The sequence below is a fragment of the Sphingobium sp. SA916 genome (assembly GCF_002894065.1).
Classification (GTDB): domain Bacteria; phylum Pseudomonadota; class Alphaproteobacteria; order Sphingomonadales; family Sphingomonadaceae; genus Sphingobium; species Sphingobium fuliginis.
Genome location: NZ_LXYF01000042.1, coordinates 1 through 53,360, shown reverse-complemented (window position 1 = coordinate 53,360; position 53,360 = coordinate 1). Strand labels below are relative to the sequence as shown.

Here is a 53,360-nt window from a genome sequence, read left to right as displayed (position 1 = left end):
CCCGGCCTGATGGGCGCGGTCGACAAGGCCCGTCGACCCGTCGGGGGCAAGCACCATGGCGGTCGCAGGGCCGATGCCGTCCGCATAGTCAGCGATCTGTTGCAGCCCCTGGGTCGTCATCATGTCGGCATAGGTCGTGCCGGGTTCATCGGCCGGTCCGCCCTCGCCGTCCACCAGCTGGATCAGGCGCAGGCGGGTCGCCGCGCGCAGGGCCTTGAGGTTGCCGACCTCGAAGGACTGGATGAAGACCGGATCGGCCTCCGTCTGATAGCCATATCGGCTGAGCAGCGCGAGCAGGGGCTGCTGATGCGGCAGGCCGATGCCCGCGAAATAACCGGGATGCTTGGTTTCGGGATAGAGGCCGATGCGGCGGCCAAGCTCCGCCTCCTTGGCGCGGACCAGCTTCAATATCTCCTCGAAGGTCGGAATGAGGTACAGGTCGTTGAAGCGGCTGTTGGCGGGGCGAAGCTGCGGCAGCCGTTCGCGGGCGCGCAGCGTGCGCAGTTCCGCGAGCGTGAAATCCTCCGTGAACCAGCCGGAGACGGGCTGTCCGTCGATGGTCTTGCTGGTTCTGCGGGTAGCGAATTCGGGATGATCCGCGACATCGGTGGTGCCGCCAATCTCATTTTCATGCCGGGCGACGAGGACGCCGTCGCGGGTCAGCACCAGGTCCGGCTCGATATAGTCGGCGCCCTGGTCGATCGCGCGCTCATAGGCGGCGAGCGTATGTTCGGGCCGCTCGCCGCTGGCGCCGCGATGGGCGATGATGAAGGGTTCGGCCATCGCAGGCGCCGCCATCAACAGGGTGAGGAGGAGGAGGATGGCGGCCCGATACATGCCCGGCCGGAGCATCCTCCCCACGGTCATGCCTTCACGCCCTCCAGAGCGTCCTCATAGGTGGTCGCCTTGAAGCCGACGATGGTGCGGTCGCCCAGGTCCAGGATCGGGCGCTTGATCATCGAAGGGTTGCTCATCATCAGCAGAATCGCCTTTTCCGAGTCGATATGCGCCTTGTCGCCCGCGTCCAGCGCCTTGAAGGTGGTGCCGGAACGGTTGAGGATGGTTTCCCACCCATGTTCCATCACCCATTCCTCCAGCTTCGCCTTGTCGACGCCCGACACCTTATAGTCGTGGAAGCTGTAGGCCTTGCCGCTATTGTCGAGGAAATTGCGCGCCTTCTTGATCGTGTCGCAATTCTTGATTCCGAACATGGTCAGCATGGCTGTTATCCCTTGAACGCGGTGACTTCGATCTCGATCTTCATCTCCGGCTTGATGAGGCCGGTGACGATGCAGCTCGCGGCGGGGCGGATGTCGCCGAAGACCGGTGCGGTCGCCTCCCCCAGCACGTCCCAATAGGCCGGGTCCGTGATGTAATAGGTGACGCGCACCACGTCCGCGAAGGAGAAGCCCGCCTCCTCCAGCGCCCGGCCGATGACCTTCAGCGCGTTCCTGCCCTGATCGACGACGGATTCGGGCATGGCCCTGGTTTCGGGATCGGTGCCGGTGGTGCCGGCGACGAAGCACCAGTCGCCCTGGACGACGGCGCGCGAATAGCCGACCTGCGCCTCGAAGGGCGAGCCGGAGGAAATAAGCTGGCGGGGCATGGAAGTTCCTTGTGCAGAACGAAGCGAAAAGGATCGCGGGGCTCTTGCCCCGTTCGCGGGATGCTGTCCAGCGCCTTTTGCCCGGCGGGAACGGCGCGGGCCGCCGGCCGTTGGAGCGGGAAAGGAGACAGAGCATGAACCGACCCGACAACAGTCCCTTTCCCGACACGGGCGAGGAGAATGACGAACAGGCCGAAGCGGGTTCGCAGGCGCAGGACGTGGCCGACGAGGCGCGGGTGCGGTCGACGGACCTGGCCGAGGACAGCGAGCGCGGCGGGCGGCCCAACCCGGCGCAGATCCTGCCCGACGACACGCCCGATCTGGTGGAGAAAATGGAGGAGATGAACCGATCCGGCCGGATCGACAATGACGCCTTCGCCGGCGAACCGCAGATGGACGATGAGGAGGATATATTGGGGCCGACCGAGGACGAGGAATAAGGTCCGGCCCGCCGGCCTGCTATCCGGCTAAGCCGCGTTCTGGTCCAGCGACAGGTTGATCATCCCCCGCGCCATATGGCCGAGCGCGTCGGCCATGGCGGCGGCGAGTTGCGGGTCGATGCCCGGTTGCGCCTTTATGGCGCGGGTCATGGCGGCGGACCATCGATCCGCCAGCGCCGAGGTGATCGGGAAGGCGCGGTGCAGCGACATGATGCACTGGCCGCGTTCGAACCAGTCGCGCGGGCCGCCGGACCATCCCGCCAGAAAGCGGGTGAGACCATGGCGCACGGCGCTGAGGTCGGCCGCATGGATGGCGCGCAGATCGGCATAGGCGGGGTCCCGGTCGATCAGGTCGTAGAAACGGTTGGCGATGGCGGCGACGGTCGCTTCGCCGCCGATGCGGGCATAGGGGGTGGTCATGAAGCCTCCTGCGGATGGGCACAGCGTGGCGGCTTGCGGGCGGCGGTCATTGATCAGGGTCAAATCGGACGCTTTTGGCGCGAGACGGCAGGAGCGGCTTTCGTTATGGCCGCGTCATGAGCCGAGGGTCGAGGAAGAAGCGCAGCGAAACGGTCTGGTTGGCGGAGGCGCGTCGGGCTGGGCGCGGGCGCCTGCAACCCAGGAAGTCCGGTGGCCCCTCCATCGCCGTGCTGGTGATCGGCGGGGTGCTGATCGGCGCGGCGCTGGGCTGGTTCGGGCCGGATCTGGCGCAGCGTTTCCAGAGGAGTGGGCGGGAGGCCGCCTTTCCTGTCGCAGGGGACAGCCTGTCGGCGCAATTCGGCTTCTGCCATGTCGGCGGGGGCGTCAATTGCGTGGTCGACGGAGACACCTTCTGGTTCCATGGCGAGAAGGTGCGGGTGATGGACATCGACGCGCCGGAAACGCACGGGCCGCGCTGTGCCGAGGAAGCCGCTCTGGGAGCGCGGGCGACGCAGCGATTGCAGCAGTTGATGAATGCCGGCCCTTTCTCGCTGGAGAGCGGGGATCGGGAGACGGACCGCTATGGGCGGGCGTTGCGGGTGGTGACGCGCGGCGGGCAGTCGATCGGCGAGATGCTGGTGACCGAAGGGCTGGCGCGGGAATGGGACGGGGCGCGGCACCCATGGTGTTGATCGCCCGCTATTGATGGCCCGGTGTTAAGCGGGTCGGGAGGGGAAGGCCTTCGCCCTCCCCCCACGGCTTAGCGGCAGCTCAGATTGCCGCGGTCGATCTCCCGGCCCAGCAGCGCGCCCGCGCCTGCGCCGATGAGGATGCCCGCCGTGTTCGAATAGCCGCGGTCGAGCTGACCGCCGAGCAGGCCGCCCAGCGCCGCGCCGACGATGAGGCCGGTGGTGCCGTCCGAACGGCGGCAATAATATCGGTCGTCATAGCCGCGATAGATGCGGGTGGAGCGGGTGACGCGGATCGGCTCATAGCCGCCGCGATAATAGCGGTCGGGCCGATAGTAGCGGCCATAGCGCGGGTCCGGCCGGTTCCAGTCATAGCTGTAGATCACGCCGCCGGGACGGCGCCAGCCTTCGTGACGGCCATTGTCGTGGCGGCCGCCATGCTTCCAGTCGTCGCGGCCATGGCCCTTGCCATGTCCGGCCCAGGGCGGCGGATCGGCGGCTGCGGGGGCGGCGCTCAGCGTCACGGCGCCAAGCGACAGGGCGGCTAAAGCGGCTTTCAGGGTGGATTTCATCTCTGGCTCCCTTGGTCGACTTTTCGATGGGAGCACAACAAACCAAAGCAGATAAACGTTGCATGAACGGAACAAAACAGGGCGTTCATGCGGGGGTCAGCTTACCCGCCGGCGGGACTGCCGGGGAAGCATTGCCTTGGACCGAAAGGCGGCACCATGGGAGCGGTGCCGCCTTTTCGCCTGTCATGATTATTCCGCCGCGATCCCGGCGGCCTTGAACATATCCGGATCGCCCGCTTCATCCGCATTGGCGGCGGTGCCGCCCTTGAGCTTGGAGCGGCGGTCGAACGCATCCCACACGTCGTTCCACTGGCCGCGGGTCGCCGCCTTCGAATATTCCGTGGCGCGGGTTTCGAAGAAATTGGCGTGCTCCACGCCGTTCAGCAGCGGGGTCAGCCAGGGGAGCGGGTGCTCGTCGATCATGTAGATGGGCTTCAGGCCCAATTGCCCCAGGCGCCAGTCGGCGATGTAGCGGACATATTTCTTGATGTCCTTGGGCGTCATGCCGGGCACCGGGCCCATTTCGAAGACGAGGTCGACGAAGGCGTCCTCGATGCGGACGGTCTTCTGGCACATGTCCATGATGTCGTCCTTGACCGCCGGGGTCAGGCAGTCGCGTTCCTTCACGAAGGCGTGGAACAGGCGGACGATGCCCTCGCAGTGCAGCGTCTCATCCCGGACCGACCAGCTCACGATCTGGCCCATGCCCTTCATCTTGTTGAAGCGCGGGAAGTTCATCAGCATCGCGAAGCTGGCGAAAAGCTGCAACCCCTCGGTGAAGCCGCCGAACATGGCGAGCGTCTTGGCGATGTCCTCGTCCGTGTCGACGCCGAACTGCTGGAGATAGTCGTGTTTGTCCTTCATCTCCTTATACTGCATGAAGGCGCTATATTCGCTTTCCGGCATGCCGATCGTGTCGAGCAGGTGCGAATAGGCCGCGATGTGGACCGTTTCCATGTTGCTGAAGGCGGTCAGCATCATCTTGATTTCGGTCGGCTTGAACACGCGGCCGTATTTTTCGTGGTAGCAGTCCTGCACCTCCACGTCCGCCTGGGTGAAGAAGCGGAAGATCTGCGTCAGCAGGTTGCGTTCGTGGTCGCTGAGCTTCTGCGCCCAGTCGCGGCAATCCTCGCCCAGGGGCACTTCCTCCGGCAGCCAGTGGAGCTGCTGCTGGCGCTTCCAGAACTCATAGGCCCAGGGATATTCGAAGGGCTTGTAGACCTTGCTGGCTTGAAGAAGGGGCATGGGTTTTTACTCCGCGAAACTTATACCAGACCCTCTCCCCTTGTGGGAGAGGGAGGGGCCCATCGCGTCAGCGATGGGAGGGTGAGGGATGAAGGCGGCGATGGTTGCCAGCACGCCTTCCAGATTCTGCATCACGTCATGGTTCCAGAAGCGGATCACGCGATAGCCTTCCCGTTCGAGGAAGGCCGTGCGGGGCGCATCTGCCGCTTCTTCATGTTGGCCGCCATCCAGTTCGACGACCAGGCGGGCGGCATGAGAGGCGAAATCAGCAAAATAGGGGCCGATGGGAACCTGGCGGCGGAACTTGGCGCTCGACAACTTTTCGCGGAGGAGAGTCCAGAGGCGTTTCTCGGCGTCGGTTGCGTTGCGGCGGAGTTCTCTTGCGCGGGCGATCGTCGGGTTTGGGGTCTTACCCCTCACCTTCCCACGCGGCTTTGCCGCGCGGGCCCCTTCCTCTCCCACAAGGGGAGAGGAGATTCTTGGATCACTGGCAGGCGAGGCACTCGTCATAGTCGGTGGTCTCGCCGATTTCGAATTTGGGGGCGTCGATGGTGTTGTCCGCTTCCACCCCGCCCGCGAAGCCGGCGCGCTGGACCGATTTCGAGCGGAGATAATAGAGCGACTTGATGCCCAGTTCCCACGCCCGGTAGTGGAGCATCAGCAGGTCCCATTTCTCCACATCAGCCGGGATGAACAGGTTCAGCGACTGCGCCTGGTCGATATAGGGCGTGCGGTCTGCGGCCAGTTCGAGCAGCCAGCGCTGGTCGATCTCGAAGCTGGTCTTGAACACATCCTTTTCCTCCTGGGTCAGGAAGTCGAGATGCTGGACGCTGCCGCCCTTTTCCAGGATCGAATTCCAGACAGCCGTCGAGTCCTTCGCCTTTTCGACCAGCAGCTTTTCGAGATAGGGGTTCTTGACCGCGAAGCTGCCCGACAGCGTCTTGTGGGTGTAGATGTTCGCCGGGATCGGTTCGATGCAGGCCGACGCGCCGCCGCAGATGATGCTGATCGACGCGGTGGGCGCGATCGCCATCTTGCAGGAGAAGCGCTCCATCACGCCCATGTCGGCGGCGTCCGGGCACGGGCCCCGCTCAACCGCGAGCTGCATCGAGGCTTCGTTCACCTTCTCGTTGATGTGCTTGAAGATGCGCAGGTTCCAGCTTTTCGCCATCGCGCCTTCGAAGGGAAGTCCCCGGGCCTGGAGGAAGGAGTGGAACCCCATCACCCCCAGGCCCACCGACCGTTCACGGCTCGCACTATATTTCGCCCGCGCCATTTCCGGCGGCGCGCGGTCGATATAGTCCTGCAGCACATTGTCGAGGAAACGCATGACATCCTCGACAAACTGCCTGTCGTCCTTCCACTCATCCCAGGTTTCGAGATTGAGGGAGGAAAGACAGCAGACGGCCGTGCGGTCATTGCCGATATGGTCGCGACCCGTCGGCAAAGTGATTTCGGAGCAGAGGTTGGAGGTCGACACCTTGAGCCCCAGATCGCGGTGATGCTTGGGCATCGTGCGGTTCACGGTGTCGTTGAAGACGATATAGGGTTCGCCGGTGGCGAGGCGGACCTCCACCAGTTTCTGGAACAGGGCGCGGGCGTTGACGCTGCCGCGCACCGACTGGTCCTTGGGGCTGCGCAGGGCGAAGTCCTTGCCGTCGCGCACCGCCTCCATGAACTCGTCGGTCAGCAGGACGCCATGGTGCAGGTTCAGCGCCTTGCGGTTGAAGTCGCCCGACGTCTTGCGGATTTCCAGGAATTCCTCGATCTCCGGATGGGAGATGTCGAGATAGCAGGCGGCCGAGCCGCGGCGCAGGCTGCCCTGGCTGATCGCGAGGGTCAGCGAGTCCATCACGCGGACGAAGGGGATGATGCCGCTGGTCTTGCCGTTGAGGCCCACCGGCTCCCCGATGCCGCGCACATTGCCCCAATAGGTGCCGATGCCGCCGCCCCGGCTGGCGAGCCAGACATTTTCGTTCCAGGTGTTGACGATGCCTTCCAGGCTGTCGTCGACGCTGTTCAGATAGCAGCTGATGGGCAGGCCGCGTCCGGTGCCGCCGTTCGACAGCACAGGCGTCGCGGGCATGAACCAGAGGCGCGAGATATAGTCGTAAACGCGCTGGGCATGGTCGGCGTCGTCGGCATAGGCGGCGGCGACGCGGGCGAACAGGTCCTGATAGCTCTCGCCGGGCAGCAGATAGCGGTCCTGCAGCGTGTCCTTGCCGAAATCGGTCAGCAGCGCGTCGCGGCTGGCGTCGGTCACGACATGGAAACGGCGTTCCAGCACGGTTGACGAGCCCGGCGTGGGATCGGCCTTGGGGGCTGGCGCCTGGTCCGAAGGAGCGGGAGCCTTCTTCTTGTCCGCCACGGTTTCGACCACTTCGTCAATCACGGTTGCCACGTCGCTTGCACTCACCTGTTCGCTGTCTCGAAAATCCATGACCAGCTCCCCGAATGTTCCTGTTTCGTTCGATTCGGTCAAGCCGCTGCCGGCCGGGCCGAACGAATGTAGCATTATCGACCCGGTCAGGCACGGAGATGGGGCCAGCAGACGCGATCGCAAGGGCAAAAACAGCCTCCCTCCGGGAACCGGCCCGGTTGGTGCGATCACAATCTGTTGGGTAACCCCCGTTAACCCGATACAAGGGATAGTGCCACAGCTTCATTTCCTTTCAAGGGGGTAAATGACAGTTCGGGGACTCGGTTCATCGACGCGGAGACTCATTTCATCGACGGTCCGGCACGGCGCAGCGCAGCGACGCACGGACTTTCCTTGGCTTTGCAAAAGGCAAGAGGGACAATTTGGCGCGGAAAATAAATTTGGCTTGCCACGCAATTCTCCGGACCGGGCGATTCCGCCCTTGGCGCTTCGTGACGGATGGATGACAAGACAGGGGAACGGAATGGCACGAACCCATGGCCGACGAGAGGAGCCGACATGATTCTCTATTACCACCCCCTCTCCTCCTGCAGCTGGAAGGTGCTGATCGCCCTTTACGAGAACGGCACGGCTTTCGAGGCGCGCATGCTGGACGATCCGGCCGTGGCGGAGGCGTGGCTGGCGCTGTGGCCGCTGGGGAAGTTCCCCGTGCTGCGGGACGAGGCACGGGACAGGACGGTCGCGGAAACCAGCATCATCGTCGAATATCTGGGACGGCATCATCCCGGACCCTTCCGGCCGATTCCCGAGGATGCCGACGCGGCGCTGGAGGTGCGGCTGATGGACCGGCTGTTCGACCTCTATGTGATGACGCCGATGCAGGCGATCGTCGCGGACAAGATCCGGCCCGAGGGCGTGGCCCGCGATTCCCATGGCGTCGGGGAAGCGCGGCGAATGCTGGGCAAGGCCTATGCGTTGCTGGAGGCGCGGATGGCGGGGCGGCGCTGGGCGGCGGGCGACGATTTCACCTTGGCCGATTGCGCGGCGGCCCCGGCGCTGTTCTATGCCGACAAGATCGAGCCGATGCGCGGGGGCTTTCCGGGGCTGCGCGCCTATCTGGAACGGTTGGAGGCGCGGGAAAGCTTTGCCCGAGTGCTGCGGGAGAAGCAGCCCTGGTGGTCCATGTTTCCCTTTGCGGATTAGGCCTTAGGGATCGAGCAGCGCTTCCGAATCGCCTCAGGCCCGGCTCGGGGCCGTCTCGCGCGGCGCGGCACGGTCCCGGCGACGGCGCCACCAGCCCAATATCGCCTCGCCAGCGGGCCGTTCGACCAGCCGGTTGATCAGCGTGCCCAGCGCCAGCGCCACGGCGAACGCCGCCGCAAATCCCGCCCAGGGGCTATATCCCGCCTCCGCCATCTTGAGCATCACGACGAAACCGACATGCTGGTGGATGAGGTAGAAGGAATAGCTGATACCGCCCATCCAGACGAGCGGACGAAGGCTGAGGAAGTGCAGCCGCCCGGCGGTCAGCGCTGCGAAGGCGGCGAGCAGCAGGAGGCCGGCCAGCATGATGTCCGGGCTGTCGATCGTCGCGATCGACAGCAGCGCAAGCGCGGCATAGGGCGCCTGTTGCCGCCAGCTCCGCTGCCCTGCCCAGACGCGATAGGACAATATGCCGATGATGAAGAAGGGCACGTAGCGCAGCACCAGCAGCATCACGATCCGCTCCGGCATGCCCGGCCACAGCGCATAGAGCCAGCGCAGGGCCAGCCAGGCGAGCAGTACGGGTTCCAGCCGCCTGAGGCCCGTCCACTTCCAGATCGACAGCATGCAGACATAGAAGGCGATCTCTACCGTCAGCGTCCAATAGGCGCCGTCGACCTCCGGCAGGAAGGCGAAGCCCTGCAGCATGGTGACATTGGCCAGGATCGCCCCCGGCCCGATCAGCAGTTGCGAGACATGGGCCAGATATTCGACGCCCAGCGTCAGCAGCATGGCGACCAGATAGGCGGGATAGAGCCGGGCGAAGCGGTTGATCAGGAAATCGGCGGTGGTGCGGATGCGATCGAGCGTGAAGAAGATCGCGAAGCCGGAGATGGCGAAGAACAGCAGCACCCGGTAATTGCCGCCCAGAAAGCGGAAGGGCACATGGGCCGCCTGGGGGAACAGCTCATGGAAGCGCGTCGAATAGTGGAAGACGAGCACGCACAGCGCGCCCAGCCCCCGCAAGGCGTCCAATTCCGTCAGGCGGCGGGTGGAAGGGCGCGGCCCCGTCATGAGTCCGCCATAGCAACAGAACAGCAATCATACCGTTAATATCGTGGTTAACGCGCAGCCCGGCAGCATTTCCGGAAAAAAGCGGCGGTGGCGCGACGAGGCCCGTTGCGCGCCCGTCGGCCTATCGGCTGGCATGGCATTGCGCGTCAGCGGCGCAACCGGGGTGGAAAGCTATTGCCCGCCTGCTTCCGCGGCGCGTTTCAGCCCCTGCAACTGTTCGGCCAGCACCCTGTCGACGATCGGAGCGATGCCCGCCGCACCGGTGCGGAGATAGCCGCCGACGACATAGCTCATCCCGACGCGCGCGCCCTCGCCGTCGGGCGCAATGTCGAAGGTGAGCGTGCCGGTCACCGCCTCCGCCTGCAACGGGCCCAGCGCTCCGGACAGGCGCAACTGCCTGTCGGGCTGCGCCTGGATCACGCGGCCATGCTCGACGCTGCCTGGTCTGCCGTCCTTCCCCGGCACCTTCTCGCAAAAGCAGCCGCCGGCTACGGGATCAAGGCTGAGATTGGCGGCGTCGCCGCTATATGTATGCTGCCCGTTCCACCAGCGCCCCGGCTGCCCCAACAGCCGATAGACGGTGGCCGCGTCGGCGGAGATGTGGACGCTGTTCTCCACGGCGAAGCCATGATCGCTGCTGCCGGTGACGGCAGAATGGACCGGCGCAGCCATCGTCACGCCAGCCCATATCCATATCCGATGCTTTCCCATCGCGCCTTCCCTTCCCTGATCAGGAGGGTAGCCTAATGCCGATTGCCGCATTTGCCGAGCGGCCGAATGCGGCAAACTGGCGCGAACGGAGAGGTGTCAGGCGCCCTTGCCGTCCAATATGGCGGCAATCGCGACCGTCACATCGTCCATATCGGCCATGCCGTCGACCCGCGAGACGATGCCGCGCGCTTCGTAGATCGGCAGGATCGGCGCGGTCTTGGCGCGATATTCGGCCATGCGGGTGCGGACGGTTTCCTCATTGTCGTCGGGACGGCGCTTGAACTCGTGCCCATGGCACTTGTCGCACTCGCCCTCGACCTTGGGCTGCTTGAAGCTGTCGTGATAGCCCTCGCCGCAGGTCGCGCAGGTGAAGCGGCCGGTGATGCGCTCTACCAGGGCATCCTCGTTCACTTCCAGTTCGATCACATGGTCTAGGGTGCGGTTGCGGTCGGCCAATATGCCGTCCAGCGAATGGGCCTGCGCCTCGGTCCGCGGATAGCCGTCGAAGATCACGCCGGTTTCGGGCGCCAGGGCATCCAGCGCCTCCCCGATGATGCCGGAGACGATCTCGTCCGACACCAGTTCGCCGGCCTCCATCACCGCCTTGGCCTTGAGGCCGATGGGCGTCCCGGCCTTCACCGCCGCGCGCAGCATGTCGCCGGTCGAGAGTTGCACCATGGCCCGGCTGTCCACCAGGCGCGTCGCCTGCGTTCCCTTGCCGGCGCCCGGAGGGCCGAGCAGAATGATATTCATGTCGCGCATTCTCCCCTGTTCTTCGCGCTTTTTACCGTTCCGCGCCGCTTAGCGCAGACGCCCTTTCAGCTTCGCCTTCTTGATCAGATCCCCATATTGATGGGCGAGCAGGTGGCTCTGGATCTGCGTCACGGTGTCGACCGTAACATTGACGACGATCAACAGGCTAGTCCCACCAAGGTAGAAGGGAATGCCCGCCCGGGCGATCACGAATTCCGGCACCAGGCAGATGAAGGCCAGATAGGCCGCACCGATCACCGTGATCCGGGTGAGCACATAGTCGAGATAATTTTCGGTGTTCTTGCCCGGACGGATGCCGGGAATGAAGCCGCCATTGCGCTTCAGATTGTCGGCCGTCTCTTCCGGATTGAACACCACGGCGGTGTAGAAGAAGCAGAAGAAGACAATGCCGAGACCGTAGAGCGCCATATAGACCGGGCTGCCGTGCGACAGATACTGGTTCAGCGTCAGCACGAAATCGCCCAGCCTGCTCTCGCCCGCCACGGTCTGGCCGGCGAACTGAGAGACGGTGAGCGGCATCAGCAGCAGCGAGCTGGCGAAGATCGGCGGGATCACGCCCGCCGTGTTGACCTTCAGCGGCAGATGGCTGCGGTCGGCCTGCATCAGGCCCTGGCGCGTCTGGCGCTTGGGATATTGGATCAGCACCCGGCGCTGCGCCCGCTCCATGAAGCAGATGAAAGCGATGAGGCCGAAGCCCAGAACGATCACCAGGAAAATGACCAGGCCGGAAATCGCGCCCGTGCTGCTCGACTTGAACAGGTTGCTGAGCGTCACCGGCAATTGCGCGACGATGCCCGCCATGATGATGAGCGAGACGCCGTTGCCGATGCCGCGCGAGGTGATCTGCTCACCCAGCCACATCAGGAACATGGTGCCGCCGATCAGCGAGATCACCGCCGCGACGCGGAACAGATAGCCCGGATCGACCACCGCCTGCACGCCGGACTGGGCGCCGAAGCTTTCCAGCCCCACGGCGATGAAATAGCCCTGGACGGCGGTCAGGCCCACCGTGCCGTAGCGGGTATATTGGTTCAGCTTCTTGCGGCCGCTTTCGCCTTCCTTCTTGATCGCCGCGAGTTGCGGCGAGAGGGAGGCGGCGAGCTGTACCACGATCGAGGCGGTGATGTAGGGCATCACACCGAGCGCGATCAGGCTCATGCGCGACAGCGACCCGCCCGAGAAGGTGTTGAAGATGTCGAGGATGCCGCCATTGGTCTGCTTGTAAAGCTGCGACAGCGCGGTCGGATCGACGCCCGGCAGCGGCACGAAGCTCAGGAAGCGGAAAACGATCAGCGCGCCCAAGGTGAACCACAGGCGCTTCTTGAGGTCGGTCGCCTGGCTGAACTTCGCCAGGCTGAGATTGGATGCGAGCTGGTCGGCTCTCGATGCCATCTTGGCTGCCCTTCAAAACATCTTGCCGGGATTTGGAAAGCCCGGAGCGGAATCGCTAACCCCTTAGCGGGGCGATGGGGCGCTGTCGAACCGGGAATTGCACCCCGTCCATTCCGAATGGCCTTGCGCCTGTCGACAGGCTCAGCCTCCACTCGATACGGACGGCGAGGGTTCCGGAGTCCCCAAAACACGTGGCCCCGCTCACCCATATCGGGCAGCGGGGCCATGCTTGCAAGCCTTACGGCTTAATTCACGCCTTCTTCGCGGCCTTGGCGCTGCCCTTCTTGGCGGCGGCCTTTTCAGCGGCGGGAACGACGGCGATCACTTCGACCTTGCCGCCAGCCTTTTCGACGGCTTCGACAGCGCCCTTCGACGCGCCGGCGACGAGCAGGTTGACCTTGGCCGTCAGCTCGCCCTTGCCGAGCAGACGCACGCCATCCTTGCCGCCACGGGCCAGGGCGGCCGCCTTCAGCGCCGCGTGGTCGATGGTCGCATTGGCATCCAGCTTGCCGGCGTCGATCGCCTTCTGCACCGCGCCCAGGTTCACGATCGCGTAATCCTTGGCGAAGATGTTGTTGAAGCCGCGCTTCGGCAGACGCATGTGGAGCGGCATCTGGCCGCCTTCGAAGCCGTTGATGCTGACGCCCGAACGCGCCTTCGCACCCTTCTGACCGCGACCGGCGGTCTTGCCCTTGCCCGAGCCGATACCACGGCCGACGCGCATCCGGCCCTTGCGGGCGCCGGCATTGTCATTGAGTTCGTTAAGCTTGGTCATAATCTGCACTCGCTTTCGCTATGTTCGCGCGAAGGCCCGATCCACCAGGACCGGGCCGGAGCCCCGGCGAATGCCGGGGCCTCGTGAGGCTGGGCACATCCCGTTGGAAGAAGCGCCCAGCGGTTTGCGATCCCGGCTTGCGCCGGGATGACGGTTTAGTCGACCACCGCCACCATATGGGGCAGCTTCGCGATGGCGCCGCGGACTTCCGCAGTGTCTTCCAGCTCCACCACGCGGTGCATCTTGCCAAGGCCGAGGCCGATCAGAATCTTCTTCTGGGCTTCGGGACGGCGGATCGGTGAGCCGATCTGCTTGATCTTGATCTTCGCCATGATGTCTTACTCCGCAATCGCTTCGGCGTCCGCCTGGGCGACTTCGGCCGAGGCGCCGCCGCGACGGAGCAGGTCGGCAACCTTCTTGCCGCGACGCTGCGCCACCGCCTTGGGGCTGACCTGTTCACCCAGCGCCTCGAAGGTCGCCCGGATCATGTTGTAGGGGTTCGACGTGCCGTTCGACTTGGTCACGACGTCAGCGACGCCGAGGCTTTCGAACACGGCGCGCATCGGACCGCCCGCGATGATGCCCGTACCGGCAGGCGCCGAACGCACGGTCACCTTGCCGGCGCCGAAATGGCCCTTGCCGTCATGGTGCAGGGTGCGGCCTTCCTTCAGCGGAACGCGGACCATCGCCTTCTTCGCCGAAGCGGTCGCCTTGCTGATGGCTTCGGGCACTTCGCGCGCCTTGCCATGGCCGAAGCCCGCACGGCCCTTGCCGTCACCAACGACGACCAGAGCGGCGAAACCGAAGCGCTTGCCGCCCTTCACCGTCTTCGAGACGCGGTTGATGTGAACCAGCTTCTCGATCAGCTCCTCACCCTGTTCCTCGTCACGATTGCCGCGACGGTCGTCGCGACGGCCACGGCCGCCACGCTCGCCACGGTTGCGGTCGCCGCCACGGCCACGGCCCCGACCGGGACCCCGGCCTTCGGTCTGCTCGCCGCCTTCAACGGCCGCGGGTGCGCCCGGCTGGGCCTGGATATCGTTTTCGTCAGCCATGATCAGAACTCCAGCCCGGCTTCACGGGCCGCATCGGCCAGCGCTTTGACGCGGCCATGGAACAGGAAGCCACCACGGTCGAAGACGACCCGGGTGACGCCGGCGGCGGTCGCCGCAGCGGCAACGCGCTTGCCGACATCCGCAGCGGCATCGGCGGTGGCGCCGGTATTGCCGCGGACATCCTTGTCCAGGGTCGACGCGGCGGCCAGGGTCTTGCCCTGCGCATCGTCGATGATCTGGGCATAGATGTGACGGCCCGAACGGTGGACGCTGAGGCGCGGACGGGTGCCCGAAACAGCCTTGAGCGCGGTGCGGACGCGGCGGCGACGCCGCGCGAAGAGGGAAAGCTTTGCCATCTTACTTCTTCTTCCCTTCCTTGCGGAAGATGAACTCGCCGGCGTACTTGATGCCCTTGCCCTTATAGGGTTCGGGCTTGCGCCAGCGGCGGATCTCGGCGGCAACCTGACCCACCTGCTGCTTGTCGATGCCGCTGATCTCGACCGTGGTGTTGTCCGGGGTCTTGATCTCGATGCCTTCGGGCACCGCGAAGTCGACGTCATGCGAATAGCCGAGCTGCAGCTTCAGGGTCTTGCCCTGGGCATTGGCGCGGTAGCCGACACCGGTGATCAGCAGCTTCTTCGAGAAGCCCTCCGTCACGCCGGTGATCAGGTTCTGGATCAGCGTGCGCTGCATGCCCCAGAAAGCGCGGGCGCGCTTGCTGTCATTGGCAGGCTTCACCGCGATCGAGCCTTCCTCGATGCTGTAGGTGACTTCGTCGGCCAGCGGCAGCGACAGGGTGCCCTTGGGGCCCTTCACCGAAAGCTGGCCGTCGGCGATAGCGGCGGTGACGCCCGCGGGGACGGCAACCGGCTTCTTACCAGTACGGCTCATCAGAACACCTCCGCCAGCACTTCGCCGCCGACATTCTGCTCGCGCGCTTCGGCGTCGGACAGAACGCCCTTGGGCGTCGAGACAATGGTGATGCCAAGGCCGTTGCGCACGACGGGAAGTTCCTTGGAACCCGAATAGACGCGGCGGCCGGGCTTGGACACGCGGGCGACATGCTTGATCGCCGGCTGGCCCTCGAAATATTTCAGCTCGATGCGCAGGCCGGCATGCTTGCCGAGCAGTTCCTCGGAATAGCCGCGGATATAGCCTTCGCGCTGCAGCACGTCGAGCACGCGGGCGCGGAGCTTCGAAGCGGGGGACACAACGCTGTCCTTCTTCGCCTGCTGCCCGTTGCGGATGCGGGTGAGCATATCACCCAGGGGATCGGTCAATGCCATCTCAAATGATCCTTACCAGCTCGACTTGGTGACGCCGGGGATCAGGCCCTTGTTGGCCAGATCACGCAACTGCACGCGGCAGAGACGGAATTTGCGGTAATAGGCCCGGGGACGGCCCGTCAGCTCGCAGCGATTGCGCACGCGGGTCGGGTTGCCGTTGCGGGGGATTTCCGCCATCTTCAGACGCGCGATCAGACGCTCCGTGTCGTCGAGCGCGGTATCGGCTGCGATCGCCTTGAGCTTCGCATAGCGGCCGGCATATTTCTTCACCAGCTTCTTGCGGCGCTCATTCTTGTTGATCGAACTCAGTTTCGCCATGACTTAAGTTCTCTTTCTTAGCCTAACGGTTGGAAAGAGAAGCGGGACCTTTTCAGGCCGCCTGCTTCTCTTCGAGCGGGAAGGGGAAGCCGAAGAGACGCAGCAGTTCGCGCGCTTCCTCGTCCGTCTTCGCCGTGGTGGTCACGATGATGTCCATGCCGCGCACCTTGTCGATGCGGTCATAGTTGATCTCGGGGAAGATGATCTGCTCTTTGATGCCGAAGGCATAGTTGCCGCGGCCGTCGAAGCTCTTCGGGTTGAGACCGCGGAAGTCGCGCACGCGGGGCAGAGCGATGTTGATCAGGCGATCAAGGAACTCATACATGCGCTCGCGGCGCAGCGTGACCTTGGCGCCGATCGGCATGCCTTCACGCAGCTTGAACTGCGCGATCGACTTGCGAGCCTTGGTGATGACCGGCTTCTGGCCGGCGATCAGTTCCATTTCCTCGGCGGCCGAAGTGACCTTCTTCTTGTCCTGCGTGGCTTCGCCAACGCCCATGTTGAGCGTGATCTTCTCGATCTTCGGCACTTCCATGACGTTCTTGTAACCGAACTTCTCGGTCATCGCCTTGGCGATTTCGGCGTCATAGAGCGCCTTCGAGCGCGGGATGTACTTGTCGCTCATTACAGCACCTCACCGGACTTGACGGCGACACGGACCTTCTTGCCGTCGCGATCCTCGAAGCGGACGCGGGTCGGCTTGCCATCCTTGTCGGCGACAGCGACGTTCGAAATGTGGAGCGGCGCGGGCTTGCGCTCGATGCCGCCCTGCGGGTTCGCCTGGTCGGGCTTGCGGTGACGCGCATGCACGTTGATGCCTTCGACGAGGACCTTGTCCTCCTTCGGCAGCACCTGCAGGACGGCGCCGGTGCGGCCCTTGTCCTTGCCGGCCAGGATGACGACCTTGTCGCCCTTCTTGATCTTGGCAGCGCTCATTACAGCACCTCGGGGGCGAGCGAGATGATCTTCATGTGCTTCTTGGCGCGCAGTTCGCGAACGACCGGGCCAAAGATACGGGTGCCGATCGGCTCCTCGTTCTTGTTGATCAGCACGGCGGCATTGCCGTCGAAGCGAATCACGCTGCCGTCAGCGCGGCGCACGTCCTTGGCGGTGCGCACGATGACGGCGCGGTGCACGTCACCCTTCTTCACCTTGCCACGAGGCGCAGCTTCCTTGATCGAGACGACGATGATGTCGCCCACGCTCGCGAAGCGACGCTTCGAGCCGCCCAGCACCTTGATGCACTGGACGCGCTTGGCGCCGCTGTTGTCAGCGACGTCAAGATTGGATTGCATCTGGATCATGGATCCGGTTCCTTCTTATTTGGCCTACCGGGACAATTCCCGGCGGTTCCGAATTTCACTGCACTAGAGCCCTTGGCGAACCATCTGACTCTCCTTTGAGGAGCCATCTGACTCTACGCGAAGCGCGGGCCTGTACCCTTTCCAGGCGGAAAAGGCCAGCCCCGCGCGACACTTTTCTTCAAAGGCTCAGCGAGCCTCCCTCAGGCCGCCGTTTCCGGCGACTTGTGGGTGTCCACGCGCTCGATGACCTTCCAGGTCTTGAGCTTGGAAATCGGAGCGGTCTCCTCTATGCGGACCGTTTCGCCTTCCTTGTAGACATTGCCCTCGTCATGGGCATGGTACTTCTTCGAACGGCGGATGATCTTGCCGTAGAGCGCATGCTTAACCTTGCGCTCCACGCGAACCACCACCGTCTTGTCGGTCTTGTCGGAAACCACCGTTCCCGTCAGCACGCGCTTGGGCATCGTGTGATTTCCTTCTTACTTCGCAGCCGAGCGCGAACGCTCGGACTGAAGGGTCTTGATCTGCGCGATCGACCGGCGGACTTCACGCACGCGGCTGGGCTTTTCCAGCTGGTTGGTGGCCGCCTGGAAGCGCAGGTTGAACTGCTCGCGCTTCAGGTTGTTGAGTTCGGTCGACAGTTCGTCGTCCGTCTTGGTCTTGAGGTCGGCAACGTTCGCCACGGCTTAGCCCTCCAGGTGCGAGGTGTCGCCGAGGCGGGCAACGACCTTGGTCTTGATGGGCAGCTTCATCGCGGCGCGCGAGAAGGCCTCTGCTGCGAGCGGGCCGGGAACGCCGTCCAGTTCGAACAGGATGCGGCCGGGCTTGACGCGGGCCGCCCAATATTCGACCGAACCCTTGCCCTTGCCCTGACGGACTTCGGCGGGCTTCTTCGACACCGGCACGTCGGGGAACACGCGGATCCACAGACGGCCCTGACGGCGAAGGTGACGCTGGATCGCGCGGCGGGCCGCCTCGATCTGGCGGGCGGTGACGCGCTCGGGTTCCAGAGCCTTCAGACCGTAAGCGCCGAAGTTCAGGGCCGAACCGCCCTTGGCGTCGCCCTTGATCCGGCCCTTGAAGGTCTTGCGGAACTTCATTTTCTTCGGTTGCAGCATGACGCTATACCTACCTTATCTTCAGCGCGCCGGGCGCACGCCGGAGGTCTGAGCCTCCAGCATCAGCCGGTCGGTAGCCATCGGATCGTGACCAAGGATTTCGCCCTTGAAGATCCAGACCTTGATGCCGCAAACGCCATAAGCGGTGTGCGCTTCGGCTTCGGCATAGTCGACGTTCGCGCGCAGCGTGTGCAGCGGAACGCGGCCTTCGCGATACCATTCCACGCGGGCGATCTCCGCGCCGCCCAGACGGCCGCCGCAGGTGATCTTGATGCCTTCGGCGCCCAGACGCAGGGCGCTCTGCACCGCGCGCTTCATGGCACGGCGGAACGCCACGCGGCGCTCCAGCTGGTCGGCAATGCCCTGCGCGACGAGCTTGGAGTCGATTTCCGGCTTGCGAATCTCGACGATGTTCAGGCTGACGTCCGAAGAGGTCAGGCTGCCCAGCTTCTTGCGCAGCTTCTCAATGTCCGCGCCCTTCTTGCCGATGATGACACCGGGGCGGGCAGCGTAGATCGACACGCGGCACAGCTTGGCGGGACGCTCTATCACGACCTTGGAGATCGCGGCCTGCGGCAGGTTCTTCATGATATACTGGCGGATCTTCAGATCCTCCAGCAGCAGGCGGCCATAGTCGGCGCCTTCCGCGAACCAGCGGCTGTCCCAGGTACGGTTGATCTGCAGACGCAGACCGATCGGATTGCTCTTGTGACCCATGTCTCTTACGCCTCCGCTTCTTCAGCTGCTTCGCGAACGACGATGCGCACGCGGCTGAAGGGCTTCAGGATCCGGGTCGACTTGCCGCGGCCGCGAGCGTGGAAGCGCTTCATGGTGAAGCTCTTGCCCACCGATGCTTCCGCGACGACCAGCGAGTCGACGTCCAGATTATGATTGTTTTCCGCATTGGCGATGGCCGAAGCCAGCACCTTGCGCACGTCGACCGCCATCGCCTTCTTCGAGAAGGCGAGGATGTTCAGCGCGTCCTCGACCTTGCGGCCGCGGATGAGCGTGGCGACCAGGTTCAGCTTCTGGGCCGAACCACGGATCTGCGTGCCGACGGCCAGCGCCTCATTGTCGGCGACGCGACGGGGAGCCTTTTCCTTGCTCATTAGCGCTTGCCCTTCTTGTCGGCGGCGTGGCCGGGGAAGTAGCGGGTCGGGGCGAATTCGCCCAGCTTGTGACCCACCATGTCCTCGTTCACCGAGACCGGCACATGCTTGCGGCCGTTATAGACGTTGAACGTCAGGCCGACGAACTGCGGCAGGATGGTGGAACGGCGCGACCAGGTCTTGATCGGACCCGAACGGCCACCGGCGTCCTGCGCCACTTCCGCCTTCTTCAGAAGGCTGAGGTCCACGAACGGACCTTTCCAGACGGAACGAGCCATCTCGCTTACCTCTTCTTCTTCGCGTGGCGGCTACGGATGATGAACTTGTCCGTCGCCTTGTTGTGGCGGGTGCGCGCACCCTTGGTCGGCTTGCCCCAGGGCGTGACCGGATGACGGCCGCCCGAGGTCCGGCCTTCACCACCGCCATGCGGGTGGTCGACCGGGTTCTTCGCCACACCGCGCGTCAGCGGACGCTTGCCGAGCCAGCGGTTGCGACCGGCCTTGGCGAGATTGGTGTTGGCGTTGTCCGGGTTCGACACGGCACCGACGGTGCCCATGCAGTCCGAACGGATGTAGCGCTGCTCGCCCGAGGACAGGCGGACCATCACCATGCCACGATCGCGGCCGACGAGCTGGGCGTAGGTGCCCGCCGAACGGCAGAGCTGACCGCCCTTGCCGGGCTTCATCTCGATATTGTGGATGATGGTGCCGACCGGCATCTGGCCGAGTTCCATCGCATTGCCCGGCTTCACGTCGGTCTTCTTGCCCGCGACGACCTTGTCGCCGGGAGCCAGACGCTGCGGCGCCAGGATATAGGCCTGGGTGCCGTCGGGATAGTTGACCAGCGCGATGAAGGCGGTGCGGTTGGGGTCATATTCCAGACGCTCGACCGTGCCCTCGACGTCCCACAGGCGACGCTTGAAGTCGATGATGCGGTAGCGCTGCTTGTGACCGCCGGCGATGCCGCGCGAGGTCACATGACCCTTGTTGTTGCGGCCGCCGGTCTTACGCTTGCCTTCGGTCAGCGCCTTGACGGGCTTGCCCTTGTGCAGCGCGCTGCGGTCGACGAGGATCAGGCCGCGCTGGGCGGGGCTGGTCGGGTTGTAGCTCTTAAGCGCCATGGTCAGCGCACTCCTTCGGTGATGTCGATCGACTGGCCATCGGCCAGGCGAACGATCGCCTTCTTGACGTCCGAGCGCGTATAGGGCTTGCCCTTCCACTTCTTGGTCTTGCCCTTGGCGACCAGCGTGTTCACGCTCTTGACCGTCACGCCCCAAATGGCTTCGACGGCGGCCTTGATCTCCGGCTTCGACGCATCGTTGGCGACCTTGAAGACCACGGCGTTGTTCTCGGAGAGAAGGGTCGACTTCTCGGTGATGACCGGCGCGACAACGACGTCATAATGACGGTTGTCGACGGTCGCGGCTTCTTTCTTAGCCATTGAAACGGGCCTCCAGCTTTTCGACCGCGGCGCGGGTCAGCACCAGCGAATCGGCCTTCAGGATGTCGTAGACGTTGGCGCCGACGGCGGGCAGCAGGTCCACGCCGATGATGTTCGCCGAAGCCTTCGCGAAGCTGACGTTCACCGCGTCGCCGTCGATGAACAGAGCCTTGTTGAGGTTCAGCTTGGCGAGGTGCGCGACCAGCGCCTTGGTCTTGCCTTCCGCCACGTCGAGATTGTCGAGAACGATCAGCGATCCGTCCTTGGCCTTCGACGACAGGGCCATTTTCAGGCCGAGCGCACGAACCTTCTTGTTGAGGTCGTGGCCGAAGGTGCGGGCGCGGGCGCCGTGCGCCTTACCACCGCCGATGAACACGGGCGCCTTGCGGTCGCCGTGACGGGCGGTGCCGCCGCCCTTCTGACGGCCGAACTTCTTGCCGGTGCGGGCAACGTCCGAACGCTCGCGGGTGGCGCGGGCCGGAGCGCGACGCTTTTCGAGCTGCCAGGTGACGACGCGGTGCAGAATGTCGGTGCGGGGTTCGACGCCGAACACGGCATCGTTCAGTTCCACTTCACCGGCGGCTGCGGCATCGAGGGTCTGTACCTTGACCTTCATGATTAGCCCTCCTGGCCTTCGGTCGCTTCGGGAGCGGCCGCTTCTTCAGCGGGCGTTTCGGCCGGAGCGTTGTTGCTGTTGGCAGCCTGCTTCAGGCTCGCCGGATAGGGCGCGTCGGCTGGACGCTTGACCTTGACGGCGTCGCAGACGGTCAGCCAGGTGCCCTTGGCGCCGGGGACGCTGCCCTTGACGAACAGCAGGCCGCGCTCGACGTCCGTGCGGACGATTTCGAGATTCTGCTGGGTGCGCTCGCGGTCACCCATGTGACCGGCCATCTTCTTGTTCTTGAAGACGCGGCCCGGGTCCTGACGGTTACCGGTCGAACCATGGGCACGGTGGCTGATCGAGACGCCGTGGGTGGCGCGCATACCGCCGAAGCCCCAGCGCTTCATGGCGCCGGCGAAACCCTTACCCTGGGTGTGGCCGGCAACGTCGACCAGCTGGCCGGCGATGAAGTGGTCGGCCGCGATCTCGGCGCCGACATCGAGGAGCGCATCCTCGGCAACGCGGAATTCGACCAGGCGCGCTTTCGGCTCCACTTCCGCCTTGGCGAAGTGGCCGCGCTGCGGCTTGGCGACATTCTTGACCTTCGCGACGCCCGCACCGAGCTGAACCGCGACATAGCCGTCGCGATCTGTTTCCTTGCGGGCCACGACCTGATTGCCTTCAAGGGCCAGAACCGTAACCGGAATATGACGTCCGTCCTCCTGGAACAGACGGGTCATCCCGACTTTCTTAGCGATCACGCCTGTGCGCATCACCGATTACTCCCATAGAGGCCCGCCTTAGCAGCGGGCGTATCCAACGAAAAAACCGCTCAGGATTTCTCCCTCGCGGCCCAACCCCAATATAGATCACCCCGTCCGGGTTGGATGCCGACCCCTATTCGGGACCAGCGACGGGGGACCAGGACCACGAGCCCTTTCCGGTTCACCGGAGAGGCCGTGCGGTATCCCTGTGTCTTTTGAGCTTCCGGCCAGCGGAATGCCCGATACCCTGCCCACCTTGCGGGTTGGCAGGGACTTGCCGGCTTCAGGCCAGCTTGATCTCGACGTTCACGCCGGCAGCCAAATCCAGCTTCATCAGCGCGTCGACCGTCTGCGGCGTCGGCTGCACAATGTCAAGCATGCGCTTGTAGGTGCGGACCTCGAACTGCTCGCGCGACTTCTTGTCGATGTGCGGGCCACGGTTGACCGTGAACTTTTCGATGCGCGTCGGAAGGGGAATCGGACCGCGGATAAGGGCGCCGGTGCGGCGGGCGGTGTCGGCGATGTCGCCGGTCGCCTGATCGAGCACGCGATGATCGAACGCCTTGAGGCGAATGCGGATGTTGCTGTCCATTGTTCCTGTACCGATGCGAAAGAGCCAAAACCCGGAGCATTTTCAGAAATCAGCCGGAGCAGCCGATGATTTATGAAAATGCGCCAACCAAAAAATATCCGCCCCGTTCCTTGCCCTTCTAGCTCGACTGGAGCCGGAGAAAGGCGATCCGGGGCGGTAAAAAACTCAGCGGCGCGAATCAGGCGATTCGCGCCGCTGCGGTCCTATATTACTTCGAGATCGTGCCGACAACCCCTGCGCCGACGGTGCGGCCGCCTTCGCGGATGGCGAAGCGGAGACCCGCGTCCATCGCGATCGGGGCGATCAGCTTCACGCCGAGCTTCACGTTATCGCCGGGCATGACCATCTCGGTACCCTCGGGCAGGATCACTTCGCCGGTCACGTCGGTGGTGCGGAAGTAGAACTGCGGACGATAGTTGGCGAAGAACGGAGTGTGACGACCGCCTTCTTCCTTCGACAGGACGTAGACTTCCGCGTCGAACTCGGTGTGCGGGGTGATGGTGCCGGGCTTGGCCAGAACCTGACCGCGCTCGACTTCTTCACGGCCCACGCCACGGATCAGCGCGCCGATGTTGTCGCCGGCCTCACCCTGATCGAGCAGCTTGCGGAACATTTCGACGCCGGTCACGGTGGTCTTGCGGGTATCCTTCAGACCGACGATCTCGACTTCCTCGCCAACCTTGACGATGCCGGTCTCGACGCGGCCGGTCACGACGGTGCCGCGACCCGAGATGGAGAACACGTCTTCGATCGGCATCAGGAACGGACGATCGACCGGACGCTCCGGCTGCGGGATGAACGAGTCGACAGCGGCCATCAGCTTCAGAACGGCGTTCTTGCCGATTTCGTCGTTCGAACCGTCCAGAGCCTTGACGGCCGAACCGGGGATGACGGGGATGTTGTCGCCGTCGAAGTCGTAGGACGACAGCAGTTCGCGGATTTCCAGCTCGACCAGTTCCAGGATTTCCGGATCGTCGACGAGGTCAACCTTGTTCATGAACACGACGAGCTGCGGCACGCCGACCTGGCGGGCGAGCAGGATGTGCTCGCGGGTCTGCGGCATCGGGCCGTCGGTGGCCGAAACGACGAGGATCGCGCCGTCCATCTGGGCCGCGCCGGTGATCATGTTCTTGACGTAGTCGGCGTGACCCGGGCAGTCGACGTGCGCGTAGTGACGGGCTTCGGTCTCATATTCGACGTGGGCGGTCGAGATGGTGATGCCGCGCTCGCGCTCTTCGGGCGCCTTGTCGATATTGGCATAGTCGACGAAGGTCGCGCCGCCGGTTTCAGCGAGCACCTTGGTGATCGCCGCGGTCAGCGAGGTCTTGCCATGGTCGACGTGACCGATGGTGCCGATGTTGCAGTGCGGCTTGTTCCGCTCAAACTTAGCCTTAGCCATTTTATCCTACCTTCTAATCAAATCAGCTTTGGTCTGACCGCTCGGCCGCGCCTCGCGAAGGCGCGTCCATAGCAGCAAATTTAGAGAATGCCAGCCCAAAACCGAGCCGCTTGCGCGGCCCGGCCCGGGAAATTCATCAGGCCATCTTCGCCTTGACCTCGTCCGCCACATTCTGCGGCACTTCGTCATAGTGCGAGAAGATCATCGAGTAGTTCGCGCGCCCCTGGGTGAACGAGCGAAGCTGGTTCACATAGCCGAACATGTTGGCCAGCGGGACCATCGCCTCGACCACCTGCGCGTTGCCGCGGCTGTCGGTGCCCTGGATCTGGCCGCGGCGGCTGTTCATGTCGCCGATGACGTCGCCCAGATATTCCTCCGGGGTCACGACCTCGACCTTCATGATCGGTTCAAGCAGCTTGATGCCCGACTTGGCGGCCGCCTCGCGCATGGCGCCGCGGGCGCAGATTTCGAAGGCCAGGGCCGACGAGTCGACGTCGTGATAGGCGCCGTCCGTCAGATGGACTTCGAAGTCGATGATCGGGAAGCCGATGAGATGACCGGTCTCGGCCGTCTCGCGGAAGCCCTTTTCCACCGACGGGATATATTCGCGCGGGATGTTGCCGCCCTTGATCTCGTCGAAGAACTGGTAGCCCGAACCGCGCTCGCCGGGGATGACGGTGACCTTGACGCGGCCGAACTGGCCCGAGCCGCCCGACTGCTTCTTGTGGGTGTAGTCGATGTCGACCTTCTTCGCGAGATATTCGCGATAGGCGACCTGCGGCGCGCCGACATTGGCCTCGACCTTGAACTCGCGCTTCATGCGGTCGACGAGGATTTCGAGGTGCAGTTCGCCCATGCCCTTGATGATGGTCTGGCCCGATTCGTGGTCGGTCGAGACGCGGAAGGACGGATCCTCGGCGGCCAGGCGGTTGAGCGCGATGCCCATCTTTTCCTGGTCGGCCTTGGTCTTGGGTTCGACCGACAGCTCGATCACCGGCTCGGGGAATTCCATCCGCTCCAGGATGATCGGCTGGCGCTCGGCGCACAGCGTATCGCCGGTGGTGGTTTCCTTGAGGCCCGCCAGGGCGACGATGTCGCCGGCATAGGCGGTGTCGATGTCCTCACGCGAGTTGGCGTGCATGAGGAGCATGCGGCCGATCTTTTCCTTCTTGTCCTTGACCGAGTTCAGATAGCTGCCCTTGGTCAGCGTGCCCGAATAGACGCGCAGGAAGGTGAGCGAACCCACGAACGGGTCGTTCATGATCTTGAACGCCAGACCCGAGAAGGGCGCGTCGTCGGCCGTCTTGCGGCTGTCGGGCTCGTCGGTGTCGGGGTTGATGCCCTGAACGTCGGGAATGTCGAGCGGCGAGGGCAGATAGTCGACCACCGCGTCGAGCAGCGGCTGGACGCCCTTGTTCTTGAACGCCGAACCGCACAGCACCGGCACGAAGGCATGGCCCAGCGTGCCCTTGCGGATCAGCTTCTTGAGCGTGGCGACGTCGGGCAGATTGCCTTCCAGATAGGCTTCCATCGCATCGTCGTCCTGTTCGACGGCGAGCTCGATCAGCTTCTCGCGATATTCGGCGGCCTTGTCGGCGAGGTCGGCCGGAATCTCCTCATAGGTGAACTCGGCGCCCAGATTCTCATCCTTCCAGATGATGGCGCGGTTCTCGACCAGGTCGACCAGGCCCTTGAAGTCCGATTCCGCACCGATGGGCAGATAGAGGACGGCCGGGGTGGCGCCCAGACGGTCGATGATCGTCTGCACGCAATAATAGAAGTTGGCGCCGGTGCGGTCGAGCTTGTTGATGAAGCACATCCGCGGAACCTTGTACTTGTCCGCCTGGCGCCACACGGTTTCCGACTGCGGCTCAACGCCTGCGACGCCGTCGAACGCGGCGACCGCGCCATCGAGCACGCGCAGCGAACGCTCGACTTCGATGGTGAAGTCGACGTGGCCGGGGGTGTCGATGATGTTCAGGCGATGATCGTTCCAGAAGCAGGTCGTCGCAGCCGACGTGATGGTGATCCCACGCTCCTGCTCCTGCTCCATCCAGTCCATGGTGGCGGCGCCGTCATGGACTTCGCCGATCTTGTAGGACTTGCCGGTATAGTAAAGGATACGCTCGGTCGTGGTGGTCTTGCCGGCGTCGATATGCGCCATGATACCGAAATTGCGATAGCGTTCGAGCGGATGGCTGCGGGCCATGATGCTTCTCCGTTGCCGGCGCGCCGGCGGTTGGGGATTCGTTAAATCTGCGCGTGGCCCCTAAACCAATCCGTCCGCCATGGGTAGCCACCCGTGGCGAACGGACCGATTTTTCGAAACCATGAGAGGAAGCGGACGATATGGGCGCCCGCTTCGCCTTTTTCCAGCGCCGAATTACCAGCGATAGTGCGAGAAGGCGCGGTTCGCTTCCGCCATGCGGTGCGTGTCTTCGCGCTTCTTGACGGCATTGCCGCGGTTGTTGGCGGCGTCCAGCAGTTCACCCGACAGGCGGGCGGCCATGGTGGTTTCGCTGCGGTTGCGCGACGCGGTGATCAGCCAGCGGATCGCCAGCGCCTGGGCGCGCTCCGGGCGCACTTCGACGGGGACCTGGTAGGTCGCACCACCGACGCGGCGGCTGCGGACCTCGATGCCGGGCTTCACATTGTTCAGCGCGTCATGGAACATGGCGATCGGGTCCTTCTTGGACTTCGCCTCGACAGTGTCGAGAGCGCCGTACACGATGGACTCGGCGACGGCCTTCTTGCCGTCCTGCATGATGCTGTTCATGAACTTCGACAGCACGACATCACCGAATTTGGGATCGGGCAGGATGACGCGCTTTTCGGGGCGACGACGACGTGACATATTACTGGTCTCCCCTTACTTCGGACGCTTGGCGCCGTACTTCGAACGGCTCTGCTTGCGGTCCTTGACGCCCTGGGTATCCAGAACGCCGCGCAGCACGTGATAGCGCACACCGGGAAGGTCGCGCACGCGGCCGCCGCGGATCAGCACGACGCTGTGCTCCTGAAGGTTGTGGCCTTCACCCGGAATGTAGGTGATGACTTCGCGCTGGTTGACCAGGCGCACCTTCGCCACCTTGCGGAGAGCCGAGTTCGGCTTCTTCGGGGTCGTCGTGTAAACACGGGTGCAAACGCCGCGCTTCTGCGGGTTCGCTTCCATTGCAGGGACCTTCGACTTGGTCTTCTGCAGTTCGCGGCCCTTGCGGACCAGCTGGTTGATCGTTGGCATGAAGCCCTTCACCTTTTTCAGTTACTTTACCGCATGCATTCCCGCGTTCCTTGCGGCCTGGAAAACGAATCGCCTCCAAACAGCAAAGGCTCCGGCGGAAACCCGCCCGGAGCCGCAAGAGCACCGGCAATGTTCAGCTCTGATGCCCTGAGGACCGGGGTTCGGCGCGAACGAATCCGTCCATTCCGGCCTTTGGGCAGGCGCGCCTATAGCCATGTGGCGGCCACCGGTCAAGAACAGGCCCGACGATCCGCTCCGTCCCGATCCGACGTGGCGGGACGGCAGGAGATGACGCCTTTCTATCCGGCGCAGCAGAGTCCGACGAGGCCGGTTTGCGAAGGGCGGAGAGCGCCGGCAAAAATTTCGCGGGGGACCGGAACCCTTTGCCCGGTTCCACGTTTCACCCCGTTCATCTTTCGACTCGTCACGACTCCGTTCCCCCGGATTCGCGCGACTCGATTCCTTTTGTTAGCGCCCCGTTCACTAAAAAAGCATGCGGGGTCGCAATTGTCGCAATGGAGCAAGATGGGGGCAGCCGCCCTCTGGGCCGGCATGACCGCCCGGTGTTCGAAGCTGTGTCCGGAACGGGAGATTTTCCTGCGCTCCGGCGGCCAGGTGAAGTTCATCCGGATTTCGCGCAGGGCGCAGCTCGCCACGGTCGGCCTGCTCTCTTCCGCCTTGATCGGTGGGCTTGGGCTATCCCTGTCCATGGCCGCCAACAACGCGGAGATCGAGCAGGAGCGCGCCGCCCTCGCCGCCCGTGACAAGGCCGTTGCTCACAGCGCCAGCCAGGTCGAGCGCTACCGCAAGTCGGTCGACCAGCTCGCGCAGGAGTTGCAGGAACGCCAGGATTTCATGGACGACCTCTACCGCACGCATTTCGGTCAGGAGGGCGCGGCCCCGGCCGGCGATGTGGTCGGCAAGGCCGACAGCGGAACCAGGAACGGCACGTCCAAGCTCGACACCAAGATCAGCGTCGCGCCCGAAGCGGCGCCGTTGTTCCGGATCGACGCGCGGCAGCGCCGTTTTGCCGCCCTGCTGACCGACGCCGTCCGGCATCGTGCCGACAAGGCCGCCGCCGCGATCCGCAGCTTCGGCCTCAATCCCGACAGCCTCGCCCGCACGGCGGCCCGCGCGCAGGGCGGCCCCTTCGTGCCATGGGAAGGGCAGGACGTCCTGCCGGACGAGTTCGAAAAGCTCGCCCAGGCGCTGTCCCGCATGGAATTTCTGGAAGGGAGCCTGCTCGCCATCCCCTCAGGCAAGCCCACGGCGACGCCGATGCTGAGCAGCAGCTATGGCTATCGGAGCGATCCGTTCAACGGCCATGCGGCCTTTCACGCGGGTCTGGATTTTCCCGGCAGCATGGGCCAGCCGATCCTGGCGGCCGCATCGGGCAAGGTCAGCTTCGTGGGCCAGCGCAGCGGCTATGGCAATGTGGTCGAGGTCACCCATGGCAATGGCATCCTGACCCGATATGCCCATCTTTCGGGCTTCAGCGCGCGGGTCGGCCAGCAGGTGGCGCGCGGCGACGCCATTGCGCGGATGGGATCGACGGGCCGCTCCACGGGGCCGCATCTTCATTTCGAGGTGCGGGTGAACGGCAATGCCATCAATCCCCGCCGCTTCCTGGAGGCCCGCAAGGATGTCCTCCAGATCCAGCAGATCGCCACGGCGCGTCTGGCGGATGTCGGCGGCCGCGGTTAGCGCTTTTGCTTCCGGCTGATCCGGATTTCCAGCTCCGCCTGATCCGCGCGCCTGCCTGCCGGGGGTTCATCTGCCCGAAAAGGAAAAGGGGCCGGAAACCCGACCCCTTCCCTTGCATTCGTAACGGTCGAACCGATCAGCGCTTCGAGAACTGGAAGCTGCGGCGGGCCTTGGCCTTGCCGTACTTCTTGCGCTCGACGGCGCGGCTGTCGCGGGTCAGGAAGCCTTCGGCCTTGACCGCGCTGCGCAGCGCCGGCTCGTACTTGGCGAGCGCCTGGGCGATGCCGTGCTTGACTGCGCCGGCCTGGCCGGACAGGCCGCCGCCCTTGACGGTGGCGATCACGTCATACTGGCCTTCGCGCTCGGTGACGCCGAAGGGCTGGTTGATCACCAGACGCAGGGTCGGGCGGGCGAAGTAGATTTCCTGATCGCGGCCGTTGACCGTGATCTTGCCGGTGCCGGGCTTCACCCAGACGCGGGCGACGGCATCCTTGCGGCGGCCGGTCGCATAGGCGCGGCCGAGGCTGTCGATTTCCTGGGCGCGCAGCGGAGCCGAGGGCTGGACCGGAGCGATCGGCGCGTCGGCGGCGACGGTTTCGGCAGCGGCCGGAGCGTTGGCGGTCAGCGACGCGAGGTCGGACAGGGACTGGCGGTTATCGGACATTATGCACCCACCTTGTTCTTGCGGTTGCGCGACGCGAAGTCGAGCACTTCGGGGTTCTGCGCGGCGTGCGGATGTTCGGCGCCGGCGAAGATGCGCAGGTTGCGCATCTGCTGACGGCCCAGCGGACCGCGGGGGATCATGCGCTCGACGGCCTTTTCCAGGACGCGTTCGGGGAAACGGCCTTCCAGAACCTTCTGGGGGGTGGTTTCCTTGATGCCGCCGGCATAGCCGGTGTGCTTGTAATAGACCTTGTCGGTCAGCTTGCGGCCGGTGAACTTCACCTTTTCCGCGTTGATGATGATGACATTGTCACCGCAATCGACATGGGGGGTGAAGCTCGGCTTGTGCTTGCCGCGCAGGATGTTCGCGACGGTCGAGGCGAGGCGGCCGACGACGAGGCCTTCCGCGTCGATCAGGACCCACTTCTTTTCGACCGTGGCCGGGGTCGCCGGCTTTGTGGTCTTCATCAGCGCCTTCATGGTGCCAATACTCCAAGAATGAAACAGTGAATTGAAGGCTGTTTCCAGCTTTCGGAAGATGCGCGCTAATGACGGGTGGAAGGGCGCAAGTCAAGAGATTCGGCGGCTTTGCTGACGGGTAAAATAATACCTGTCGATCAGCCCGTCCGATCGTCCACCCACCGGGCGAAGGCGGCGTGGGCCGCGTCGACGGGCAGAGCGAGGATCGCCGGAACCCGATAATCGTGCAGTTCCGCGATGCGCGCCATCAGCGCGTCGCGGCGGGCGGGCGCGGTCTTGAAGAGGACGGGCACCTCCGCCGCGGTATCGACCGCGCCGTTCCATTCGTAGATGGAGGTCGCCTCCCCCAGCAGGTTCGCGCAGGCGGCCAGCCTTTCCTCCACCAGCTGGCGGGCGATGCGGGTCGCGGCCTCCCGCGAGCCGAACAGCGTGTAGACGAGCGCGACGGCGCTCATCCCCGGCGTTCCCCCAGCGCATGGGCGCCCCAGGTCGCGGACGCCACCACCAGCGCGCCGACCGCCTGGTGCAGCACCGCCAGCGGCAGGGCGATGCCGCTAATGACCGTGGCGATGCCGAGCGCGACCTGCGTGCCCACCGCCGCGTTGATCGCGATGGAGGGGCCGCGCTGCCCCGCCTGCTTCGCCATGCGCGCCAGCATGACCAGCAGGATCGCGGCGACCCAGGCCCACCAGCGATGGATGAAATGGACGAGATAGGGATCGCTGGAAAGGGTGGCCCAGAGCGAACCCAGCCATTCGATCCCCTCCGGCACCAGATGGTCGTTCATCAGCGGCCAGGTGCTGGAGACATAGCCCGCGTCCAGGCCGGCGGTGAAGGCGCCGAACATGAGTTGCACCAGCAGCGCCAGCAGCGCGACCACCGCGAAGGGATGGAGCATGGCGGGCCTGGCGAAGGGGGTCTTCGCGCGGGTCAGCAGGTCGAGCGCGGTCCAGATCAGCCCGCCCATGATGAACAGCGCCGTCAGCAGATGCACCGCCAGCCGGTAATGGCTGACGTCGGTGCGCACCGACAGGCCCGATTCCACCATCCACCAGCCGATCGCGCCCTGCAGCCCGCCAAGCGCCAGCAGCGCGACGAGACGGAAGCCATAGCCCTGCGGGATCGCCCGTTTCCACGCGAACCAGAGCAGCGGCAGCGCGAAGGCGACGCCGATCAGCCGCCCGAGCAGACGGTGCACCCATTCCCAGAAGAAGATGAACTGGAAGTCGCCCAGCGTCATGCCCTGCCGCAACTGCCGATATTCGGGAATCTGCTGATAGGCGCGGAACGCCTCCATCCACTGGTCGTGGGTCAGCGGCGGGATGGCGCCGCTGATCGGTTTCCATTGCGTGATCGACAGGCCGGATTCGGTCAGGCGGGTGATGCCGCCGACCACGACCATGCAGAAGACGAGGGCGGCGACCGTCAGCAGCCAGCGCGCGATCGGCGCGGGGCGTGGGACGGCGGTGGCGGGGCGGCTCAGGGTCGTCGCGGTCATGGCGCCGATCCATGCGCGCTTGTTTCGCCTGTTGCAAGGATAACCCTGACCGGTGGACAAAAGGTCGTAACGCCTTCTGCCTGAACGGATACAAAGCACCGGACAGGCGTATCTCGCCCTATGAACAGGCTGACCGAGGATAATCGATGAGCGGCGCGCCGGGCATAGCGGAGATGATCGCCGCGCAGGGGCCGCTGGGCGCCCTGACCGCGCGCATCGACGCCGGATCGCCGCTGGGGCCGGTGCACGGCTGGTCCCCGGCGCTGGTGTCGACCGTCCGGCTGATGCTGTCGTCGCAGGCGGAGATCGTGCTGTTCTGGGGCCCCGATCTCTGCGCGCTCTACAACGAAGCCTATGCGCCCACCATCGGGGACAAGCATCCCCGCGTGCTGGGCCGCCCGGCGCGGGAGGGGTGGACGGAACTGTGGGACGATCTGGAGCCGCTGCTGCGTTCCGTCGTCGACGAGGGGCAGTCCGTGCATGCCAAGGACCGCCCCTTCTATATCGAGCGGGACGGCGGACAGGGCGAACAGGTGTTCTTCGACATCAACTATTCCCCGGTGTTCGAGACGGACGGCTCCGTCGGCGGCGCGCTGTGCATCGTCAGCGAGACGACCAAGAGGGTGGTCGCGGAAAAGGAGATGCGCGCCGATCGCGCCCGCCTCTGGGCATTGGCGCGCGACCCGTTCCTGGTCGCCGACCGGGACGGCACCTGGCTGGCCGCCAGCCCCGCCTGGACCGAAATATTGGGATGGAGCGAGGCGGACCTGATCGGGCGCACGTCCGAATGGATGGAGCATCCCGACGATCTGGAGAAGACGAAGGGGGAGATCGCCGGGCTGGCGCGGGGCATGCCGACGGTGCGATTCGAAAACCGGTTCCGGGCGAAGGACGGCAGCTACCGCAATTTCAGCTGGACGGCGGTGCCGGAAAACGACCTTATCTATTGCGTCGCCCGCGACGTGACCGAGCAGCGCGCCCATGCCCGGGCGCTGGCGGAGGCGGAAGAGGCGCTGCGGCAGGCGCAGAAGATGGAGACGCTGGGCCAGTTGACCGGCGGCGTCGCGCATGACTTCAACAATCTGCTGCAGATCGTCACCGGCAATCTGGAACTGCTGCAACGCGGCCTTCACGAGGATCAGGCGCGGCTGCGGCGCGCCGCCGACAATGCCATGGCGGGCGCGGAGCGCGCCGCGCTGCTGACGCAGCGGCTGCTCGCCTTTTCCCGCCGCCAGCCGCTGGCGCCCGAGCAGATCGACCCCAACCGGCTGGTCAGCGGCATGTCCGACCTGCTCAACCGCACATTGGGCGAGACGATAGAGGTGGAGACGATCCAGAGCGCGCGCATCTGGCCGATCGAGATCGACGTCAACCAGATGGAGAATGCGCTGCTGAACCTGGCGGTGAATGCGCGCGACGCCATGCCGGACGGCGGCAAGCTGACCATAGAGGTGGCCAATACCCATATCGACGAGGATTATGCCGCGCAGGAGGCGGAGGTAAAGCCCGGCCAATATGTGCTGATCAGCGTGTCCGATACGGGCGAGGGCATGGACGAGGAGGTGCTGAGCCACGCCATCGAACCCTTCTTCACCACCAAGGAGGTCGGGCGGGGCACCGGCCTTGGCCTGTCGATGGTCTATGGCTTCATCAAGCAGTCCGGCGGCCATATCCGCGTCTATTCCGAAAGCGGCCATGGCACGACGGTCAAGATCTACCTTCCCCGCTTCTACGGTCCGCTGCCGGACAACGACACCGGGTCGGTGGACCGCGCCGCGCCGATATGCGGCGGCGACGAGACGGTGCTGGTGTGCGAGGATGACGAGAAGGTGCGCGCCTATACCGTCGATGTGCTGAAGGAACTGGGCTATCGGGTGATCGAGGCGAATGACGGCGCGGCGGCCTTGCAGGCGCTGGACAGCGCTTCGCAGTCCATCGACCTGCTGTTCACCGACGTCATCCTGCCCGGCGGCATGACCGGGGCCGACATCGCGCAACAGGCGCGCGCGGAGCGGCCGGGGCTGAGGGTGCTGTTCGCCACCGGCTATGCGCGCAACGCCATCATCCATCACGGGCGGCTCGATCCGGGCGTGGAACTGCTGACCAAGCCGTTCACCTATGCCGAACTGGCCGCCAAGGTGCGCGACATGCTGGACCGGAACGGAGCGCGGCAGGTGGGGTGAAGCCCGAGTTGAAGGGAAGTTCGAGAATGCGGATACCCGCCCCTGTCAGGGCGGCGCCTACCTCAAGCGCTTCCTCCAGCCCGATGCCGCGCCGGATCGCGCAAATGGGCGGCGCGCCTTCGGCCAGCAGGTCGTCCAGGGTCATGAGGGGTCTCCGTGAGATGGGGCATTGGAGGGATGGGGCGTTGGCGGATGGGGCGGCGGGAACAGCCTCTCTCCTCCCCGGTCCTCATCAGGACAGCCCCCCATCGGGACAGCCCCCATCAGGACAGGCCCCCATCAGGACAGACCAGCGAGCGAGCAGGCGTCGCCGTCCAGCGTCTCGCTCGGCACGCCGCGCCTGCCCAGCGCCTGGGCGTAGCGCACCGAGAGTCGGGCGTCCCCGATCAGCCATATGTCGTCCGCCTGTCCGGACGTGGCGAGTCCGGACGTGGCGAGGATTTCCGCCACCTCCGACCCGATCAGCAGGCCCGACAGATAGCCTGCCGACCAGTCCGCCGAACGCCCGTCGCGCAGCCGCATGCTGCGCGCGGCGAACAGGGAGGAGAGCAGACGCCCCTCCTCCTCCGCCCGGCGCAGGCCGTCGGCGAAGCCCTGCGCCTCCTGCGCCGGATCGGGCCGGTCGGCCGGCGCGCCCAGGGTGGAACGATCCCGCAGCAGGGCGAAAAGCTCCCCCGTCGGCATGGTCCGGAAGGAGGTGACGCGGCCATCCTGCACCACCGCCCATTTATTGTGGGTGCCGGGCAGGACGATGAGCCGGCGGCCCTGCCCCAGCGCCGGATCGCGCGCGATGGCGCCGAATATCTGCGTTTCCTCTCCGCGCATGAGGTCGGGCGCGCCGACCGTCCCGGTGCAGGCGAGGCCCGCCATGATCGCGACGGGCACGCCGCGCCAGTCGAACCGCGCCGCCGCCGCACGCCAGGTCGCGGCGTCGGCGGGGCAATCCGCATAGGGCGCCTCCACCCAGCCGTCGCGGGCGCCGGCCATGCCGCAAAGGCGTATTTCCGTCGGCGCGGCTTCCTCCAGCCAGGGGGCGATGGTGGCGGCGAAGGCCGCTTCCGCCTGCCCGGCCGCCGCAGCGATGCCGGGGCCGTCATGGCGGGCGGTGACGCGGCCCTGCTCGATACGGAACAGCCGAAGGCGGCTGGTGCCCCAGTCCCCGACGACCTCGTAGCGGCTCAGCAAATTCGTCACCTGGCCCGAACCATCCTTGAATTTCTATTTGTATGAGTATATCGGAGAGGCAAGCGCGTCAACGTGCCCGAGAATCCATTGACCATTTTCTTCGACAGGGTGCCTTCTCAATGAGCGATTCGTCCAAGCCCGCCAACAAGCTGCGCAGCCGCGCCTGGTTCGACAACCCAGACAATATAGACATGACCGCGCTCTATCTGGAGCGTTATCTGAATTTCGGCCTGAGCCTGGACGAACTGCGCAGCGGCAAGCCGATCATCGGCATCGCCCAGACCGGCAGCGACCTGTCGCCCTGCAACCGCCATCATATGGTGCTGGCCGAGCGCGTGCGCGAGGGCATTCGGGAGATGGGCGGCATCGCGCTGGAGTTTCCGGTCCACCCGATCCAGGAAACCGGCAAGCGGCCGACGGCGGGGCTGGACCGCAACCTGGCCTATCTGGGGCTGGTCGAGGCGATCTACGGCTATCCGCTGGACGGGGTGGTGCTGACCACGGGCTGCGACAAGACGACGCCCGCGCTGCTGATGGCGGCGGCGACGGTCAACATCCCCGCCATCGCCCTGTCGGTCGGGCCGATGCTGAACGGCTGGTTCAAGGGCGAGCGGACGGGTTCGGGCACCATCGTCTGGCATGCGCGGCAATTGCTGGCCGCGGGCAAGATCGACGATGAGGGCTTCATCAAGCTGGTGGCGTCCTCCGCGCCGTCGACCGGCTATTGCAACACCATGGGCACGGCGACGACGATGAACTCGCTGGCCGAGGCGCTGGGCATGATGCTGCCGGGATCGGCGGCGATCCCCGCGCCCTATCGCGACCGGCAGGAGGTCGCCTACCTCACCGGCAAGCGCATCGTCGAGATGGTGGCGGAGGACCTGAAGCCGTCCGACATCCTGACGCTGGACGCGTTCCACAACGCCATCGTCGTCAATTCGGCCATTGGCGGGTCGACCAACGCGCCGATCCACCTGGCGGCGATCGCGCGCCATGCGGGGGTGGAGCTGCCGCTCAAGGATTGGGAGACGGTGGGGCACAAGGTGCCGCTGCTGGTGAACCTCCAGCCCGCGGGCGAATATCTGGGCGAGGATTATTATCGCGCCGGCGGCGTGCCGGCGGTGGTGGGCCAGCTGATCGAACAGGGCCTGATCCGCGAGGGCGCGATGACCGTCAACGGCAAGACCATAAGCGAGAATTGCCGGGGCGCGGAGATCGAGGACGAGAAGGTCATCCGTCCCTTCGCCCAGCCGCTGAAGGAGGAGGCCGGGTTCCTGGTGCTGTCGGGCAATCTGTTCGACGCGGCGGTGATGAAGACCAGCGTGATTTCGGACGAGTTCCGCCAGCGCTATCTGTCCAACCCCGAAGATCCCAACGCCTTTGAAGGGCCGGCGGTCGTGTTCGACGGGCCGGAGGATTATCATGCGCGGATCGACGATCCGGCCGTCGGCATCACGCCCGATACGCTGCTGTTCATGCGCGGCGCCGGCCCGGTCGGCTATCCCGGCGCGGCGGAGGTGGTGAACATGCGGCCGCCCGCCTACCTCATCACCGAGGGCGTGTCCGCCCTGCCCTGCATCGGGGACGGGCGGCAGTCGGGGACTTCGGGCAGTCCCTCCATCCTCAATGCCTCGCCCGAAGCGGCGGCCATGGGCGGCCTGGCGCTGCTGCGGACCGGCGACCGGGTGCGGATGGACCTGAACAGGGGCACGGTGAACGTCCTCATTCCCGACGAGGAACTGGCCGGCCGCCGGGCGGCGCTGGAGGCGGAGGGCGGCTATCCCTATCCCGCCTCGCAGACGCCGTGGCAGGAAATCCAGCGCTCCGTCGTCGGCCAGCTGAACAGCGGCGCGATCCTGGAGGGCGCGGAGAAATATCAGCGCATTGCCCAGACCATGGGCCTGCCGCGCGACAATCATTAATCCCCCATTTCGGAGTTTATCCCCATGTTCAACGGAGCCATTCTTGTCGGCGCGAGCGAGCGCCAGGGCGGCGAGCCCTTCTTCGCCATCGACCCGTCGACCGGCGCGAAGGGCGGGATCGCCTTTCACAACGCCTCGGCCGCCGATGTCGCGGACGCCTGCGCGCTGGCGGATGCCGCGTTCGAGAGCTTCTCCACGCTGACGCCCGACGCCCGCGCCGCCTTTCTGGAGGCGGTGGCCGACGGGATCATGGCCATTGGCGACCTGCTGATCACCACCGCCATGAGCGAGACCGGCCTGCCGCGCGGGCGGCTGGAAGGCGAACGGGGCCGCACCGTCGGCCAGCTTCGCCTGTTCGCAGGCTATGTGCGCCAGGGCGACTGGCTGGACGCCACCATCGACAAGGCATTGCCGGAGCGGCAGCCGCTGCCGCGCAGCGACCTGCGCCGCGTCAACCAGCCGGTCGGACCGGTCGCGGTGTTCGGCGCGTCCAACTTCCCGCTCGCCTTCTCGGTCGCGGGCGGCGACACCGCATCGGCCTTCGCGGCGGGTTGCCCGGTGGTGGTGAAGGGCCATCCGGCCCATCCCGGCACCGGCGAACTGGTCGCCCGCGCCATCGCCGCGGCGGTCGAGGCCAGCGGCCTGCATGAAGGCGTGTTTTCCTATCTGCCCGGCACGACCAACGACCTGGGCGGCGCTCTGGTGGCCGATCCGCGCATCAAGGCGGTGGGCTTCACCGGGTCGCGCGGCGGCGGCCTTGCCCTCATGAAGATCGCGGCCGGGCGCGACGAGCCGATCCCGGTCTATGCCGAAATGTCGAGCATCAACCCGGTCGTGCTGCTGCCCGGCGCGCTCGCCGCCCGGGCCGAAGCGCTGGGCGCCGCCTTCGTCGGATCGCTGACGCTGTTTTCGGGCCAGTTCTGCACCAATCCCGGGCTGGTGATCGCGCTCGACAGCCCCGATCTGGACCGTTTCGTCGCTGCGGCGGCCCAGGCCCTGTCGGCCAATGCGGCGCAGGTCATGCTGACGCCCGGCATCCATGCCGCCTATGAAAAGGGCGTCGCGGCGCTGGCCGGGGCGGAGGGCGTCACTACCATCGCGCGCGGCGCGGCGGCGGACGGCGTCAATCGCGGCCAGCACGCGCTGTTCGCCGCCAGCGGCGAGCAGTTCCGGGCCAATCCGGCGCTGGCGCATGAAGTGTTCGGTTCCTCCTCCATCCTCGTCAAATGCGCGACGATCGAGGAGGTCATCGACACCATCGCCCGGATGGAGGGCCAGTTGACCGCGACGCTCCAGATGGACGACAGCGACCAGGCCGATGCCGCGAAGCTGTTGCCCACCCTGTCCCGCAAGGTCGGACGCGTGCTGGCGAATGGCTGGCCGACCGGGGTGGAAGTCACCCATGCCATGGTGCATGGCGGCCCCTTCCCCTCGACCTCCGACGGCCGTTCGACGTCCGTGGGCACGCTGGCGATGATGCGCTTCCTGCGCCCGGTCTGCTATCAGGACGTGGCCGACGCGGTGCTGCCGCCCGCCTTGCAGGCCGCCAATCCGTGGAAGCTCAACCGCCGTATCGAGGGCAGGCTGGAGATCGCCCCGTGATGCCGTCCGTGGATGAATCCATGATCCGGTCGCTGGTCCAGTTTGAGGAAGGCGGCCGCCGCGGCGTCGCCGCCCTCGACCGGACCGGCGCGGCCCGGCGCGTGGAGGCCGCAAGCTCCACCCGCGCGCTGGCGCTAGAGGCGATCGCGACCGGGCAGGGCCTGGCCGCCATGGCGGAAGCGCGGCTGGGCGGGGCGGTGGACCTTTCCGCCGTCCGGCTGCTCTGCCCCATCGACCATGAGGATGCCGCGCACCTGCTGGTCGCGGGCACCGGCCTCACCCATCTCGGCTCGGCGGAAGGCCGCGACAAGATGCACAAGGCGGCCGCGTCGGGCGATCTGACCGACAGCATGCGCATGTTCCTGATGGGCGTGGAGGGCGGCAAGCCCGCCGACGGCGGCATCGGCGCGCAGCCAGAATGGTTCTACAAGGGCGACGGCCAGATACTGGTCCATCCCGGCGAGGATTTCACCATGCCGGCCTTCGCGGAGGACGGCGGGGAGGAGCCGGAGGTCGCCGGCATCTACCTGATCGACGGGGACGGCGCGCCGGTTCGCCTCGGCTTTGCCATCGGCAATGAATTTTCCGATCATGTGACCGAACGCGGCAATTATCTGTGGCTTGCGCACAGCAAGCTGCGTCAGGCCGCGCTGGGCCCCGAACTGCTGCTGGGCGACCTGCCGGAGGACCTGCGCGGCACCAGCCGCATCGTCCGCAATGGCGTGACGGTGTGGGAAAAGCCCTTCCTTTCCGGCGAGACCAACATGTCCCACCGGATCGACAATCTGGAACATCATCATTTCAAATATGGCCTGTTCCGCCGTCCGGGCGACATCCATGTCCATTTCTTCGGCACCGCCACCCTTTCCTTTTCGGAAGGCTTCGCCGCGCAGGAAGGCGATGTGTTCGAGGTGGAGGCCGCGCCCTTCGCCCTGCCCGTGCGCAACGGCCTGCGCCGCGCGGCAGACGAGGGCAAGACGAAGGTGAAAGTCCTATGACCATCAGGGCAGGCCTTGTGGGCCTGGGCAAGATCGCCCGCGACCAGCACCTTCCCGCCATCGCGAAGACCGGCGGCATAGACCTTGTCGCCGTCGCCAGCCGCAATGCGCGGGGCGAGGGCGTGAACAACTATCCCGATCTGGACGCGATGCTGGCGGGGGAGCCGGACATGGACGCCGTGATCCTCTGCCAGCCGCCGCAGGTCCGATACCAGGCGGCGCGGCAGGCGATCCTGGCGGGCAAGCACGTCTTCCTGGAAAAGCCGCCGGGCGCCACCGTGTCGGAAGTGGAGGCGCTGGTCGCCCTCGCCCGCGCGCAGGGCGTCACCCTTTATGCAAGCTGGCACAGCCGCTATGCCGCCGCGGTCGCGCAGGCGAAGGCGTGGGTGGCGGAGCGCCCGATCCGGCACATCGACATCCAGTGGCGCGAGGATGTCCGCCACTGGCATCCGGGCCAGCCGTGGATCTGGGAAGCGGGCGGGTTCGGCGTGTTCGATCCGGGCATCAACGCCCTGTCGATCCTGACGGAGATCGTGCCGGAGCCGGTGACGATGCTGTCGGCCAGCCTGGAAGTGCCGGAGAACAGGGACGCGCCCATCGGCGCCGCGCTGAGCATGGCGACGGCGTCGGGCGCGACGGTCGAGGCCGTGTTCGACTGGCGCCAGACGGGCCCGCAGACATGGGACATCGCGGTCGAGACGGCGAATGGCAGCCTGCTGCTGTCGGAGGGCGGCAATATGCTGCGCCTGGACGGGGAAATCCAGATCAAGGCGCCGGACGAGGAATATCCGGCCATGTATCGCCGCTTCGTGGGGCTGGTCGAGGACCGGGCGATCGACGCCGACATCGCGCCGCTGCGTTTGGTGGCGGACGCCTTCCTTTGTGGGCGGCATTGCCCTACGACGGCCTTCGAGGACTGAACCGGGGGGGCCTGAACATTGGGAAGCGAGCGCAAGGACGTAACGGAACGCAAATTCGCGACGGACGAAGGCTCGCTTCGCATCCATCAGGCCATCGCCCGGCAATTGGGCACGGCGATCCTGATGGGCGTCCACAAGCCCGGCGACCTGTTCGAGGGGGAGATCGAGGCGTCGGAGCGGCTTCACGTATCCCGCACCGCCTATCGCGAGGCGGTGCGCATCCTGATCGCCAAGGGAATGCTGGAAAGCCGGCCCAAGGCCGGTACCCGCGTGCTGCCGCGCAGCCGATGGAATGTGCTGGACCCGGAAATGCTCGCCTGGATGTTCGCGGGGGAGCCGGACCGCGACTTCATCCGCGACCTGTTCGAACTGCGCGGCGTGATCGAACCGGCGGCGGCCGAATTCGCGGCGCGGCGGCGGACCGACGAGCAACTGGCGATCATGGCGCAGGCGCTGGACGAGATGGAAAAGCACGGCCTTTCGACGCCGGAAGGGCGGGCGGCGGACCAGCGTTTCCATCATGCGGTGCTGGCGGCGACGCATAATGACGCGCTCGCCGCGCTGGCCAGTTCGGTGGGGGCGGCGGTGAGTTGGACCACCACCTTCAAGCATCGCAAGAAGCTGCTGCCGCGCGATCCCCTGCCCGATCACAAGGCGGTCTATCGCGCCATCGCCACCCGCGACACGGCCGCCGCGCGCAACGGCATGGTGGAGTTGCTGCGGCTGGCCATGGCGGACATGGACGTGGTCATGACGGAACCCGGCAAGCTTTAACAGGGCGTAGAAAAGCGGGCGCCGGCTTTCCGGGCGATGCCGTGGAGGGCCGACCCGGCCGGGTCGGGCGCCGTCAGTTCACCGGGGCCCGCCGCCTGTAGCTGAGCGCTTCGGCCACATGGACGCGCCCGACGCGATCCGCCCCCGCCAGATCGGCGATGGTCCGCGCCACGCGCAGCACGCGGGTATAGCCCCGCGCCGACAGCTTCATCGCCGCAGCCGCCTGCGCCAGCAGTTCGCGCCCGGCCTGATCCGGCCCGGCGACATCCTCCAGCCGCTCTCCATCGACCTCCGCATTGGTGCGCAGCGACGTCCCTTCATAGCGGCGCGTCTGCACGGCCCGTGCGGCGGCGACCCGGACCGCGACCTCCGCCGATCCTTCGGCGGGCGGGGGCAGGACCAGGTCCGCCGCCGTCACCGCCTGCACCTCCACATGCAGGTCGATGCGGTCGAGCAGCGGTCCCGACACCTTGGCCTGATAGTCCGCCGCGCAGCGGGGGGCGCGGGAACAGGCCAGCGCCGGATCGCCCAGATGGCCGCAGCGGCAGGGGTTCATCGCCGCCACCAGCTGCACCCGCGCCGGGAAGGTGACATGCGCATTGGCCCGCGCCACGGTGACTTCCCCCGTCTCCAGGGGCTGCCGCAGCGAATCGAGCACCGTCCGCTGGAATTCGGGCAGTTCGTCGAGGAACAGCACGCCCAGATGCGCCATGCTGACCTCGCCCGGCCGCGCCTTGTGCCCGCCGCCGACCAGCGCCGCCATGGAGGCGCTGTGATGCGGATTGCGGAAGGGACGGGCGCGGCTGATCCGGCCGCCCTCCAGCGTGCCGGCGACGCTGGCCACCATGGAGGTTTCCAGCGCCTCGCCCGGCGTCAGTTCGGGCAGGATGCCGGGCAGGCAGCTCGCCATCAGCGACTTGCCCGCGCCGGGCGGGCCGACCATCAGCAGATTATGGCCGCCCGCCGCCGCGATCTCCAGCGCGCGCTTGGCGCTTTCCTGCCCCTTGACCTGCCTGAGGTCCGCGGTCCGGATCGGCGGCTCCACCTGCCCGGGCTGCGGCGGCGAGAGGGCGGCGGCGCCCTTGAAATGGTTGAGGATGGCCAGCAGGTCGGGCGCGGCGATCACCTCCACCCGACCGGCCCAGGCGGCTTCGGCGCCCTGCGCCACCGGGCAGACGAGGCCCAGTTCCCGCTCCCCCGCATGGAGCGCGGCGAGCAGCACGCCGGGCGTCGGAGCGATGCGGCCGTCCAGACCCAGCTCGCCCACGACGACATAGCCCGCCAGCGTCTCGGCATCGATCACGCCCATGGCGCCGAGCAGGGCCAGCGCGATGGGGAGGTCGAAATGCGACCCCTCCTTGGGAAGGTCGGCGGGCGAGAGGTTCACGGTGATCCGCTTGGGCGGCAGCGAAAGGCCGATGGCGGCGATGGCGTTGCGCACCCGCTCCCGGCTTTCCGCGACCGCCTTGTCCGGCAGGCCGACGACGATGAAATTGGGAAGGCCGGGAACGAGCTGGCACTGAACCTCCACGCCGCGCGCTTCCAGCCCCAGATAGGCGACCGTCGATACCGTCGAAACCAATGATGTTCCCCCATGCCCCGGACGGCCTCCATGGCGCTCCCGCGAGGGCAGGAGTGCCGCGTCAGGGGCCGAACCGGGTTCCTGCCTTCGCAGGAACAGGGAGGCATTTCAATCTCTTGGTGATGGTGGACGGATCAGCCCTCTTCCGGGCGGCCCTTGAAGCCCTGCGCCACGACATACCATTCGACGCTGCCCTTGCGGCTGGCGGGCGGCTTGGCATGCTTGATCGTGGTGAAATGCCTTTTGAGGATGGCGAGCAGGTCGGCGTCGGTGCCGCCCGCGAACACCTTGGCCACGAAGGTGCCGCCCTTGCGCAGATTCTCCACCGCGAACATGGCCGCCGCCTCGACCAGCCCCATGGTGCGCAGATGGTCGGTCGCGGCATGGCCGACGGTGTTCGCCGCCATGTCGGAAATGACCAGATCGGGCGCGTCGCCCAGCGCCTCCGCCAGCAGGGCGGGCGCGCTGTCGTCCATGAAGTCCATCTGGAACAGGGTGACGCCCGGAATGGGATCGGTCGGCAGCAGATCGATGCCCACCACCTTCGCCTTGGGGCAGAGTTTCCGCACCACCTGCGCCCAGCCGCCGGGCGCCACGCCCAGGTCGACCACCGCGCGGGACCCCTTCACGAAATGGAACTTCTCGTCCAGTTCGATCAGCTTGAAGGCGGCGCGGCTGCGCCACCCCTCCGCCTTGGCGCGGCGGACATAGGGGTCGTTCAACTGGCGTTCGAGCCAGCGGGTGGACTGTGCCGTCCGCCCCTTCGCCGTCTTGACCCGCACCTTGCCGGCACCGGTACCTCTCACAGGGGGCCTCTCACATCTTCACTCCGTCGCGGTCCATCAGGCCGCGCAATATGCCCTCGCGAATGCCGCGATCGGCCACGCCCAGGCGCTGGGCGGGCCAGATGTCGAGGATGGATTCCAGGATGGCGCAGCCCGCAACGACCAGATCGGCCCGCTCCGTCCCGATGCAGGGCAGCTTCTGCCGCTCCGCCAGGGGCATGGAGGACAGCCGCGCCGAAATCGCCCGCATCGACGTCGACGGCACGATCAGCCCGTCGATCGCCTGCCGGTCGTAGCGCGGCAGGTCGAGATGCAGGCTGGCCAGCGTCGTCACCGTGCCCGATGTGCCGAGCAGGCGGATATCCGCCTGCGGAGCCGGCAGGCGGCGGGCCAGCGGCGCGAAGGCATCCGCCACGCGCGCGCGCATCCGGGCATAGGCGGACAGCCGGTCCATGGGATCGGCATGGTCGAAAGGCTCGCTCTCCGTCAGGGAGACCACGCCCCAGGGGGCGCTCACCCAATCGACGATATGCGGCGCGCCGGCGCGATTGGCGTCCACCAGCACAAGTTCGGTCGAGCCGCCGCCAATGTCGAAGATGAGCGCGGGGCCGTCGCCCGGCTCCAGCAGCGCGTGGCAGCCGAGCACCGCCAGCCGCGCCTCTTCCTGCGCGCTGATGATGTCGAGGGCGATGCCGGTTTCCCGATAGACGCGCTGGATGAATTCGGCCCCGTTGGAGGCGCGGCGGCACGCCTCCGTCGCGACCGAGCGGGCCAGGGTGACGTGCCGGCGGCGCAGCTTGTCGGCGCAGACCGACAGGGCGGAAATCGCGCGCTCTATGGCGGCGTCGCTGATCCGGCCGGAAGCGGCAAGCCCCTCCCCCAGCCGCACGATTCGCGAAAAGGCGTCGACGACGATGAAGCCGTCCGCCGATGGCTTGGCGATCAGCAGGCGGCAATTATTGGTGCCAAGGTCGATGGCCGCGTAGGACCGGCGTCCGCGCAGCGGATGAGGCAAAAGGCCCCGCGATTTCGACGGGGGAGTGAGGGCCGCAGCCTTGCTCCCATTGCCCTGACCGGAACGGACCCCCTTGCCCGAAATTCCGCCGGCCGGGCCGGAACTCTGCGGCGATGGGCGGCTGTGCTGCACCATGGCCGTATCTCTTTTCTTCTTCGCCAGCGCCGAAAAGCGCCGGAACTTGGCGACAAGAGTAGGCAAAGGAACAGGAAAGCGCAAGGCGGGGCGGACAGCCCCCTCAGACAAGCGGCATGAGGGCCGCGACGATCCACCGTTCCTCGGCGCGCAGCACGCCCCAGGCGCGGGCGGCGGCGCGGCTGTCCATCACCTCCACGCCGATGCCGCGCCCCTCCAGTTCGCGCACGAAGGCGCGCGGCGGCTGGCGCAGGGCGGCGCCCGTGCCGACCAGCAGGAATTCCGGCTGGACGTCGAGGTCGAACAGGCCGCCCAGATGCGCCACCGTCAGCGCGTCGACGGGCGGCGCATCCTGCCAGGCGAGCGCCCGCACCGGGGAGAGCAGCAGGCCTTCGGGAAAAACATCGTCGCGGACCCGAAAATCCCGCCCCTGAAAGCCGGTGACGATCGGCCCCTGCCCCGATTCATCGCGGCGCAGCTCTATGCCGGAGCGGTTCCCGTTCAGGGTCGCGCCCCGTCGTCGCGCGGGCCCATCCGCTCGGCCTGGGCGGCGATATTGACCTTGCTCGCCTTCTTCTCCGCCGTGGCGGGGGACAGGCCCAGGCTGATGAGCAGCGAGGAGGAGACATAGACCGACGAATAGGTGCCGACGATGATGCCCAGCATCATGGCCGCGGTGAAGCCGCGCAGCACATGGCCGCCCAGCAGCAGCAGCGCGCCCAGCGCCAGCAGCACCGTGACCGAGGTCATGACCGTGCGCGGCAGCGTTTCGTTGACCGAAAGGTCGATCAGCGACTTCATGTCCATCTTGCGATATTTGCGCATATTTTCGCGGATGCGGTCGTCGATCACCATCTTGTCGTTGATCGAATAGCCCACGATGGTCAGCACGGCGGCGACGATGTTGAGGTCGAATTCCAGCTGGGTGATGGCGAAGAAGCCCAGCGTCATCAGCACGTCGTGCATGATCGCGACGAAGGTCGAGACGCCGAACTGCCATTCATAGCGGAACCAGGAGAAGATCGCGATGCCGATCACCGCCAGCATCACCGCCAGCACGCCGTTCTGGATCAGTTCGCCCGACACCTTGCCCGACACCGTGTCGTAGCGGGAGAAGGTGACGCCGGGGAATTCCGCCGTCATCGCCTTGCGCGCCTTTTCGACGATGGCGTTGGCCGCGCCCGCGCCGCCCTGTTCCGGCAGAGGGAGGCGGATCTGCACCGTTTTCGGATCGCCGAACTGCTGGAGCGAACCGTCGCCCACCCCCAGGCGGTCGATTACCGTGCGCACCCTGTCGGTCTGCGGCGGCGTTTCGAACTTCGCCTCTATCATCAGGCCGCCGACGAAGTCGACGCCCAGGTTCAGCCCCTTGTAGAAGGTCGCGCCGACCGCCAGCACCGTCAGCAGCGCCGTCAGGGCGAAGGCCCAGTGGCGCAGCTTGACGAAGCCGATATTGGTGTTGTCCGGGACGAGCTTAAGCAGTTTCATGTTTCTCTCCGCCCGTCAGATGTGGATTTCGGTCGGGCGCTTGGCGCGGACCCAACGCGACACCAGCAGGCGCGTGAAGGTGACGGCGGTGAACACGCTGGTCGCGATGCCGATCAGCAGCACGATCGCGAAGCCCTTGACCGGTCCCGACCCCAGAGCGAGCATGATGCCGCCGGCGATGGCGTGGGTCACGTTCGCTTCGAAGATCGTGCGGCTGGCTTCCTTATAGCCATGTTCGATGGCCTGCACGACCCCGCGTCCCCTCCGCCTTTCCTCACGGATGCGCTCGTAGATCAGCACGTTGGCGTCGACCGCGGTGCCGATGGTCAGCACGAAACCGGCGATGCCCGGCAGCGTCAGCGTCGCGCCCAATATGCCCATGACGCCCAGGATCACCAGCACGTTGATGGCGACGGCGAGGTTGGCGTACATGCCGAAGCGGCCATAGCTCATGAACATGAAGGCCGCGACCGCCGCCACCGCGATCACCGAGGCGAGCAGGCCCGCACGGATCGAGTCGGCGCCGAGTTGCGGGCCGACCGTGCGTTCCTCCACCACGGTCAGCGCGACGGGCAGCTTGCCCGAACGCAGCGCGATCGCAAGCTGGTTGGCGCTTTCGACGGTGAAGCTGCCGCTGATCTGCGCGCTGCCGCCCAGGATCGGCTCGTTGATGTTCGGCGCGGACAGCACCTTGCCGTCGAGGATGATGGCGAAGGGACGGTTGACGTTCTGCGACGTCACCTGGCCGAATTTGCGCCCGCCCGCACCGTTGAAGCGGATGTTGACGATCGGCTCGTTGCCCTGCTGGTTATAGCCCTGCTGCGCGTCGGTCAGGTCCTCGCCCGACACCATGACCTGCCGGTAGACGGCGATCACCGGCGGGCCGGCGGGATTTGTGGGATAGGGCAGCACTTCGCTGCCGACCGGCGCGCGGCCCTGCGCCACCTCGGCGGGGTTGGCGTTGACGTCGACCAGCTTGAATTCCAGCTTGGCGGTCTGGCCCAGCAGGTCCTTCAGCGCCCTGGGGTCCTGAAGGCCGGGCACCTGCACGACGATGCGGTTGTCGCCCTGCTGCTGGATGGTCGGTTCGCGCGTGCCCATCTCGTCGATGCGCTTGCGGATCACCTCGGTCGCGACTTCCATCGCGCCCTTCACCGCATTGTCGATGCCCGCCTTGGTCGGGGTGATGACGATGGTGGAGCTGTTCACCACCTCCACATTGAAATCGCGCTGGCCGGTGAGGCCCGCACCCTGGGTCAGCGGCCGGATGCGCTCGACGGCGGCATCGACCTGCGACGGGTTGCGCACCATGAAGCTCAATTTCCCGTCGCGGCTGGAAATATCCCCGATCGCGATCTTCGTGTCGCCCCGGCGCAGTTCCGTGCGGACCTGCTCCTCCATATTGGCGATGCGCTGCTTCGCCACGTCCTGGGTCGAGGCTTCGAGCAGCAGGTGGCTGCCGCCCGACAGGTCGAGGCCCAGGTTCACGCGGGTCTGCATGAATTTGGGCAGTTGCCCGACCACCGTGTCCGGCAGGAAGCTCGGCACGGCGCAGGCTATGCCGATCAGCAGCGGCAGCAGGATCGCGACGACCGCCCAGCGAGGGAAATTCAGCATGGGTGGGGCTCAGTCGTTCGCGGGCTTGGCGGTGGCGGGATCGATCACGTCGGTCAGGGTGGACTTCACCGCCTTCACCTTCATGCCCGGCGCCAGTTCGACTTCGGCGTAGAATTCGTCGACGCGCACCACCTTGCCGACCAGACCGCCGCCGGTCACGACCTGATCGCCCTTCTTCACGGCGTCGATCTTGGCCTTGTGCTCCTTCATCTTCTTTTGCTGCGGACGGATCAGCAGGAAATAGAAGACGACGAAGATGAGGACCAGCGGGGCCATCTGAACCAGCATCGAGGCGCCGGACGATTCCCCGCCCGCAGTCTGGGCAAAGGCTGGAGATATGAACATGCTTGGGACTTTCGCCTTATTCTCTTGTCCAGTCGCGGGCGCCGATAAACGCCCACAGATCAAGGGCGCGCGGCTAACACAGATCGCACGGCGGAGGCAACATGATTAGGGTTTCCGACGAATGCGCAAAAAGCCTGCATCGAATGGCTTGCATATTCCCCAAACTGCTTCTAATTGCGCCGCTCCGGTCGGGACGTAGCGCAGCCTGGTAGCGCATCACACTGGGGGTGTGGGGGTCGGAGGTTCGAATCCTCTCGTCCCGACCAAATTTCCGGCAGGGCCTTTTCCGGCTTGCCTGCCTTTTTCCCATTTTTATCCATTTCGCCCGCGCCAGCGCTTTTCCGCTGTCCTACAGCTAACCAAATGGGATAAATGACCCGCCTTTCCGGAACAGGAGGGCGTTTTCATGGATATTGCGGCTCTGATCGATGAAGTCATCGCGCGGGAGGGTGGCTACGGCAACCATCCGGCGGATCGCGGCGGACCGACCAATTTCGGCATCACCCAGGCCGTGGCGCGAGCCAACGGCTATGGCGGCGACATGCGGGCGATGCCCCGGACGGTGGCCGAGGCGATCTATCGCAGGCTCTATTGGGAGAAGCCGGGCTTCGCCTTCGTCGCGGAACTGGCGCCGGCGGTGGCGGAGGAACTGTTCGACACGGCGGTCAATATGGGGCCGGGCACGGCCGGCGGTTTCCTGCAGCGGGCGTTGAACGCGCTCAATCGCAACGGGCGGGACTATGCCGACCTGAAGGTGGATCAGGCGGTGGGGGCGAAGACGCTTTCCGCGCTGGGCGCCTTTCTGGCCGTTCGCGGGCGGGCGGGCGAGAAGGTGCTGCTGAAAGCGCTGGAAGCGCTTCAGGGCGAGCGCTACCTGGCGCTGGCCGAGAGCAGGCCGGCCAATGAGGCCTTTCTCTATGGCTGGCTCGCCAACCGGATCGGATAGGAGGCAGGGATGACGTCTTCACGCAGGCGAGTCGCGGGGGACCGGTGGACGCTGCGGGCGCGGCCGGCCTTTCTCTACATGATGTACGGGTTGCTGCTGTGGTCGGTGCCGCTGGGGCTGGTCGGCGGGGTGCGGCCCGATGTGACGGCGGGGATCATCCGGGCGATGCGAGCCTATTTCAACGCCCTGCCGGAGCCGCTCTATGCGCTCTTCGGGACGGGCTATCTGGGCTATACGGCGGCGCGGGCCTGGGGGAAGGCGAAGGGGGTAGAGCGGTAAGAGGCGCCCCTTGCCCCTTATCCTGTTCCTGCGAAGGCGCTCGAATGAGCGCGGCGGGTCTTCAGGCCAGAGCATCCTGCGCAAAAGTGGGAACCGGTTTTGCGTTCAAAAGGATGCGACAACAAAAGCTTGGAGCGCGCGGCCGCCTATGATTTGACGCAGCGCTCTAGGGCCGTTCGCCGGGGAAATTCTCCTTGAGGAAGTCCAGCACCACCCGCGCTCTTGGCGGCAGGCGTTTGTGGGACGGGTGGACGGCCCAGATGTCGAGCGGGGCGATATGGCTTTCCGGCAGGACCGGGACCAGCCGTCCCGCCGCGATGTCGCCCTGCACCCGGATGGCGGGGAGCAGGGCGATGCCGAGGCCGCTGAGGGCGGCGCGGTGGACGGCTTCGCTGCTGTCGCTGCGGAAGGTGCCGCCCACCACCCTCTCCCGCCCGTCGATGGTCCAGCGGGCGGGCACGTCGCCATAAGCGTAGGCGATGCACTGATGCCCCGGAAGGTCTTCGGCGGACGAGGGCATGCCGCAGCCGGCAAGATAGGCGGGATGCGCAACCAGCAGGCGGGGCAGCGCGCCCAGCGGATGAACCACGAGGCTGTCGTCGCCCACCGGGCCGACGCGCAGGGCAAGGTCGAGGCGGTCCTCCACCACGTCGCGTTGCCAGTCCGTCATCGCGCAATCGAGCTGGAGCGCGGGGTAGCGCGCGGTCAGATCGCCCAGGCGCTCGACATAATAGAGGCCGAGCGCGGTGGTGAAGCCGATGCGCACCAGGCCGCCCGGTTGATCGCGAACCGGGCCGAATTCCTGTTCCGCCCCATCCAGCGCGTCCAGCATCGCGCGGGCGTGGACCAGCAGGCGGTCAGCCTCCGGCGTGGCGATCAGCCGGCGGGTGGTGCGATGGAACAGGATGGCGCCGAAATGCGATTCCACCTGATCCAGCCGGCGGGCTATGGTCGTATGGCTGGCGTGCATCTCTCCAGCCACGCGGGAGAAGTTGGGTTTTTCGCATAGCCGGACGAATGTCCGCAGGGCGATCAACAGATCGGACATTTGCACGATACTCGCACAGATATTGTGCGGCTTATCCTTATTGTCTGATCGGCCGAAAAGCCAGATGCCAGCGCGCAAGGAATGCAGGAAGAGGATGCCCATGACCGATCGCATCGCCCATGCCGGGCTGGCCGCCAAATGCCGGACGGCGGAGGAGGCCGCGGCGCTGATCCGCAACGGGATGGCCGTGGGGATGAGCGGCTTTACCGGGTCGGGCTATCCCAAGGCGGTGCCGCTGGCGCTGGCGAAGCGGATCACCGAGGCGCATGCGGCGGGCGAGCCCTTCCGGGTCAGGGTGTGGACCGGCGCGTCGACCGGGCCGGAGCTGGACGGGGCGCTGGCGCAGGCCGACGGCGTGGAGTTCCGCCTGCCCTATAATAGCGATCCCATTGCCCGGGAGCGGATCAACAAGGGCCAGATGCAATATTTCGACATGCATCTGAGCCAGGTCGCGCCGATGGCGTGGCAGGGTTTCCTGGGCGATCTGGATGTCGCGGTGGTCGAGGTGACGGGGATCACCGCCGGGGGCGAGTTGATCCCCTCCGCCTCCGTGGGCAACAACAAGACGTGGATCGACCGGGCCAAGGGCGTGATACTGGAGGTCAATCGCTGGCAGAACCCCGCGCTGGAGGGGATGCACGACATTTATTACGGCACGGCGCTGCCGCCGCATCGCCAGCCGATCCCGCTGGTGCGGGCGGACCAGCGCATCGGCCAGCCGACCTTCCGCTGCGATCCGGACAAGGTGATCGCGGTGGTCGAGACGGATGCGCCGGATCGCAACGCGCCCTTCAAGGCGCCGGACGACAAGGCGCGGGCGATTGCCGGGCATTTGCTGGAATTCCTGCGTCATGAGGTGAAGAAGGGGCGGTTGCCCGCTTCGCTGCTGCCGTTGCAGTCGGGGGTCGGCAATATCGCCAATGCGGTGCTGACCGGCCTGATCGATGCGCCGTTCGAGGACATGGTCGCCTTTACCGAGGTGATCCAGGACGGGATGCTGGACCTGCTCGACGCGGGCAAGCTGCGGATGGCGAGCGCGACGGCCTTTTCCCTGAGCCCGGAGGCGGCGGCGCGGATGAATGCCGATATGGGGCGCTATCGGGACCGGATGATCCTGCGGCCGCAGGAGATCAGCAACCATCCCGAGCTGGTGCGGCGGCTGGGCTGCATCGCGATGAACGGGCTGATCGAGGCGGACATCTACGGCAACGTCAATTCGACGCATCTGATGGGATCGCGCATCCAGAACGGCATTGGCGGGTCGGGGGACTTTGCGCGCAATGCCTATCTGTCGATCTTCATGACGCCGTCGACGGCCAAGGGAGGGGCGATCTCCGCCATCGTGCCGCATTGCAGCCATGTCGACCATATCAACCAGGATGTGCAGGTGATCGTGACCGAGCAGGGGCTGGCGGACCTGCGCGGGCTGGCGCCCCGGCAGCGGGCGGAGGTCATCATGGAGAATTGCGCGCATCCGGACTTCCGGCCGATGCTGAAGGACTATTTCCGGCGGGCTTTGGCGGGGTCATACGGGTTGCAGTCGCCGATGTTGCCAGGGGAGGCGCTGGCGTGGCACCAGCGCTTCATCGATACGGGGACGATGCGGGGGTAGGTTGGGGAGATGGGGATGAGGTGGCCGGGCTGGCTCGATTTGGCCAATGGCGGACGTCAATGCTTCCCCTCCCCTTCAGGGGAGGGGACTGAGGGGTGGGGGCGTGCCCAAAGGAAAACCAAGCCTGTAGAGGCACGCCCCCACCCCAACCCCTCCCCTGAAGGGGAGGGGCTTAATGGCAAGAAACCAACCATCAAACCGCCATCAAAAATGAGAGGGGCCGCCGGGTAGATTAAACCCCGACGGCCCATCATTGACATGGTCAGCGGCCGGAAGCGCCGCCCAAGGGAAACGTTGATCGCGCTATTTTCCAGATACGGCGCCTCGATCGCGAAACCGCGGTCGACAGTCACCCTATTCTGGAAAACCGACGCATAAGGCGTCGCTCAGCGGCGCGTTCCCCGAATGGACTTGACCGACCCCATTGCTGAACCATGAGACATCGGATCACCTCCTTTCGCTAGTTGAAGCCCCTATAGCCGTTCCCGGTACTGGTCCTTCGCCGTCTATGAAATGATATGTGAATCAGACCGGCCGCTACTTCAAGGCTTGTAAAATTCTTTTTTCGAATCATACTTTTGCGTCCGCCTTTTGCAGGCGATCTGCCCTGAAACCAGCGCCTTTCGCCTGAAATCAAGGACTTAGGCGCGGCAGTCCTCCACGACGCGGCCGACCTCCGCCCAGCTTGGCAGGACCAGCATCTCCAGACCCTGCACCTCGACCGCGAAACGGCCCCGGCTGTAGGCGATCTGATCGAGCGTGGCGTCGCTGGCGGCGCGGGTCGCCTGGGTCGCGGCGATGGCGCCGGTGGCGGGGCCGGCCGGCCAGCTGACCGCGCCATAGCTGGTCCGCACCGTCATCGCCGCCTGCGCCGGGCCGGGCCGCAAAAGGCTGACGCGGCGCGTCGTCCGGTCGCAGCGGATGACGAACAGGCTGCCTTGCGCATCCGGGCCGAACAGGGCGGCCGATCCGGCGCCGTCAACCTGATAGCGCCAGTCGCCCGCGGTCGTCGCGCGGTCCTGCCAGTCGGCCGGCGGCGGCGGAGGGGGCGCGGGCTGGGCCGCGGGAGCC

At 65.8% G+C, this 53,360-nt stretch carries 64 protein-coding genes, 1 tRNA gene and 1 pseudogene (1 of these 66 running past the window's edge); 14 read left to right on the top strand and 52 right to left on the bottom strand.

Going from position 1 to position 53,360, the window contains the following annotated elements; all coding sequences use genetic code 11:
• The 3 genes in view from A8G00_RS13810 to A8G00_RS13800 are tightly spaced (at most 5 nt apart) and all read right to left on the bottom strand, a layout consistent with a single transcriptional unit that may run on beyond the window.
• Window positions 1-867, bottom strand: the 5' portion of a protein-coding gene (locus A8G00_RS13810) for a glycerophosphodiester phosphodiesterase (protein WP_253257995.1). The gene continues 189 nt to the left of window position 1, outside the view; 867 of the gene's 1,056 nt are visible here — the first part of the coding sequence; its start codon is at window positions 865-867; the stop codon falls past the left edge of the window.
• On the bottom strand, window positions 864-1,220 hold the full coding sequence (locus A8G00_RS13805; RefSeq protein ID WP_103000934.1) for an ArsC family reductase: 357 nt from the start codon (window positions 1,218-1,220) through the stop codon (window positions 864-866). The genes A8G00_RS13810 and A8G00_RS13805 overlap by 4 nt, the downstream gene beginning before the upstream one ends.
• 5 nt (window positions 1,221-1,225) lie before the next feature.
• Window positions 1,226-1,606: a RidA family protein gene (locus A8G00_RS13800; protein WP_025547304.1), complete on the bottom strand. Its 381-nt coding sequence runs from the start codon at window positions 1,604-1,606 to the stop codon at window positions 1,226-1,228.
• 134 nt (window positions 1,607-1,740) lie between these two features.
• Between A8G00_RS13800 and A8G00_RS13795 the strand changes: the two genes are divergently transcribed.
• On the top strand, window positions 1,741-2,046 hold the full coding sequence (locus tag A8G00_RS13795; protein WP_025547303.1) for a hypothetical protein: 306 nt from the start codon (window positions 1,741-1,743) through the stop codon (window positions 2,044-2,046).
• 27 nt (window positions 2,047-2,073) lie between these two features.
• Here the strand turns inward: A8G00_RS13795 and A8G00_RS13790 are convergent, their stop codons facing one another.
• Entirely contained in the window at window positions 2,074-2,466 is a 393-nt protein-coding gene (locus A8G00_RS13790) for a globin (RefSeq protein WP_025547301.1), read from the bottom strand.
• Window positions 2,467-2,582: 116 nt separating this feature from the next.
• On the opposite strand from A8G00_RS13790, the gene A8G00_RS13785 reads away from it, so the two are divergent.
• The gene (locus tag A8G00_RS13785; RefSeq protein ID WP_061939330.1) at window positions 2,583-3,158 is read left to right on the top strand and encodes a thermonuclease family protein; all 576 of its coding nucleotides are present in this window, start codon (window positions 2,583-2,585) and stop codon (window positions 3,156-3,158) included.
• A 68-nt stretch (window positions 3,159-3,226) separates the two neighbouring features.
• Here A8G00_RS13785 and A8G00_RS13780 read toward each other — a convergent pair whose 3' ends face one another.
• The 4 genes from A8G00_RS13780 to A8G00_RS13765 form a co-directional block, all read right to left on the bottom strand.
• Entirely contained in the window at window positions 3,227-3,727 is a 501-nt protein-coding gene (locus A8G00_RS13780; protein ID WP_103000933.1) for a glycine zipper 2TM domain-containing protein, read from the bottom strand.
• A gap of 189 nt (window positions 3,728-3,916) precedes the next feature.
• Window positions 3,917-4,972, bottom strand: a complete 1,056-nt coding sequence (locus A8G00_RS13775; RefSeq protein WP_025547297.1) for a ribonucleotide-diphosphate reductase subunit beta — start codon at window positions 4,970-4,972, stop codon at window positions 3,917-3,919.
• A 6-nt stretch (window positions 4,973-4,978) separates the two neighbouring features.
• Window positions 4,979-5,434, bottom strand: coding sequence for an endonuclease domain-containing protein (locus A8G00_RS13770; protein ID WP_103000932.1), 456 nt, complete (start codon window positions 5,432-5,434; stop codon window positions 4,979-4,981).
• 22 nt (window positions 5,435-5,456) lie between these two features.
• A complete protein-coding gene (locus tag A8G00_RS13765) occupies window positions 5,457-7,412 on the bottom strand; it encodes a ribonucleoside-diphosphate reductase subunit alpha (protein ID WP_025547294.1) in 1,956 nt (651 codons plus the stop codon).
• A 498-nt stretch (window positions 7,413-7,910) separates the two neighbouring features.
• Here A8G00_RS13765 and A8G00_RS13760 point away from each other — a divergent pair, with 498 nt between their 5' ends.
• Complete coding sequence (locus A8G00_RS13760) at window positions 7,911-8,555, top strand: glutathione S-transferase family protein (RefSeq protein WP_048576433.1); 645 nt, start codon at window positions 7,911-7,913, stop codon at window positions 8,553-8,555.
• A gap of 33 nt (window positions 8,556-8,588) precedes the next feature.
• Here A8G00_RS13760 and A8G00_RS13755 read toward each other — a convergent pair whose 3' ends face one another.
• The 29 genes from A8G00_RS13755 to rpsL all read right to left on the bottom strand — a co-directional run bounded on the left by A8G00_RS13755 (window position 8,589) and on the right by rpsL (window position 27,508).
• Window positions 8,589-9,629: an acyltransferase gene (locus tag A8G00_RS13755; protein ID WP_103000931.1), complete on the bottom strand. Its 1,041-nt coding sequence runs from the start codon at window positions 9,627-9,629 to the stop codon at window positions 8,589-8,591.
• Between the two features lie 171 nt (window positions 9,630-9,800).
• Complete coding sequence (locus A8G00_RS13750) at window positions 9,801-10,340, bottom strand: SRPBCC family protein (RefSeq protein WP_103000930.1); 540 nt, start codon at window positions 10,338-10,340, stop codon at window positions 9,801-9,803.
• Window positions 10,341-10,436: 96 nt separating this feature from the next.
• A complete protein-coding gene (locus A8G00_RS13745) occupies window positions 10,437-11,093 on the bottom strand; it encodes an adenylate kinase (protein WP_025547288.1) in 657 nt (218 codons plus the stop codon).
• Window positions 11,094-11,141: 48 nt separating this feature from the next.
• Window positions 11,142-12,506 (bottom strand): preprotein translocase subunit SecY, encoded by a 1,365-nt coding sequence (secY, locus tag A8G00_RS13740; RefSeq protein WP_013847751.1) that lies wholly within the window; start codon window positions 12,504-12,506, stop codon window positions 11,142-11,144.
• 250 nt (window positions 12,507-12,756) lie between these two features.
• Window positions 12,757-13,281: a 50S ribosomal protein L15 gene (gene rplO, locus A8G00_RS13735; protein ID WP_025547286.1), complete on the bottom strand. Its 525-nt coding sequence runs from the start codon at window positions 13,279-13,281 to the stop codon at window positions 12,757-12,759.
• Between the two features lie 155 nt (window positions 13,282-13,436).
• The gene (gene rpmD / locus A8G00_RS13730; RefSeq protein WP_013847753.1) at window positions 13,437-13,613 is read right to left on the bottom strand and encodes a 50S ribosomal protein L30; all 177 of its coding nucleotides are present in this window, start codon (window positions 13,611-13,613) and stop codon (window positions 13,437-13,439) included.
• A 6-nt stretch (window positions 13,614-13,619) separates the two neighbouring features.
• The gene (gene rpsE / locus A8G00_RS13725) at window positions 13,620-14,336 is read right to left on the bottom strand and encodes a 30S ribosomal protein S5 (RefSeq protein ID WP_044661335.1); all 717 of its coding nucleotides are present in this window, start codon (window positions 14,334-14,336) and stop codon (window positions 13,620-13,622) included.
• 2 nt (window positions 14,337-14,338) lie between these two features.
• A complete protein-coding gene (rplR, locus tag A8G00_RS13720; protein WP_025547282.1) occupies window positions 14,339-14,692 on the bottom strand; it encodes a 50S ribosomal protein L18 in 354 nt (117 codons plus the stop codon).
• A 1-nt stretch (window position 14,693) separates the two neighbouring features.
• Entirely contained in the window at window positions 14,694-15,227 is a 534-nt protein-coding gene (gene rplF / locus A8G00_RS13715; RefSeq protein ID WP_025547280.1) for a 50S ribosomal protein L6, read from the bottom strand.
• Window positions 15,227-15,622 (bottom strand): 30S ribosomal protein S8, encoded by a 396-nt coding sequence (gene rpsH / locus A8G00_RS13710; protein ID WP_025547278.1) that lies wholly within the window; start codon window positions 15,620-15,622, stop codon window positions 15,227-15,229. Before rpsH ends, rplF begins: the two co-directional genes overlap by 1 nt.
• 12 nt (window positions 15,623-15,634) lie before the next feature.
• On the bottom strand, window positions 15,635-15,940 hold the full coding sequence (rpsN, locus tag A8G00_RS13705; RefSeq protein ID WP_025547277.1) for a 30S ribosomal protein S14: 306 nt from the start codon (window positions 15,938-15,940) through the stop codon (window positions 15,635-15,637).
• 52 nt (window positions 15,941-15,992) lie between these two features.
• Window positions 15,993-16,565, bottom strand: coding sequence for a 50S ribosomal protein L5 (rplE, locus tag A8G00_RS13700; RefSeq protein WP_037481563.1), 573 nt, complete (start codon window positions 16,563-16,565; stop codon window positions 15,993-15,995).
• Window positions 16,565-16,876 carry a 50S ribosomal protein L24 gene (gene rplX / locus A8G00_RS13695; RefSeq protein WP_025547274.1) on the bottom strand — a complete coding sequence of 104 codons (312 nt, stop codon included), beginning with the start codon at window positions 16,874-16,876 and terminating at the stop codon, window positions 16,565-16,567. Before rplX ends, rplE begins: the two co-directional genes overlap by 1 nt.
• Window positions 16,876-17,244 carry a 50S ribosomal protein L14 gene (gene rplN, locus A8G00_RS13690; protein WP_007686569.1) on the bottom strand — a complete coding sequence of 123 codons (369 nt, stop codon included), beginning with the start codon at window positions 17,242-17,244 and terminating at the stop codon, window positions 16,876-16,878. Before rplN ends, rplX begins: the two co-directional genes overlap by 1 nt.
• 200 nt (window positions 17,245-17,444) lie before the next feature.
• Window positions 17,445-17,708: a 30S ribosomal protein S17 gene (gene rpsQ, locus A8G00_RS13685; RefSeq protein ID WP_006960320.1), complete on the bottom strand. Its 264-nt coding sequence runs from the start codon at window positions 17,706-17,708 to the stop codon at window positions 17,445-17,447.
• Window positions 17,709-17,723: 15 nt separating this feature from the next.
• Window positions 17,724-17,927 carry a 50S ribosomal protein L29 gene (gene rpmC, locus A8G00_RS13680; RefSeq protein WP_013847759.1) on the bottom strand — a complete coding sequence of 68 codons (204 nt, stop codon included), beginning with the start codon at window positions 17,925-17,927 and terminating at the stop codon, window positions 17,724-17,726.
• Between the two features lie 3 nt (window positions 17,928-17,930).
• The gene (gene rplP, locus A8G00_RS13675) at window positions 17,931-18,362 is read right to left on the bottom strand and encodes a 50S ribosomal protein L16 (RefSeq protein ID WP_007686573.1); all 432 of its coding nucleotides are present in this window, start codon (window positions 18,360-18,362) and stop codon (window positions 17,931-17,933) included.
• A gap of 21 nt (window positions 18,363-18,383) precedes the next feature.
• Window positions 18,384-19,079 carry a 30S ribosomal protein S3 gene (rpsC, locus tag A8G00_RS13670; protein WP_021239758.1) on the bottom strand — a complete coding sequence of 232 codons (696 nt, stop codon included), beginning with the start codon at window positions 19,077-19,079 and terminating at the stop codon, window positions 18,384-18,386.
• Between the two features lie 5 nt (window positions 19,080-19,084).
• A complete protein-coding gene (gene rplV / locus A8G00_RS13665) occupies window positions 19,085-19,471 on the bottom strand; it encodes a 50S ribosomal protein L22 (RefSeq protein WP_025547267.1) in 387 nt (128 codons plus the stop codon).
• Window positions 19,471-19,749, bottom strand: coding sequence for a 30S ribosomal protein S19 (gene rpsS, locus A8G00_RS13660; RefSeq protein WP_007686576.1), 279 nt, complete (start codon window positions 19,747-19,749; stop codon window positions 19,471-19,473). Before rpsS ends, rplV begins: the two co-directional genes overlap by 1 nt.
• 5 nt (window positions 19,750-19,754) lie before the next feature.
• Window positions 19,755-20,591 carry a 50S ribosomal protein L2 gene (rplB, locus tag A8G00_RS13655; protein WP_007686579.1) on the bottom strand — a complete coding sequence of 279 codons (837 nt, stop codon included), beginning with the start codon at window positions 20,589-20,591 and terminating at the stop codon, window positions 19,755-19,757.
• 2 nt (window positions 20,592-20,593) lie between these two features.
• Window positions 20,594-20,911: a 50S ribosomal protein L23 gene (locus A8G00_RS13650; RefSeq protein ID WP_007686581.1), complete on the bottom strand. Its 318-nt coding sequence runs from the start codon at window positions 20,909-20,911 to the stop codon at window positions 20,594-20,596.
• Window positions 20,904-21,527, bottom strand: a complete 624-nt coding sequence (gene rplD / locus A8G00_RS13645) for a 50S ribosomal protein L4 (RefSeq protein ID WP_007686583.1) — start codon at window positions 21,525-21,527, stop codon at window positions 20,904-20,906. Before rplD ends, A8G00_RS13650 begins: the two co-directional genes overlap by 8 nt.
• A gap of 2 nt (window positions 21,528-21,529) precedes the next feature.
• On the bottom strand, window positions 21,530-22,285 hold the full coding sequence (gene rplC, locus A8G00_RS13640; protein ID WP_025547262.1) for a 50S ribosomal protein L3: 756 nt from the start codon (window positions 22,283-22,285) through the stop codon (window positions 21,530-21,532).
• A gap of 274 nt (window positions 22,286-22,559) precedes the next feature.
• Window positions 22,560-22,868, bottom strand: a complete 309-nt coding sequence (rpsJ, locus tag A8G00_RS13635; RefSeq protein WP_007686587.1) for a 30S ribosomal protein S10 — start codon at window positions 22,866-22,868, stop codon at window positions 22,560-22,562.
• 208 nt (window positions 22,869-23,076) lie between these two features.
• Entirely contained in the window at window positions 23,077-24,267 is a 1,191-nt protein-coding gene (gene tuf, locus A8G00_RS13630) for an elongation factor Tu (RefSeq protein WP_025547259.1), read from the bottom strand.
• Between the two features lie 136 nt (window positions 24,268-24,403).
• Entirely contained in the window at window positions 24,404-26,476 is a 2,073-nt protein-coding gene (gene fusA / locus A8G00_RS13625; protein ID WP_044661334.1) for an elongation factor G, read from the bottom strand.
• 174 nt (window positions 26,477-26,650) lie between these two features.
• A complete protein-coding gene (gene rpsG / locus A8G00_RS13620; protein WP_007686590.1) occupies window positions 26,651-27,121 on the bottom strand; it encodes a 30S ribosomal protein S7 in 471 nt (156 codons plus the stop codon).
• Window positions 27,122-27,136: 15 nt separating this feature from the next.
• A complete protein-coding gene (rpsL, locus tag A8G00_RS13615) occupies window positions 27,137-27,508 on the bottom strand; it encodes a 30S ribosomal protein S12 (RefSeq protein ID WP_007686591.1) in 372 nt (123 codons plus the stop codon).
• A 525-nt stretch (window positions 27,509-28,033) separates the two neighbouring features.
• On the opposite strand from rpsL, the gene A8G00_RS13610 reads away from it, so the two are divergent.
• Window positions 28,034-29,212: a M23 family metallopeptidase gene (locus A8G00_RS13610; protein WP_103000929.1), complete on the top strand. Its 1,179-nt coding sequence runs from the start codon at window positions 28,034-28,036 to the stop codon at window positions 29,210-29,212.
• Window positions 29,213-29,348: 136 nt separating this feature from the next.
• Here the strand turns inward: A8G00_RS13610 and rpsI are convergent, their stop codons facing one another.
• The 4 genes from rpsI to A8G00_RS13590 form a co-directional block, all read right to left on the bottom strand.
• Window positions 29,349-29,876: a 30S ribosomal protein S9 gene (gene rpsI, locus A8G00_RS13605; protein ID WP_044661332.1), complete on the bottom strand. Its 528-nt coding sequence runs from the start codon at window positions 29,874-29,876 to the stop codon at window positions 29,349-29,351.
• Window positions 29,876-30,355: a 50S ribosomal protein L13 gene (gene rplM, locus A8G00_RS13600; protein WP_007686594.1), complete on the bottom strand. Its 480-nt coding sequence runs from the start codon at window positions 30,353-30,355 to the stop codon at window positions 29,876-29,878. The genes rpsI and rplM overlap by 1 nt, the downstream gene beginning before the upstream one ends.
• Window positions 30,356-30,492: 137 nt before the next feature.
• On the bottom strand, window positions 30,493-30,810 hold the full coding sequence (gene cutA, locus A8G00_RS13595) for a divalent-cation tolerance protein CutA (protein WP_044661331.1): 318 nt from the start codon (window positions 30,808-30,810) through the stop codon (window positions 30,493-30,495).
• On the bottom strand, window positions 30,807-31,853 hold the full coding sequence (locus A8G00_RS13590) for a COX15/CtaA family protein (RefSeq protein WP_065846899.1): 1,047 nt from the start codon (window positions 31,851-31,853) through the stop codon (window positions 30,807-30,809). The genes cutA and A8G00_RS13590 overlap by 4 nt, the downstream gene beginning before the upstream one ends.
• Window positions 31,854-31,999: 146 nt before the next feature.
• Between A8G00_RS13590 and A8G00_RS13585 the strand changes: the two genes are divergently transcribed.
• Window positions 32,000-34,036 carry a PAS domain-containing sensor histidine kinase gene (locus A8G00_RS13585; RefSeq protein ID WP_253257994.1) on the top strand — a complete coding sequence of 679 codons (2,037 nt, stop codon included), beginning with the start codon at window positions 32,000-32,002 and terminating at the stop codon, window positions 34,034-34,036.
• A gap of 4 nt (window positions 34,037-34,040) precedes the next feature.
• Here the strand turns inward: A8G00_RS13585 and A8G00_RS25655 are convergent.
• Window positions 34,041-34,181: pseudogene (locus A8G00_RS25655) on the bottom strand (2-dehydro-3-deoxy-6-phosphogalactonate aldolase); the annotation flags it as partial.
• 134 nt (window positions 34,182-34,315) lie between these two features.
• Entirely contained in the window at window positions 34,316-35,218 is a 903-nt protein-coding gene (locus tag A8G00_RS13575; protein ID WP_103000943.1) for a 2-dehydro-3-deoxygalactonokinase, read from the bottom strand.
• 122 nt (window positions 35,219-35,340) lie between these two features.
• Between A8G00_RS13575 and A8G00_RS13570 the strand changes: the two genes are divergently transcribed.
• From A8G00_RS13570 to A8G00_RS13550, 5 genes are read left to right on the top strand one after another with little or no spacing between them, the layout of a single operon-like run.
• Entirely contained in the window at window positions 35,341-37,143 is a 1,803-nt protein-coding gene (locus tag A8G00_RS13570; RefSeq protein WP_103000928.1) for an IlvD/Edd family dehydratase, read from the top strand.
• Between the two features lie 24 nt (window positions 37,144-37,167).
• Entirely contained in the window at window positions 37,168-38,745 is a 1,578-nt protein-coding gene (locus A8G00_RS13565; RefSeq protein ID WP_103000927.1) for an aldehyde dehydrogenase (NADP(+)), read from the top strand.
• Window positions 38,746-38,765: 20 nt separating this feature from the next.
• Window positions 38,766-39,743 carry an AraD1 family protein gene (gene araD1, locus A8G00_RS13560; RefSeq protein WP_103000942.1) on the top strand — a complete coding sequence of 326 codons (978 nt, stop codon included), beginning with the start codon at window positions 38,766-38,768 and terminating at the stop codon, window positions 39,741-39,743.
• A complete protein-coding gene (locus tag A8G00_RS13555) occupies window positions 39,740-40,663 on the top strand; it encodes a Gfo/Idh/MocA family protein (protein WP_103000926.1) in 924 nt (307 codons plus the stop codon). Before araD1 ends, A8G00_RS13555 begins: the two co-directional genes overlap by 4 nt.
• Window positions 40,664-40,681: 18 nt before the next feature.
• Window positions 40,682-41,437: a FadR/GntR family transcriptional regulator gene (locus A8G00_RS13550; RefSeq protein WP_025551582.1), complete on the top strand. Its 756-nt coding sequence runs from the start codon at window positions 40,682-40,684 to the stop codon at window positions 41,435-41,437.
• 73 nt (window positions 41,438-41,510) lie between these two features.
• Here the strand turns inward: A8G00_RS13550 and A8G00_RS13545 are convergent, their stop codons facing one another.
• The 7 genes from A8G00_RS13545 to yajC all read right to left on the bottom strand — a co-directional run bounded on the left by A8G00_RS13545 (window position 41,511) and on the right by yajC (window position 48,404).
• A complete protein-coding gene (locus tag A8G00_RS13545; protein ID WP_103000925.1) occupies window positions 41,511-43,019 on the bottom strand; it encodes a YifB family Mg chelatase-like AAA ATPase in 1,509 nt (502 codons plus the stop codon).
• Between the two features lie 134 nt (window positions 43,020-43,153).
• Window positions 43,154-43,825, bottom strand: a complete 672-nt coding sequence (locus A8G00_RS13540) for an RlmE family RNA methyltransferase (RefSeq protein ID WP_044661324.1) — start codon at window positions 43,823-43,825, stop codon at window positions 43,154-43,156.
• Window positions 43,826-43,835: 10 nt separating this feature from the next.
• Window positions 43,836-44,954: a Ppx/GppA phosphatase family protein gene (locus A8G00_RS13535; protein ID WP_025551587.1), complete on the bottom strand. Its 1,119-nt coding sequence runs from the start codon at window positions 44,952-44,954 to the stop codon at window positions 43,836-43,838.
• Between the two features lie 103 nt (window positions 44,955-45,057).
• Window positions 45,058-45,402 carry an MTH938/NDUFAF3 family protein gene (locus A8G00_RS13530; RefSeq protein WP_103000941.1) on the bottom strand — a complete coding sequence of 115 codons (345 nt, stop codon included), beginning with the start codon at window positions 45,400-45,402 and terminating at the stop codon, window positions 45,058-45,060.
• A gap of 53 nt (window positions 45,403-45,455) precedes the next feature.
• Window positions 45,456-46,442 carry a protein translocase subunit SecF gene (gene secF, locus A8G00_RS13525; RefSeq protein WP_103000924.1) on the bottom strand — a complete coding sequence of 329 codons (987 nt, stop codon included), beginning with the start codon at window positions 46,440-46,442 and terminating at the stop codon, window positions 45,456-45,458.
• A gap of 15 nt (window positions 46,443-46,457) precedes the next feature.
• Complete coding sequence (gene secD / locus A8G00_RS13520; protein ID WP_025551592.1) at window positions 46,458-48,059, bottom strand: protein translocase subunit SecD; 1,602 nt, start codon at window positions 48,057-48,059, stop codon at window positions 46,458-46,460.
• A 9-nt stretch (window positions 48,060-48,068) separates the two neighbouring features.
• Complete coding sequence (yajC, locus tag A8G00_RS13515; protein WP_044661323.1) at window positions 48,069-48,404, bottom strand: preprotein translocase subunit YajC; 336 nt, start codon at window positions 48,402-48,404, stop codon at window positions 48,069-48,071.
• A gap of 189 nt (window positions 48,405-48,593) precedes the next feature.
• Between yajC and A8G00_RS13510 the strand changes: the two genes are divergently transcribed.
• The 3 genes from A8G00_RS13510 to A8G00_RS13500 all read left to right on the top strand — a co-directional run bounded on the left by A8G00_RS13510 (window position 48,594) and on the right by A8G00_RS13500 (window position 49,629).
• A tRNA-Pro gene (locus tag A8G00_RS13510) sits at window positions 48,594-48,670 on the top strand.
• 140 nt (window positions 48,671-48,810) lie between these two features.
• The gene (locus tag A8G00_RS13505) at window positions 48,811-49,350 is read left to right on the top strand and encodes a glycoside hydrolase family 108 protein (protein ID WP_044661282.1); all 540 of its coding nucleotides are present in this window, start codon (window positions 48,811-48,813) and stop codon (window positions 49,348-49,350) included.
• Between the two features lie 9 nt (window positions 49,351-49,359).
• Window positions 49,360-49,629: a 3TM-type holin gene (locus A8G00_RS13500; protein WP_103000923.1), complete on the top strand. Its 270-nt coding sequence runs from the start codon at window positions 49,360-49,362 to the stop codon at window positions 49,627-49,629.
• A 166-nt stretch (window positions 49,630-49,795) separates the two neighbouring features.
• On the opposite strand, the gene A8G00_RS13495 is transcribed toward A8G00_RS13500, so the two are convergent.
• Entirely contained in the window at window positions 49,796-50,677 is an 882-nt protein-coding gene (locus A8G00_RS13495; RefSeq protein ID WP_103000940.1) for a LysR family transcriptional regulator, read from the bottom strand.
• A 100-nt stretch (window positions 50,678-50,777) separates the two neighbouring features.
• Between A8G00_RS13495 and A8G00_RS13490 the strand changes: the two genes are divergently transcribed.
• Window positions 50,778-52,289, top strand: coding sequence for an acetyl-CoA hydrolase/transferase family protein (locus A8G00_RS13490; RefSeq protein ID WP_103000922.1), 1,512 nt, complete (start codon window positions 50,778-50,780; stop codon window positions 52,287-52,289).
• 641 nt (window positions 52,290-52,930) lie between these two features.
• On the opposite strand, the gene A8G00_RS13485 is transcribed toward A8G00_RS13490, so the two are convergent.
• On the bottom strand, window positions 52,931-53,360 hold a 430-nt coding region (locus A8G00_RS13485; RefSeq protein WP_103000921.1), incomplete at its 5' end, for a hypothetical protein.

Excerpts from the sequence above, each read along its gene's own strand:
- A8G00_RS13805 (WP_103000934.1), bottom strand. The coding sequence starts at position 1,220 with ATGCTGACCATGTTCGGAATCAAGAATTGCGACACGATCAAGAAGGCG.
- A8G00_RS13800 (WP_025547304.1), bottom strand. The coding sequence starts at position 1,606 with ATGCCCCGCCAGCTTATTTCCTCCGGCTCGCCCTTCGAGGCGCAGGTC.
- A8G00_RS13795 (WP_025547303.1), top strand. The coding sequence starts at position 1,741 with ATGAACCGACCCGACAACAGTCCCTTTCCCGACACGGGCGAGGAGAAT.
- A8G00_RS13790 (WP_025547301.1), bottom strand. The coding sequence starts at position 2,466 with ATGACCACCCCCTATGCCCGCATCGGCGGCGAAGCGACCGTCGCCGCC.
- A8G00_RS13785 (WP_061939330.1), top strand. The coding sequence starts at position 2,583 with ATGAGCCGAGGGTCGAGGAAGAAGCGCAGCGAAACGGTCTGGTTGGCG.
- A8G00_RS13780 (WP_103000933.1), bottom strand. The coding sequence starts at position 3,727 with ATGAAATCCACCCTGAAAGCCGCTTTAGCCGCCCTGTCGCTTGGCGCC.
- A8G00_RS13775 (WP_025547297.1), bottom strand. The coding sequence starts at position 4,972 with ATGCCCCTTCTTCAAGCCAGCAAGGTCTACAAGCCCTTCGAATATCCC.
- A8G00_RS13765 (WP_025547294.1), bottom strand. The coding sequence starts at position 7,412 with ATGGATTTTCGAGACAGCGAACAGGTGAGTGCAAGCGACGTGGCAACC.
- A8G00_RS13760 (WP_048576433.1), top strand. The coding sequence starts at position 7,911 with ATGATTCTCTATTACCACCCCCTCTCCTCCTGCAGCTGGAAGGTGCTG.
- A8G00_RS13755 (WP_103000931.1), bottom strand. The coding sequence starts at position 9,629 with ATGACGGGGCCGCGCCCTTCCACCCGCCGCCTGACGGAATTGGACGCC.
- A8G00_RS13750 (WP_103000930.1), bottom strand. The coding sequence starts at position 10,340 with ATGGGAAAGCATCGGATATGGATATGGGCTGGCGTGACGATGGCTGCG.
- A8G00_RS13745 (WP_025547288.1), bottom strand. The coding sequence starts at position 11,093 with ATGAATATCATTCTGCTCGGCCCTCCGGGCGCCGGCAAGGGAACGCAG.
- secY (WP_013847751.1), bottom strand. The coding sequence starts at position 12,506 with ATGGCATCGAGAGCCGACCAGCTCGCATCCAATCTCAGCCTGGCGAAG.
- rplO (WP_025547286.1), bottom strand. The coding sequence starts at position 13,281 with ATGACCAAGCTTAACGAACTCAATGACAATGCCGGCGCCCGCAAGGGC.
- rpmD (WP_013847753.1), bottom strand. The coding sequence starts at position 13,613 with ATGGCGAAGATCAAGATCAAGCAGATCGGCTCACCGATCCGCCGTCCC.
- rpsE (WP_044661335.1), bottom strand. The coding sequence starts at position 14,336 with ATGGCTGACGAAAACGATATCCAGGCCCAGCCGGGCGCACCCGCGGCC.
- rplR (WP_025547282.1), bottom strand. The coding sequence starts at position 14,692 with ATGGCAAAGCTTTCCCTCTTCGCGCGGCGTCGCCGCCGCGTCCGCACC.
- rplF (WP_025547280.1), bottom strand. The coding sequence starts at position 15,227 with ATGAGCCGTACTGGTAAGAAGCCGGTTGCCGTCCCCGCGGGCGTCACC.
- rpsH (WP_025547278.1), bottom strand. The coding sequence starts at position 15,622 with ATGGCATTGACCGATCCCCTGGGTGATATGCTCACCCGCATCCGCAAC.
- rpsN (WP_025547277.1), bottom strand. The coding sequence starts at position 15,940 with ATGGCGAAACTGAGTTCGATCAACAAGAATGAGCGCCGCAAGAAGCTG.
- rplE (WP_037481563.1), bottom strand. The coding sequence starts at position 16,565 with ATGAGCGACAAGTACATCCCGCGCTCGAAGGCGCTCTATGACGCCGAA.
- rplX (WP_025547274.1), bottom strand. The coding sequence starts at position 16,876 with ATGAGCGCTGCCAAGATCAAGAAGGGCGACAAGGTCGTCATCCTGGCC.
- rplN (WP_007686569.1), bottom strand. The coding sequence starts at position 17,244 with ATGATCCAGATGCAATCCAATCTTGACGTCGCTGACAACAGCGGCGCC.
- rpsQ (WP_006960320.1), bottom strand. The coding sequence starts at position 17,708 with ATGCCCAAGCGCGTGCTGACGGGAACGGTGGTTTCCGACAAGACCGAC.
- rplP (WP_007686573.1), bottom strand. The coding sequence starts at position 18,362 with ATGCTGCAACCGAAGAAAATGAAGTTCCGCAAGACCTTCAAGGGCCGG.
- rpsC (WP_021239758.1), bottom strand. The coding sequence starts at position 19,079 with ATGGGTCACAAGAGCAATCCGATCGGTCTGCGTCTGCAGATCAACCGT.
- rplV (WP_025547267.1), bottom strand. The coding sequence starts at position 19,471 with ATGAGCAAGGAAAAGGCTCCCCGTCGCGTCGCCGACAATGAGGCGCTG.
- rpsS (WP_007686576.1), bottom strand. The coding sequence starts at position 19,749 with ATGGCTCGTTCCGTCTGGAAAGGTCCGTTCGTGGACCTCAGCCTTCTG.
- rplB (WP_007686579.1), bottom strand. The coding sequence starts at position 20,591 with ATGGCGCTTAAGAGCTACAACCCGACCAGCCCCGCCCAGCGCGGCCTG.
- A8G00_RS13650 (WP_007686581.1), bottom strand. The coding sequence starts at position 20,911 with ATGGCTAAGAAAGAAGCCGCGACCGTCGACAACCGTCATTATGACGTC.
- rplD (WP_007686583.1), bottom strand. The coding sequence starts at position 21,527 with ATGAAGGTCAAGGTACAGACCCTCGATGCCGCAGCCGCCGGTGAAGTG.
- rplC (WP_025547262.1), bottom strand. The coding sequence starts at position 22,285 with ATGCGCACAGGCGTGATCGCTAAGAAAGTCGGGATGACCCGTCTGTTC.
- rpsJ (WP_007686587.1), bottom strand. The coding sequence starts at position 22,868 with ATGGACAGCAACATCCGCATTCGCCTCAAGGCGTTCGATCATCGCGTG.
- tuf (WP_025547259.1), bottom strand. The coding sequence starts at position 24,267 with ATGGCTAAGGCTAAGTTTGAGCGGAACAAGCCGCACTGCAACATCGGC.
- fusA (WP_044661334.1), bottom strand. The coding sequence starts at position 26,476 with ATGGCCCGCAGCCATCCGCTCGAACGCTATCGCAATTTCGGTATCATG.
- rpsG (WP_007686590.1), bottom strand. The coding sequence starts at position 27,121 with ATGTCACGTCGTCGTCGCCCCGAAAAGCGCGTCATCCTGCCCGATCCC.
- rpsL (WP_007686591.1), bottom strand. The coding sequence starts at position 27,508 with ATGCCAACGATCAACCAGCTGGTCCGCAAGGGCCGCGAACTGCAGAAG.
- A8G00_RS13610 (WP_103000929.1), top strand. The coding sequence starts at position 28,034 with ATGGGGGCAGCCGCCCTCTGGGCCGGCATGACCGCCCGGTGTTCGAAG.
- rpsI (WP_044661332.1), bottom strand. The coding sequence starts at position 29,876 with ATGTCCGATAACCGCCAGTCCCTGTCCGACCTCGCGTCGCTGACCGCC.
- rplM (WP_007686594.1), bottom strand. The coding sequence starts at position 30,355 with ATGAAGGCGCTGATGAAGACCACAAAGCCGGCGACCCCGGCCACGGTC.
- cutA (WP_044661331.1), bottom strand. The coding sequence starts at position 30,810 with ATGAGCGCCGTCGCGCTCGTCTACACGCTGTTCGGCTCGCGGGAGGCC.
- A8G00_RS13590 (WP_065846899.1), bottom strand. The coding sequence starts at position 31,853 with ATGACCGCGACGACCCTGAGCCGCCCCGCCACCGCCGTCCCACGCCCC.
- A8G00_RS13585 (WP_253257994.1), top strand. The coding sequence starts at position 32,000 with ATGAGCGGCGCGCCGGGCATAGCGGAGATGATCGCCGCGCAGGGGCCG.
- A8G00_RS13570 (WP_103000928.1), top strand. The coding sequence starts at position 35,341 with ATGAGCGATTCGTCCAAGCCCGCCAACAAGCTGCGCAGCCGCGCCTGG.
- A8G00_RS13565 (WP_103000927.1), top strand. The coding sequence starts at position 37,168 with ATGTTCAACGGAGCCATTCTTGTCGGCGCGAGCGAGCGCCAGGGCGGC.
- araD1 (WP_103000942.1), top strand. The coding sequence starts at position 38,766 with ATGATCCGGTCGCTGGTCCAGTTTGAGGAAGGCGGCCGCCGCGGCGTC.
- A8G00_RS13555 (WP_103000926.1), top strand. The coding sequence starts at position 39,740 with ATGACCATCAGGGCAGGCCTTGTGGGCCTGGGCAAGATCGCCCGCGAC.
- A8G00_RS13535 (WP_025551587.1), bottom strand. The coding sequence starts at position 44,954 with ATGGTGCAGCACAGCCGCCCATCGCCGCAGAGTTCCGGCCCGGCCGGC.
- secF (WP_103000924.1), bottom strand. The coding sequence starts at position 46,442 with ATGAAACTGCTTAAGCTCGTCCCGGACAACACCAATATCGGCTTCGTC.
- secD (WP_025551592.1), bottom strand. The coding sequence starts at position 48,059 with ATGCTGAATTTCCCTCGCTGGGCGGTCGTCGCGATCCTGCTGCCGCTG.
- yajC (WP_044661323.1), bottom strand. The coding sequence starts at position 48,404 with ATGTTCATATCTCCAGCCTTTGCCCAGACTGCGGGCGGGGAATCGTCC.
- A8G00_RS13505 (WP_044661282.1), top strand. The coding sequence starts at position 48,811 with ATGGATATTGCGGCTCTGATCGATGAAGTCATCGCGCGGGAGGGTGGC.
- A8G00_RS13500 (WP_103000923.1), top strand. The coding sequence starts at position 49,360 with ATGACGTCTTCACGCAGGCGAGTCGCGGGGGACCGGTGGACGCTGCGG.
- A8G00_RS13495 (WP_103000940.1), bottom strand. The coding sequence starts at position 50,677 with ATGTCCGATCTGTTGATCGCCCTGCGGACATTCGTCCGGCTATGCGAA.
- A8G00_RS13490 (WP_103000922.1), top strand. The coding sequence starts at position 50,778 with ATGACCGATCGCATCGCCCATGCCGGGCTGGCCGCCAAATGCCGGACG.